The 55,477-nt window shown below is 71.7% G+C and carries 51 protein-coding genes and 1 pseudogene (1 of these 52 cut by a window edge); 27 read left to right on the forward strand and 25 right to left on the reverse strand.

Annotated features, from left to right (window positions below; genetic code table 11):
• Positions 1-240: 240 nt before the first annotated feature.
• The 5 genes from ACWDYJ_RS19000 to ACWDYJ_RS19020 all read right to left on the reverse strand — a co-directional run bounded on the left by ACWDYJ_RS19000 (position 241) and on the right by ACWDYJ_RS19020 (position 9,030).
• On the reverse strand, positions 241-1,659 hold the full coding sequence (locus ACWDYJ_RS19000; RefSeq protein WP_451566711.1) for a DUF6177 family protein: 1,419 nt from the start codon (positions 1,657-1,659) through the stop codon (positions 241-243).
• A 16-nt stretch (positions 1,660-1,675) separates the two neighbouring features.
• Positions 1,676-5,650 carry a type VII secretion protein EccCa gene (gene eccCa, locus ACWDYJ_RS19005; RefSeq protein ID WP_451566712.1) on the reverse strand — a complete coding sequence of 1,325 codons (3,975 nt, stop codon included), beginning with the start codon at positions 5,648-5,650 and terminating at the stop codon, positions 1,676-1,678.
• Between the two features lie 100 nt (positions 5,651-5,750).
• Positions 5,751-7,088: a MinD/ParA family protein gene (locus tag ACWDYJ_RS19010; protein WP_451566713.1), complete on the reverse strand. Its 1,338-nt coding sequence runs from the start codon at positions 7,086-7,088 to the stop codon at positions 5,751-5,753.
• Between the two features lie 65 nt (positions 7,089-7,153).
• Positions 7,154-8,509, reverse strand: a complete 1,356-nt coding sequence (gene eccD / locus ACWDYJ_RS19015; RefSeq protein WP_451566714.1) for a type VII secretion integral membrane protein EccD — start codon at positions 8,507-8,509, stop codon at positions 7,154-7,156.
• 110 nt (positions 8,510-8,619) lie between these two features.
• Positions 8,620-9,030 (reverse strand): hypothetical protein, encoded by a 411-nt coding sequence (locus ACWDYJ_RS19020; RefSeq protein ID WP_451566715.1) that lies wholly within the window; start codon positions 9,028-9,030, stop codon positions 8,620-8,622.
• Positions 9,031-9,248: 218 nt separating this feature from the next.
• On the opposite strand from ACWDYJ_RS19020, the gene ACWDYJ_RS19025 reads away from it, so the two are divergent.
• Complete coding sequence (locus ACWDYJ_RS19025; protein WP_451566716.1) at positions 9,249-10,466, forward strand: serine hydrolase domain-containing protein; 1,218 nt, start codon at positions 9,249-9,251, stop codon at positions 10,464-10,466.
• 76 nt (positions 10,467-10,542) lie between these two features.
• Entirely contained in the window at positions 10,543-11,043 is a 501-nt protein-coding gene (locus tag ACWDYJ_RS19030) for an N-acetyltransferase family protein (RefSeq protein WP_451566717.1), read from the forward strand.
• Positions 11,044-11,270: 227 nt separating this feature from the next.
• Here ACWDYJ_RS19030 and ACWDYJ_RS19035 read toward each other — a convergent pair whose 3' ends face one another.
• The gene (locus ACWDYJ_RS19035; RefSeq protein ID WP_451566718.1) at positions 11,271-12,977 is read right to left on the reverse strand and encodes a bifunctional 3'-5' exonuclease/DNA polymerase; all 1,707 of its coding nucleotides are present in this window, start codon (positions 12,975-12,977) and stop codon (positions 11,271-11,273) included.
• 69 nt (positions 12,978-13,046) lie between these two features.
• Positions 13,047-13,862: an NAD(P)H-binding protein gene (locus ACWDYJ_RS19040; protein WP_451566719.1), complete on the reverse strand. Its 816-nt coding sequence runs from the start codon at positions 13,860-13,862 to the stop codon at positions 13,047-13,049.
• Between the two features lie 80 nt (positions 13,863-13,942).
• Here ACWDYJ_RS19040 and ACWDYJ_RS19045 point away from each other — a divergent pair, with 80 nt between their 5' ends.
• From ACWDYJ_RS19045 to ACWDYJ_RS19055, 3 genes are all read left to right on the forward strand, one after another.
• Positions 13,943-14,344, forward strand: coding sequence for a winged helix-turn-helix transcriptional regulator (locus tag ACWDYJ_RS19045; RefSeq protein ID WP_451566720.1), 402 nt, complete (start codon positions 13,943-13,945; stop codon positions 14,342-14,344).
• A complete protein-coding gene (locus ACWDYJ_RS19050) occupies positions 14,314-15,549 on the forward strand; it encodes a DUF2786 domain-containing protein (RefSeq protein WP_451566721.1) in 1,236 nt (411 codons plus the stop codon). The genes ACWDYJ_RS19045 and ACWDYJ_RS19050 overlap by 31 nt, the downstream gene beginning before the upstream one ends.
• A 127-nt stretch (positions 15,550-15,676) precedes the next feature.
• On the forward strand, positions 15,677-15,922 hold the full coding sequence (locus tag ACWDYJ_RS19055) for a DUF397 domain-containing protein (RefSeq protein ID WP_451566722.1): 246 nt from the start codon (positions 15,677-15,679) through the stop codon (positions 15,920-15,922).
• Between the two features lie 139 nt (positions 15,923-16,061).
• Here the strand turns inward: ACWDYJ_RS19055 and ACWDYJ_RS19060 are convergent, their stop codons facing one another.
• Entirely contained in the window at positions 16,062-16,553 is a 492-nt protein-coding gene (locus tag ACWDYJ_RS19060; RefSeq protein ID WP_451566723.1) for an ATP-binding protein, read from the reverse strand.
• 359 nt (positions 16,554-16,912) lie between these two features.
• On the opposite strand from ACWDYJ_RS19060, the gene ACWDYJ_RS19065 reads away from it, so the two are divergent.
• From ACWDYJ_RS19065 to ACWDYJ_RS19085, 5 genes and pseudogenes are all read left to right on the forward strand, one after another.
• Positions 16,913-17,791 carry a helix-turn-helix domain-containing protein gene (locus tag ACWDYJ_RS19065; RefSeq protein ID WP_451566724.1) on the forward strand — a complete coding sequence of 293 codons (879 nt, stop codon included), beginning with the start codon at positions 16,913-16,915 and terminating at the stop codon, positions 17,789-17,791.
• A gap of 89 nt (positions 17,792-17,880) precedes the next feature.
• Positions 17,881-19,338 (forward strand): aldehyde dehydrogenase family protein, encoded by a 1,458-nt coding sequence (locus ACWDYJ_RS19070; protein WP_451566725.1) that lies wholly within the window; start codon positions 17,881-17,883, stop codon positions 19,336-19,338.
• 90 nt (positions 19,339-19,428) lie between these two features.
• Positions 19,429-19,941: a DinB family protein gene (locus ACWDYJ_RS19075; protein ID WP_451566726.1), complete on the forward strand. Its 513-nt coding sequence runs from the start codon at positions 19,429-19,431 to the stop codon at positions 19,939-19,941.
• A 75-nt stretch (positions 19,942-20,016) separates the two neighbouring features.
• On the forward strand, positions 20,017-20,775 hold the full coding sequence (locus tag ACWDYJ_RS19080; RefSeq protein ID WP_451566727.1) for a MerR family transcriptional regulator: 759 nt from the start codon (positions 20,017-20,019) through the stop codon (positions 20,773-20,775).
• 150 nt (positions 20,776-20,925) lie between these two features.
• A pseudogene (locus ACWDYJ_RS19085) lies at positions 20,926-21,564 on the forward strand (VTT domain-containing protein); the annotation flags it as partial.
• Between the two features lie 154 nt (positions 21,565-21,718).
• Here ACWDYJ_RS19085 and ACWDYJ_RS19090 read toward each other — a convergent pair.
• Both ACWDYJ_RS19090 and ACWDYJ_RS19095 read right to left on the reverse strand, forming a co-directional pair.
• Positions 21,719-23,359 carry a threonine/serine ThrE exporter family protein gene (locus ACWDYJ_RS19090; RefSeq protein WP_451566728.1) on the reverse strand — a complete coding sequence of 547 codons (1,641 nt, stop codon included), beginning with the start codon at positions 23,357-23,359 and terminating at the stop codon, positions 21,719-21,721.
• A gap of 145 nt (positions 23,360-23,504) precedes the next feature.
• Positions 23,505-23,999, reverse strand: a complete 495-nt coding sequence (locus ACWDYJ_RS19095; RefSeq protein ID WP_215021489.1) for an inorganic diphosphatase — start codon at positions 23,997-23,999, stop codon at positions 23,505-23,507.
• A 150-nt stretch (positions 24,000-24,149) separates the two neighbouring features.
• Between ACWDYJ_RS19095 and dacB the strand changes: the two genes are divergently transcribed.
• From dacB to folE, 6 genes are all read left to right on the forward strand, one after another.
• On the forward strand, positions 24,150-25,634 hold the full coding sequence (dacB, locus tag ACWDYJ_RS19100; protein ID WP_451566729.1) for a D-alanyl-D-alanine carboxypeptidase/D-alanyl-D-alanine endopeptidase: 1,485 nt from the start codon (positions 24,150-24,152) through the stop codon (positions 25,632-25,634).
• Between the two features lie 38 nt (positions 25,635-25,672).
• Positions 25,673-26,833 carry a zinc-dependent metalloprotease gene (locus tag ACWDYJ_RS19105; protein WP_451566730.1) on the forward strand — a complete coding sequence of 387 codons (1,161 nt, stop codon included), beginning with the start codon at positions 25,673-25,675 and terminating at the stop codon, positions 26,831-26,833.
• A 251-nt stretch (positions 26,834-27,084) separates the two neighbouring features.
• A complete protein-coding gene (gene tilS / locus ACWDYJ_RS19110) occupies positions 27,085-28,110 on the forward strand; it encodes a tRNA lysidine(34) synthetase TilS (RefSeq protein ID WP_451566731.1) in 1,026 nt (341 codons plus the stop codon).
• A gap of 66 nt (positions 28,111-28,176) precedes the next feature.
• Positions 28,177-28,737, forward strand: a complete 561-nt coding sequence (hpt, locus tag ACWDYJ_RS19115; RefSeq protein ID WP_385006947.1) for a hypoxanthine phosphoribosyltransferase — start codon at positions 28,177-28,179, stop codon at positions 28,735-28,737.
• 219 nt (positions 28,738-28,956) lie between these two features.
• Complete coding sequence (ftsH, locus tag ACWDYJ_RS19120) at positions 28,957-30,990, forward strand: ATP-dependent zinc metalloprotease FtsH (protein WP_451566732.1); 2,034 nt, start codon at positions 28,957-28,959, stop codon at positions 30,988-30,990.
• 109 nt (positions 30,991-31,099) lie between these two features.
• Complete coding sequence (gene folE, locus ACWDYJ_RS19125) at positions 31,100-31,708, forward strand: GTP cyclohydrolase I FolE (RefSeq protein ID WP_451566733.1); 609 nt, start codon at positions 31,100-31,102, stop codon at positions 31,706-31,708.
• Between the two features lie 273 nt (positions 31,709-31,981).
• Here the strand turns inward: folE and ACWDYJ_RS19130 are convergent, their stop codons facing one another.
• From ACWDYJ_RS19130 to ACWDYJ_RS19155, 6 genes are all read right to left on the reverse strand, one after another.
• A complete protein-coding gene (locus tag ACWDYJ_RS19130; RefSeq protein WP_451566734.1) occupies positions 31,982-32,467 on the reverse strand; it encodes a DUF3180 domain-containing protein in 486 nt (161 codons plus the stop codon).
• A gap of 41 nt (positions 32,468-32,508) precedes the next feature.
• Positions 32,509-33,117 carry a 2-amino-4-hydroxy-6-hydroxymethyldihydropteridine diphosphokinase gene (gene folK / locus ACWDYJ_RS19135; protein ID WP_451566735.1) on the reverse strand — a complete coding sequence of 203 codons (609 nt, stop codon included), beginning with the start codon at positions 33,115-33,117 and terminating at the stop codon, positions 32,509-32,511.
• Positions 33,114-33,473, reverse strand: a complete 360-nt coding sequence (folB, locus tag ACWDYJ_RS19140; RefSeq protein WP_267723076.1) for a dihydroneopterin aldolase — start codon at positions 33,471-33,473, stop codon at positions 33,114-33,116. The genes folK and folB overlap by 4 nt, the downstream gene beginning before the upstream one ends.
• Before the next feature lie 131 nt (positions 33,474-33,604).
• On the reverse strand, positions 33,605-34,048 hold the full coding sequence (locus ACWDYJ_RS19145; protein WP_451566736.1) for a nuclear transport factor 2 family protein: 444 nt from the start codon (positions 34,046-34,048) through the stop codon (positions 33,605-33,607).
• A gap of 43 nt (positions 34,049-34,091) precedes the next feature.
• The gene (gene folP, locus ACWDYJ_RS19150) at positions 34,092-34,964 is read right to left on the reverse strand and encodes a dihydropteroate synthase (RefSeq protein ID WP_451566737.1); all 873 of its coding nucleotides are present in this window, start codon (positions 34,962-34,964) and stop codon (positions 34,092-34,094) included.
• 139 nt (positions 34,965-35,103) lie between these two features.
• Positions 35,104-36,969, reverse strand: coding sequence for a phosphatidylglycerol lysyltransferase domain-containing protein (locus tag ACWDYJ_RS19155; RefSeq protein ID WP_451566738.1), 1,866 nt, complete (start codon positions 36,967-36,969; stop codon positions 35,104-35,106).
• A gap of 151 nt (positions 36,970-37,120) precedes the next feature.
• Between ACWDYJ_RS19155 and ACWDYJ_RS19160 the strand changes: the two genes are divergently transcribed.
• A complete protein-coding gene (locus ACWDYJ_RS19160; RefSeq protein WP_451566739.1) occupies positions 37,121-38,230 on the forward strand; it encodes an alpha/beta hydrolase in 1,110 nt (369 codons plus the stop codon).
• Between the two features lie 47 nt (positions 38,231-38,277).
• Here the strand turns inward: ACWDYJ_RS19160 and ACWDYJ_RS19165 are convergent, their stop codons facing one another.
• Positions 38,278-39,240: an ABC transporter ATP-binding protein gene (locus ACWDYJ_RS19165; protein ID WP_451566740.1), complete on the reverse strand. Its 963-nt coding sequence runs from the start codon at positions 39,238-39,240 to the stop codon at positions 38,278-38,280.
• 163 nt (positions 39,241-39,403) lie between these two features.
• Between ACWDYJ_RS19165 and ACWDYJ_RS19170 the strand changes: the two genes are divergently transcribed.
• From ACWDYJ_RS19170 to ACWDYJ_RS19185, 4 genes are all read left to right on the forward strand, one after another.
• A complete protein-coding gene (locus ACWDYJ_RS19170; protein ID WP_451566741.1) occupies positions 39,404-40,099 on the forward strand; it encodes an ABC transporter permease in 696 nt (231 codons plus the stop codon).
• 4 nt (positions 40,100-40,103) lie between these two features.
• A complete protein-coding gene (locus ACWDYJ_RS19175) occupies positions 40,104-40,775 on the forward strand; it encodes an ABC transporter permease (protein WP_451566742.1) in 672 nt (223 codons plus the stop codon).
• Positions 40,776-40,834: 59 nt separating this feature from the next.
• The gene (locus tag ACWDYJ_RS19180) at positions 40,835-41,827 is read left to right on the forward strand and encodes an ABC transporter substrate-binding protein (protein WP_451566743.1); all 993 of its coding nucleotides are present in this window, start codon (positions 40,835-40,837) and stop codon (positions 41,825-41,827) included.
• A 119-nt stretch (positions 41,828-41,946) separates the two neighbouring features.
• Positions 41,947-42,972 carry a hypothetical protein gene (locus ACWDYJ_RS19185; protein ID WP_451566744.1) on the forward strand — a complete coding sequence of 342 codons (1,026 nt, stop codon included), beginning with the start codon at positions 41,947-41,949 and terminating at the stop codon, positions 42,970-42,972.
• A 43-nt stretch (positions 42,973-43,015) separates the two neighbouring features.
• On the opposite strand, the gene ACWDYJ_RS19190 is transcribed toward ACWDYJ_RS19185, so the two are convergent.
• Positions 43,016-43,612 carry a TetR/AcrR family transcriptional regulator gene (locus ACWDYJ_RS19190; RefSeq protein WP_451566745.1) on the reverse strand — a complete coding sequence of 199 codons (597 nt, stop codon included), beginning with the start codon at positions 43,610-43,612 and terminating at the stop codon, positions 43,016-43,018.
• Positions 43,613-43,730: 118 nt separating this feature from the next.
• Between ACWDYJ_RS19190 and ACWDYJ_RS19195 the strand changes: the two genes are divergently transcribed.
• Complete coding sequence (locus ACWDYJ_RS19195; RefSeq protein WP_451566746.1) at positions 43,731-44,609, forward strand: NAD(P)-dependent oxidoreductase; 879 nt, start codon at positions 43,731-43,733, stop codon at positions 44,607-44,609.
• Positions 44,610-44,626: 17 nt separating this feature from the next.
• Here the strand turns inward: ACWDYJ_RS19195 and ACWDYJ_RS19200 are convergent, their stop codons facing one another.
• From ACWDYJ_RS19200 to ACWDYJ_RS19215, 4 genes are all read right to left on the reverse strand, one after another.
• Positions 44,627-44,959: a hypothetical protein gene (locus ACWDYJ_RS19200; RefSeq protein ID WP_451566747.1), complete on the reverse strand. Its 333-nt coding sequence runs from the start codon at positions 44,957-44,959 to the stop codon at positions 44,627-44,629.
• A 91-nt stretch (positions 44,960-45,050) separates the two neighbouring features.
• On the reverse strand, positions 45,051-45,266 hold the full coding sequence (locus ACWDYJ_RS19205) for a hypothetical protein (protein ID WP_451566748.1): 216 nt from the start codon (positions 45,264-45,266) through the stop codon (positions 45,051-45,053).
• A gap of 37 nt (positions 45,267-45,303) precedes the next feature.
• Positions 45,304-46,146 carry an arylamine N-acetyltransferase family protein gene (locus ACWDYJ_RS19210; RefSeq protein ID WP_451566749.1) on the reverse strand — a complete coding sequence of 281 codons (843 nt, stop codon included), beginning with the start codon at positions 46,144-46,146 and terminating at the stop codon, positions 45,304-45,306.
• A 68-nt stretch (positions 46,147-46,214) separates the two neighbouring features.
• On the reverse strand, positions 46,215-47,357 hold the full coding sequence (locus ACWDYJ_RS19215; RefSeq protein ID WP_451566750.1) for an NADH-quinone oxidoreductase subunit D: 1,143 nt from the start codon (positions 47,355-47,357) through the stop codon (positions 46,215-46,217).
• 31 nt (positions 47,358-47,388) lie between these two features.
• Between ACWDYJ_RS19215 and ACWDYJ_RS19220 the strand changes: the two genes are divergently transcribed.
• The 3 genes from ACWDYJ_RS19220 (at position 47,389) to ACWDYJ_RS19230 (ending at position 49,964) form a co-directional block, all read left to right on the forward strand.
• Positions 47,389-47,880, forward strand: coding sequence for a PH domain-containing protein (locus tag ACWDYJ_RS19220; protein ID WP_451566751.1), 492 nt, complete (start codon positions 47,389-47,391; stop codon positions 47,878-47,880).
• Entirely contained in the window at positions 47,877-49,202 is a 1,326-nt protein-coding gene (locus tag ACWDYJ_RS19225; RefSeq protein WP_451566752.1) for a PH domain-containing protein, read from the forward strand. The genes ACWDYJ_RS19220 and ACWDYJ_RS19225 overlap by 4 nt, the downstream gene beginning before the upstream one ends.
• A 144-nt stretch (positions 49,203-49,346) precedes the next feature.
• Positions 49,347-49,964: a hypothetical protein gene (locus ACWDYJ_RS19230; RefSeq protein WP_451566753.1), complete on the forward strand. Its 618-nt coding sequence runs from the start codon at positions 49,347-49,349 to the stop codon at positions 49,962-49,964.
• A 21-nt stretch (positions 49,965-49,985) separates the two neighbouring features.
• Here ACWDYJ_RS19230 and ACWDYJ_RS19235 read toward each other — a convergent pair whose 3' ends face one another.
• Together ACWDYJ_RS19235 and ACWDYJ_RS19240 are read right to left on the reverse strand one after the other, a co-directional pair.
• The gene (locus ACWDYJ_RS19235; protein WP_451566754.1) at positions 49,986-50,693 is read right to left on the reverse strand and encodes a response regulator; all 708 of its coding nucleotides are present in this window, start codon (positions 50,691-50,693) and stop codon (positions 49,986-49,988) included.
• 82 nt (positions 50,694-50,775) lie between these two features.
• Positions 50,776-51,978 (reverse strand): sensor histidine kinase, encoded by a 1,203-nt coding sequence (locus tag ACWDYJ_RS19240; protein WP_451566755.1) that lies wholly within the window; start codon positions 51,976-51,978, stop codon positions 50,776-50,778.
• Between the two features lie 106 nt (positions 51,979-52,084).
• Between ACWDYJ_RS19240 and ACWDYJ_RS19245 the strand changes: the two genes are divergently transcribed.
• Both ACWDYJ_RS19245 and ACWDYJ_RS19250 read left to right on the forward strand, forming a co-directional pair.
• On the forward strand, positions 52,085-53,101 hold the full coding sequence (locus ACWDYJ_RS19245) for an SAM-dependent methyltransferase (protein ID WP_451566756.1): 1,017 nt from the start codon (positions 52,085-52,087) through the stop codon (positions 53,099-53,101).
• Between the two features lie 136 nt (positions 53,102-53,237).
• Positions 53,238-54,392 carry an oxygenase MpaB family protein gene (locus ACWDYJ_RS19250; protein ID WP_451566757.1) on the forward strand — a complete coding sequence of 385 codons (1,155 nt, stop codon included), beginning with the start codon at positions 53,238-53,240 and terminating at the stop codon, positions 54,390-54,392.
• A 58-nt stretch (positions 54,393-54,450) separates the two neighbouring features.
• Here ACWDYJ_RS19250 and ACWDYJ_RS19255 read toward each other — a convergent pair whose 3' ends face one another.
• On the reverse strand, positions 54,451-55,477 hold the 3' portion of the coding sequence (locus ACWDYJ_RS19255) for a C40 family peptidase (protein ID WP_451566758.1). The gene runs 53 nt beyond the window's last position; the window shows 1,027 of its 1,080 coding nt (coding positions 54-1,080); its start codon lies off the right edge, out of view; the stop codon is at positions 54,451-54,453.

The following is a 55,477-nucleotide window of genomic DNA, read 5'->3' on the forward strand; positions in this document are numbered from 1 at the left end:
CACCAACTGCCGGATCAACGTCCCCAGATCAGTACTCGAATTCCTCGACCCCGACATCAGGTTCGTCAGAACCGTCGTCCCCATGTCGAACTTCATGCCACTCCCCCGCCCACTCCCCGAACGGCCGCAAGAGCGACCATAAGAACGATCGTAAGTATGACCATTTTCAGCAACTCACATCGCGCTTGCAACCTGTAACCAGCGCACTGTGACAAAGGCCTGACAAACCACCAGAGACCTTCACGCCCCCTTCAGATGCCGCACCAGCCGCTCGAAGTCGCTCCACCCCGACAGGTCCGACGGATCCCCGGGCAGCGGGTAGTAGTAGGCCGGACGCGCCTTCGGCCCCAACCTCACCGGCTGTTCGGCCAGCGGCGTACGCCGGGCCCGGTCGTCCGGCATGGCGCGGACCTCCTCCGCCCCGAGTACGAAGGCCAGCGGTACGCCCGGCCCCTCGAAGCGCGGCGGCACCGCCAGGTTCCGGCGCGCTTTGCGGAGTTGTACGAGCATCGACTGGAGGTGGTGGCGGGTGGCGAGTGCCTCCGCCGTCTTCGTCAGCGCGCCCAGCGGCACCTCCTCGTTCCCCCCGTAGCCGAAGGCCAGGGTGACGTCCTCCTCCACGCCCGCCTTCGTACGGCTGACCCGGACCGTGGCGAGACCGGGCCGGTCCGGGCGGCCGACCACCACGAACCAGCTCGGCTCGGGGGAGCGCGCGAAGGCGACGTCGGTCAGCCGGCCCGGCGACCAGGGCAGGTTGGCGGGCTCCGCCGTGCCCCACCCGGCCGGGGGCTCGCCGGTCAGCTCGCGCCACACCGCCTCCAGGGCCCCGCCGAGGACCAGCCGCTCGTCCGCTGGGTGGATGGTGCGGAAGGTGATCGCCAGCTGCCGCTCGTCGGTGCTCGTGACCTCCTGGTACGAGACCGCCACCGGGGTGCGCGGCTCGTCCTCGGTGGCGTCCGCGGGCACCACCGTGGCGAACATCCCCTCCTGCCAGCGCAGCACCGCGCCCGAGAGGCCGTCGTAGTAGCCGTCCCGTTCGTCCTGCACGACCCACCGCGACGGCCAGCCCGGCATGTTCGCCAGCACCGCCGGGGAGAGCGTCGTCCCGGGCGGGGTGACGATCTGGAGCCCCCGCTCGGCCGCGGCGGCGGCCCGGAAGGCGTCGGAGAGCCAGGCCGTCATCGCGACCACGGGCCGGTCCATGATGACGACGGCGACCTTGTCGGTCAGGACGTCCACGGCGGGCTGCGCGGCGGCGGGCGTCGGTGCGACGCTCACCCCCTCGGACGCGACCACGGCGACGGAGCGCGCGGCCTCCGGCGGCCAGACCGTGCCGTCGGCCAGCGAGGCGACCCGCGCGGCGAAGGTGCCCGCCAGCCGCTCGGCCTCCGGGACACCGGTGGTGGCGCGGGCCTCGGTCCACCAGAAGGGAACCCGTGGCGCGGTGGCGCCCAGCAGCCGCTCGGCCTCTCCCTCGACCTGGATCAGCAGCGGCGCCTCGACGGAGACCAGCGGCCGGCCCTGCGGGTCGCAGAGCTGTACGACCGCGCCCTCGCCCGCCGTGTTCACCAGTTTGTCGGGGCCGCCGGAGAGCAGGCCCGCGAGCACGGTCCAGGGGTCGGGCATCCGCGGGGTGAGGGCTATGACGTCCTTGGTCATGGGGGCGGGGGGTCCTTCACTCGGGGGTGTACACGGTCTGGATCAGGCGGTTGGGCTGGCCCCTGCGGATGAGGACACCGCGGCCGGCGGGCTGCTGGGAGGCGTACACCCCCGGGAACAGCTGGCCCTCGCTGCGGTCGCCCGCCATGAGGACCGCCGAGGCCCCCGATTCGCGCAGGCCCTGCACCAGCGGCTCGTACATCCCGCGCGAGGCGCCCGCGACGCGGCGCGTCAGCACGAAGTGCAGGCCGATGTCCACCGCCGACGGGATGTACGGCAGGAACGGCTGGAGCGGCGTCTGCCCGGCGGTGGTCAGTACGTCGTAGTCGTCGACGAGGACCACGATGCGCGGGCCGCTGCCCCAGCTGCCGGGCTCCAGGTCCTCCAGCCGGGCGCTGTCGTCGGGCAGCCGCCGCTCCAGCTCGGTGGCGATGCCGGCGGCCAGGCCCGCGCACATCTTGGCGTTGTACGCGTAGCCGCCGTTGAACTCCTCCGGGATCGCGCCGCGCAGGCTGCGCCGCGGGTCCATGACGGCGAAGACCAGCTCGTCCTCGCCGTAGCGCTCGATGAGGCCGCCGGCGATGGTCTTGAGCAGGTTCGTCTTGCCGCACTCGCTGTCGCCCATGACCAGCAGGTGCTGGTCGTGCTGGAACAGGTCGACGAGTACGGGCGCCAGTGCGCTCTGGTCGAGGCCGATCGGCACCCGCTTGGGTTCGGCAACCGGGCCGGGCAGCATGTGCGGCTCCAGCAGGTGCGGCAGCACCCGTACCGGCTGGGCGGCCTCGCCGCTCCAGGTGGCGCGGACCGTGCGGGCCGTGCGCTCCAGGACCGCGCCCAGCTCGGCGGTGTCGCGGAGCCCGTCCGTGCGGGGCAGCGCCACCTGCGCGAAGAGCTTGCCGTCGGTGAGGACGCGGCCGGGTTCGTCGGGCGAGAGGGTCTCGGCGAGCTTGCGTTCGATGCTGGACTCGCTGGGGTCGTTGAGGCGCAGCTCGACGCGGGTACCGAAGTTGGACTGGGTGGCGATGCGGACGTCGTTCCAGCGGAGCATGCCCGCGACGACGTGGATGCCGTAGCCGCCGCCGCGCTTGAGGATGTCGACGATGGCGTCGTCCAGCTCCTCGAAGTCGTCGCGCAGCGCGCCGAAGCCGTCGATGACGAGGACGATCTCGGCGGAGGCCAGCCGCGGCAGCAGGCCGGCCGCGTGCAGGCTGCGCAGCTGCTCGACGGAGTCGATGCCGTGCTCCCGGAACAGGTCCTCGCGGGTCGCGAGCATGTTCCGTACCTCTTCGACGGTACGGGCCGCGCGCTCGCGGTCGGCGCGCCCCGCGATCCCGCCGACATGCGGCAGACCCGACAGGGCCTGGAGGCCGCCGCCGACCAGGTCGAGGCCGTAGACGCCGACCTCCTGCGGGGTGTGGGTCAGCGCGAGCGAGAGGACGAGGGTGCGCAGCAGGGTGGTCTTGCCGGACTGCGGCCCGCCGATGACGGCGGCGTGGCCGCCCGCGACGGTCAGGTCGAGGTACCACTCGCCCTGCCACTGCCGGGTCGGGTCGTCGAGCAGGCCGAGCGGCACCGCGAGGCGCCCGCGCCGCTTGGCCAGCTGCATGCCGCGCGCGCCCACGTCGAGGGGGCCGGCGACCGCGTCCAGGGAGACCGCGTCGGGCAGCGGGGGCAGCCAGATGCGGCGCACCTGGCCGGCGGCGTTCTCCAACTGCTCGACGATGACGCCCATCTCGGTCGGTCCGGTCTCGCGGCGCCGGGCCGTGGGCTCCCGCACCCCCGTGCTGTCCGGCTCGGACAGGGTGTTGAACGCCTCGTACTCCAGGGCGAGGGGTCCGCTGTCCTGCGTTTGCGCACGCTGTACAGGGCCCCGGTAGGCGCCGGAGACGTAGCTCGCCTTGAACCGCTCGTAGTGGCTGGTGTCGACCTTGAGGTAGCCGAAACCGGGCAGCGGCGGAAGGTGGAAGGCGTCCGTGGTGTCCAGGACCGTACGGGACTCGTCGGCGGAGAAGGTGCGCAGGCCCAGGCGGTACGAGAGGTACGTGTCCAGGCCCTTGAGCTTGCCGCCCTCGATGCGCTGGCTGGACAGCAGCAGGTGCACGCCGATGGAGCGGCCGATGCGGCCGATGGACAGGAAGAGGTCGATGAAGTCGGGTTTGGCGGTGAGGAGTTCGCCGAACTCGTCGATGACGACGAAGAGGTGCGGGAGCGGGTCCAGGTCGGGCCGGCGGTCGGCGCGCAGCGCGGCGTAGTCGCCGATGTCGGCGATGTTGCCCGCGTCCTTGAGGACCTGCTGGCGGCGCTTGACCTCGCCGGCGAGCGAGGCGTGGACGCGCTCGACGAGACCGGCCTGGTTCTCCAGGTTGGTGATGACTCCGGCGACGTGCGGCAGGTCCGCGAACGGCGCGAAGGTCGCACCGCCCTTGTAGTCGACGAGGACCAGGGCGAGGTCCTCCGGCGGGTGCGTGGCGACCAGGGCGAGGACGAGGGTGCGCAGGAGCTCGGACTTCCCGGAACCGGTCGCGCCGACGCACAGGCCGTGCGGGCCCATGCCCAGCTCGGAGGATTCCTTCAGGTCCAGCAGCACGGGTTCGCGGGAGTCGCTGATGCCGATGGGCACGCGCAGGAAGGCGCGTTCGCCGCGCGGGGCCCACAGGCTCGCCAGGTCGAGGCGGGCCACGTCGTCGATGCCGAGCAGGTCGGCGAAGTCGACGGGTCCGGACAGCGGGGCGTCGATGAGGGACTCGGCGGACAGGCGCAGCGGGGCGAGCATCCGGGCCAGGCCCTCGGCGAAGGGAATGCCGACCTCGTCCACGGTGCCGTGCGCGCTGATGGGCTGGTCCTCGCGCAGGTCCTCGATGACCACCTGGTCGCCGTCGACGGTGATCCGTACGCCGACGTGTCCGGGCTCCTGGACCCGCTGTTCGAGCAGGTGCAGGACGCTGACACCCATCTCGCGCAGGCCGACCGCGTCGTCGGGGCGCGGCAGGTCGACGGCGTCCTCACCGTGTCCGTCGGTCACGACGAGCAGTCGGGATGTCATGGACAGGGCATCCTTGCCGGAGAGTCCGCGGCGCACCTCGGCGGCGTAGGAGGCGCGGCGGCGCAGTTCCGGGCCGATCTGCCGGGCGAGCTGGGCCGTGGAGGGGGCGATCCTGCGGGCGGCGACGGGGCCGTCGAGCTGCTCGGTGTCGAGCAGGTGCGGCATCCACTTGGCCCACTCCCAGTCGGGGAGCCGGTCGCCGGGCACGGCCAGCGCGATCGCCACGTCGTCGGGGGCGTGCAGGGCGGCGGCCTGGACCAGCAGGGCGCGTGCGACGCGCAGGCAGTCCTCGCGGGGGCCGATGACGCTGATGTTGCCCACGCGGTCGAGCGGGACGGTGAGCGGGAGTTCGGTGCCGTTGCGGAAGCGGGCCGTCAGCGCCGAGGCCTCGTTGAGCATGAAGCGGTCGGGCGGGGTGAGGACGGAGGAGCCCTGCTCGCCGATCCGCAGATCGCGCACGGGCATCTCGCCGGTGCCGACGCGCACGCGCAGGAAGTCGCCGTCGACGCGGCGTCGCTCCCACAGCCGGGCCGGGTCGCGGACGATGTCGTACAGCGCGTGCGGCGGCGGGTTGAGTACGTCGGCGTGCTCGCCGCGCTCGCGTTCCTCGTCGGCGAGCTCCTCGCGCAGGTCCTCCAGGTAGGCGAGATAGGCCTCGCGCTGGGTACGGCGGGTGCGCTGGGCCTTGCCGCGCTGCGAGAAGACGAGTGCGAGGGAGCCGACGATGGTGACGACGAGGATCAGCGCGCCGAGTGCGGCGAACTGGCTGTTGCGGACGACCGTCATCATCACGACGGACGACATGACCCCGGCCACGGGCAGCAGCGACATCGCGATGTTGCCGGCCTTGCCCTCGGGGAGGTTGGGCGGGGCCTCGATGGTGCGGGCGGCCGGGGCGGCCGGGGGTTTGACGGTCCTGGCCGGGCGGTGGATCAGTCGGGTGCTCATCGTCGTCGTCCGCCCTTCACGGTCGGGCTCGTCGCGGTCGGGCCGGTGGGGGTGGGGCTGGCCGGGTCAGGGCTGGCGTGGGTGTGGCTCGGCATCTCGGTCAGTGGCGCTTCTGGGAGAGCTGGAAGACGTCCGCGGCGAGCCGGGTGGCGGTCTTCCTGGTCGAGTGCGCGAGCAGTTCGCTGCGGATGGGGCCGCCGGCCGCGAGGTGGCGGTCGTACGGCAGGACGTGGACGCTCGTCCCGGTGGCCTGGAGTGTGCGGGCCGCCTCGGCGACGTCGATCCCCGAGTGGGGCGCCTGCTCGGTGAGCACGACGACGGTGCCGGCCATCACGTGCGGGGGCAGCCCCCGCATCCACTGGAGGACCGCGTACGTGCTGGCGACGCCGTCCAGGGTCGCGGGGGTGGTCAGGACGCGGGCCTGGGACGCGGAGAGCGCGACGCGCGCGACCTCGGCGGGCAGCGTCTCGCAGTCGACGACGGTCACGCCGAAGTAGCGGCGCAGCGCGACCATGACCCGCTCGTAGGACCGGGTGTCGAGCAGCGCGCCGATCTGGCCCTGACTGCCGGGCAGCAGCCAGGCGTTGTCGCGGAGCTGGACGAGGTAGCCGGTGATGTCCAGCAGCGACATCTGCGGTTCGACGATGTCCGCGAGGTCGCCGGTGGTCCAGCGCAGTGCCTCGGCGCCGAGGCGGATCGGCAGCGAGCCGAGGGCCGGGTCGGCCTCGACGAGCAGGACGGGGTCCTGCCGGTAGTGGGCGTACGTGGTGCCGAGCAGGGCGGCGACCGTGGACTTGCCGGCGCCGCCGCGGATGGAGGTGACGGAGATCTGGCGGCCGGTGGTGACGGGCTGCTGGAGCAGCTCGGCGGTACGGGTGGCCTCGGCGACCTCGCGGGCGGCGGATGAGGAAACGGTACGGCGTACGGCGCGTACGGCGCGGGCGGCGAAGGGCTCACCGTGCCGGGGCCTGCGCTTCGCGTCGGCGAGGTTCTGGTCCACGGTGGGCCGGGATCCGGGGGTACGGCCCGCCGGGGCCGCCGCCGGCCGCTGCTGCGGGGTGGGCTGGGCCGGGTACCCGTACGCGGGGACCCCGGCGCCCGGAGCCGGCTGCTGCGGGCCGCCGTGGGGCGGGAACCCCTGGGCGGGCGCCTGCCCGTGGCCGCCCTGAACGGGGCCCGCGGGTCCAGGTCCATGCGCCGGAGCCGCGTGCCCCGCGCCGACGCCGTGCGGCGGCTGCGGCGCTGCCGGGACCTGCGGCGGTGGCTGGGCGCCGGACGCCGCGGCCGGGCCCTGCGGCGGCTGCGGGGCGGCCGGACCCCGGGCCGAGGCGGCGGGCCCCGGCGGGGGCTGGTGGCCTCCCGGGCCCTGGGCCGCAGGCTGCGCCCCGCCCCTGAGGTCGCGCAGGACATCGCCCTGCCAGTTGTCTTCGTTCGGCATGTCTGCCCCTGCCCCTCATTCTTTCCGACCTGCTGCCCCGCCGCCCGGAGCGCCTGCACGTTGACTCAGAACTTGTCGAGCAGCTGCCCGTACATGCCGAACACCCCGACGGCGAGCGGGAAGAGCCCCACCATGCCGATCGATTCGATGAGGTCGGCGGTGCGCCGCAGCCGGACCTGCACGTGCTCCGGCGGCCGCACCGCGAGGACGACCAGCGGCAGCAGCGCCGCCACAGCCAGGACGGCGAGCGGTCCGGCGCCCCCGTCGTGCTCGGCCCACAGCATCACGAGGCGTACGACGAGCAACGCCGCGGCGGTGGACAGCGCCACGACCTCGGCGACCAACGGGAAGGCCCGCGCCCTCGACAGGAGCACCACGGTGACGAGCGTCGGCAGCGCCACCGTCCACACGGTCGGCTTCTCGGCCAGGGTCAGCAGCCAGCCGCCGGCCGCCGCCGAGATCGCGGTGACGATCGTCGCGAGCGCGAGCCCGCGGTGCGTGGCGGCGAGCGCGTTGCCCACCTCGTGGCGGCTGACGGAGGCGCCGCCCGAGCGGCGGTCGTCGAGGGCGGTGAGCCCCGAGGCCATGAGGGCGAGCCGCGGCAGCAGGCCGAGCAGCACCACGGAGAAGAGGACCATGACCGCGCCGAGCCGGGCCGGATCGCCCTGGACGGCGGCGACGGCCTCCCACAGGGCGGTGACGACGGTGGTGGCCACGGCGCCGATGAGCCCGCCCCGGCCGAGCGGTGAGAAGTAGCCGAGCAGAACCAGCGTCAGGACGAGCGCGCCCGCGACGGCGGCGAGCCGCGCGATTCCCGACCAGTGGTAGGCGTCCGCGGCGGTCCATGCGGTGAGGATGCCCAGTGCGCCGGAGGCGAGCAGGAGGGCGGTCGCCAGGCCCCGGTTGCCCTGCCCGATGCGGGCGACGAGCGCGCCGGCCGCCAGCAGGACGAGGGTGACGGCCGTGAGGGCGCCGGCCAGGGCGTCGAGTGAGAACTCGCGGCGGGCGAGCAGCGCCGCGGTCACGGCGAAGGCGACGGTGGCGACTCCCGCACTGCCCCGACGGGCGGCGGGACGCCAGCGCCAGGCCTGGAGGTCGAGGTCGTCGGCCACCAGGTCGGTGACGTCGTGGACCACGGGGGCCGGCGGCGCGGAGTGGGACCTGACGAGTCGCAGGACGGCGCCGTCGGGTATCCCGGCTGACGCGAGCGTGCTGTCGTGCGGGAGCGCGGAGCCGTCCGACGTGATCAGCTGACGGGTCATCGGGCGCGATGCGGCCCGGTCGTCGAGCAGATGCAGGATGTCGGGGAGCAGCTGCCCGATCGGCGTGTCGGAGGGCAGGACCATGTCGGCCCGACGCCGCTCGCCGACCAGGGTCACCCGGCTCAATTGCGCCCGGGAAGTCGTTGCTGTGCTCACCACTTACGGGAACCTATCATCGCGGGAATGCGACCTTTCGGGGCCAAGGGGACATAGCTCTGCTGCCGGACAGTGAACTCTCCCGGATCTGCACGCTTCTGCTGCTGCTTCCTCTACGACTTCGTCGGCTGGGGCGACTTGGTCGCCTGCGAGGGCTGTGGCGACTTCTTCGGTTTCGACGACGGCGAGGTGTGGGGCGACGCGGACGGGCCCGCCGGACCCGACGGCTGCTGGGACTTCGATGGCTGCGAGGACTTCGACGGCTGCCCGAACTGCTGCACCGGGCTCTGCTGCTGCCTCTGCCGCTGCTCGGCCTTCTGCTTCGCGAGCGTGTGCTGGATGAAGGACCATCCGACGCAACCCGCGCACAGGACAGCGGCGATGGCGATCCCGGCGAACAGCTTTCCGAGCCGCTCGTCCGCCGTGCGCCGCGCCCGCTGAGCGCCGAACAGCAGCGCGTCCCTCATCCTGCGGCGGCGTACCGCCACCGACTCCAGAAGCTGGCTGTCGTAGTCCCGTGCCATCCGTCGTCCGTCGCCTCAGTCTCGGCTCGTCGAGCGCCAACAACCGCTTCGGGGCACGGCTGCTGGGCGTGCGGCATGCGAAGTCCCCGTGTTTTGCCTCTGCAACATAAGGCATGCGTCAGCATCGAGCACACCCAGGTCCGGAAGGACCTTCCGGCTCCCGGTCGCCCGGGTGGGGGGCCGGGGCTACGTTGGAAGGGAGTGGCAGGAGGTCCGGTATGGCGAGGACACGCTGGCGCGGTGCGGCGGTCGCCGTGGCCGTGGCAGGGCTCATGGTGGCGCCTCTGGGGCCTGCGGCGGGGTACGCGTGGGACGCGGCCTCTCCGTCCGCGGTCTCGGTGGCGGCTCCGGTCGGCGACGAGTTTCCGCAGCTCACGCCCGAAGTGGCGGCCCGGCTGGATGAGGCCGTCCGGAAGGTGATGGAGGAGGCCAAGGTGCCCGGGGTGACCGTCTCGCTCTCGGCGCCCGGCAAGGGTGAGTACGTACGGTCCTTCGGCGTCGCCGACAAGGCGAACGGCACGCCGATGACCCCCGACCTGTACATGCGGATCGGCAGCGAGACGAAGACCTTCACGGTGACCGCGCTGCTCAAGCTCGTCGACGAGGGGAAGGTCGGGCTGGACGACCCCATCGGGAAGTACGTCGACGGGGTCCCGGGCGGTGACCGGATCACCCTGCGCGAGCTGGCCGGCATGCGCAGCGGGCTGTTCAACTACTCTGCGGACGAAGGGTTCTTCAAGGCACTGACGGGCGATCCCCGGCGACTGTTCACCCCGCAGGAGCTGCTCCAGTACGCCTTCCGCCACCCGGCGGTGTTCGAGCCGGGCACGCAGTTCCAGTACTGCAACACCAACACGGTCCTGCTGGGGCTGGTGGTGGAGAAGGCGAGCGGCGATTCCCTCGCCGACTACATCCAGCGCGAGGTCGTCGAACCGGCCGGGCTGCGGCGTACGTCCTTCCCCACCGGCGCGGAGTTCCCCAGTCCGCACGCCCACGGATACACGGACCAGACGGCCTCCGGGAAGACGGAGGACGCCACCGACTGGAACCCCTCCTGGGGCTGGGCGGCCGGAGCGATGATCTCCGACGTCCATGACCTGCGGAGCTGGGCGAGGACCCTGGCCACCGGGACGCTGCTGACCTCCGCCACGCAGGCGGAGCGGCTGAAGACGGGGCCGAGCGGCATGCCGGGGGCCGGGTACGGCCTCGGCCTCTTCAACGTCGACGGGTGGATCGGGCACAACGGGTCGTTGCCCGGGTACCAGTCGCTGACCGTGTACCTGCCGGATCCGCAGGCCACGCTCGTGGTGGTGCTCAACACGGACATCAGCTACGAGGGCAGTGAGCCGAGCACGCTGTTCGGCGAGGCGATCACGAAGATCGTGACGCCCGAGCACGTCTTCAACCTCCCCGCCCAACCCGTCGCGGGGCGCTGACCGCGACTCCCTCCGCTGTACGTCTCCCGCGCACAATGGTCTCCGGCGCGCGGGAGACAGAGCGAGGGAGACGTACATGAGCAGTGGTCAGGCAGGGGACCAGCAGGTCGTCCCGACGGAAGGCGACGGGGTCACCCTCCGCGCCGCCGGCGAGGCGGACATCGAGACGGCGGCCGCCCTCTTCCGCGGCTACCTCGACTTCTACGAGGTGAAGGTCGAAGACCCGGACCGCCCCCGGGCGTTCCTCGCGGAGCGGATCCGGGCCGGGGAGTCCCTCGTCCTGCTCGCGGACGTGCCGGGCGCCGGCACGGTCGGCTTCGCGCAGGTCTACCGCACCTTCTCGTCGCTCTCCATGCGGCCCGCGTGGATCCTCAACGACCTGTACGTCGCCCCGTCCGGCCGCCGCACCGGCGCCGGCCGGGCCCTGCTGCGCGAGGTGCTGCGCCGGGCCCGGGAGGCCGGGGCGGCCGGTGTGCAGCTGGAGACGGCCTACGACAACCACATCGCGCAGGGGCTGTACGAGGCGGAGGGCTTCGTCCGCGAGGAGTTCCACGCCTACTTCCACGAACTCGCCTGAGCCGCTCGGCAGGTGAGGAGGGAGCGGGTGAAACATTCCGCTGCCGCCATCGCGTCAAGAGGGTGAAACGGACGCGAGGGGGAGTGCATGCGGCAGGGTCGCAGAGACGGGTTCCGTGAGTTCGCGGCAGGCCGGTCGGGACATCTGTACCGGTCGGTCTGTCTGCTGGCGAGCGGGGACACCCAGGAGATCGCGCTCAGCCCGGCGCTGACGATCCCGCCCGCCGGTCATTTGGCCTCGGCGTAGCACTCCACCACCGCCGTCGTGAACGGGAACCGGACCGGAGTGTCGCCGAAGCAGATCCGGCCCGCCCGGTCGGCGGCGGCGCGGATCGCCTCGGCGACGGCGCCGGCCTCCTCGGCGGGACAGTGCACGATCACCTCGTCGTGCTGGAAGAACACCAGCTCGGCCCGCATCCCGGCGATGGCCTGGCGCAGCGCCGCGAGCATCAGCAGCGCCCAGTCCGCGGCGCTGCCCTGCACCACGAAGTTGCGGGTGAACCGGCCGCGGGCGCGGGTGTTGGTCGAGGCGTAGCTCGGGGTCCAGGCGTCTTCCCGGCTCTGGTCCCGGCCCTGGTCGCGGTCCTGCGGGATTCCGGCCTCGCCGTCGTCGTCGGCGGAACCGGCGGGCGGCGGGCAGGTCCGGCCGAGCCAGGTCCGTACGAGCCGGCCCTCCTCGCCCGCCCTCGCGGCGTCGTCCACGTACGCCACGGCCCGCGGGAAGCGGCGGCGCAACGCGGCCAGGTTCTTCAGGCCGTCCCCGGAGGTCTGTCCGTAGACGGCGCCGAGAACGGCCAGTTTGGCCTTGTCCCGGTCGCCGGAGAAGCCCTGGCGGGAGATGGCCGTGTAGAGGTCCTCCGGGCGGCCCGCCACCTCCATGAAGGCGGGGTCGCGGGAGATCGCGGCCAGGACGCGCGGCTCCATCTGGTCGGCGTCGGCGACGACGAGCCGCCAGCCGGGGTCCGCGACGACGGCCCGGCGGATCACCTTGGGGATCTGCAAAGCCCCGCCCCCGTTGGTGACCCAGCGGCCCGTGAGGGTGCCGCCGGGGATGAACTCCGGGCGGAAGCGGCCGTCGTGGACCCAGTCCGCGAGCCAGCCCCAGCCGTGGGCGGTGTAGATCCGGTACAGCTTCTTGTACGCGACGAGGGGCGGGGCGGCAGGGTGGTCGAGCTCCTGGATCTCCCAGCGACGGGTGGACTTCAGCTTGATCCCGGCCTCGGCGAAGGCCTTGATGACGTCGGCGGGCAGCTCGGGGCGTACGCGGCGGCCGAACGCGGCGGAGATCTCGTCGGCCAGCTCGGCCAGTCTGCGGGGCTCGCCCCCGCCCGCGTACCGGGCGCCGAGCAGCTCCGTCAGCAGGGCGCGGTGCACGTCGGCCCGCCAGGGCAGGCCCGCGCGGTGCATTTCGGCGGCGACGAGGAAGGCGGCGGACTCGGCCGCCGTGAGCAGGCGCATCCGGTCGGGGTGGGCGGTGGCCGCATGCCGTTTCGTCTGGTCGGCGTAGACCGCGAGCAGGGCGTCGAGGGATACGGGGACGGTGGGCCGGGGGTCGAACAGGGAATCCTGCGTCCCCGGTTCGGCCGCGCGCTGCGGGGGATCGGGCGGTACGGGTCCCCCGCTCAGCCGGGCCCAGGCGGCCGCCGCCGAGCGGGGCTCCCCGAAGCGGCCCTCGTGGCCGAGGAGCAGCAGCTCGGCGACCTCGACGTCGTAGCACCGCTCGACCCTGACGCCCGCGGCGAGCAGCCGGGGGTGGACGGCCGCGGTGGACCGCCAGATCCACCGGGTCCCGGCGGGCGCCGCCCGGACGGCCTCGGCGGGATCGCGCACGCGGATCCGGGGCCCGGCCGCGAGGTCCCCCGGGTGGACGGGCGCGGCGTGCCACCACCCGTCGCCGTCCTCGGCGAGGGCCCACCGGCCGGCTTGATCGCTCACGAGTGCGAGTGTCCCACCGGGGTCTGACAATGCCCGGCAACCGCCCCGGCCCCAGTCCCCCGCTCCGGCTCAGCCGGCCACGGCGGGCCGGACCAGTTCCGCGTAGACCGCGAGGGCGGACCTGGGGGGCCGGCCCAGGAGAGCGGCCAGGGTGCCGGTGTCCGGGGTGGACAGGAAGCCGCCGGCGATCGCCGAGTACGTGCCCACCAGCATCGGCACCTGGAAGGCCCGCACGCCCGTCTCCGACAGGGCGCTGCGGGCGGCCGCCAGGGTGCCGGGGGCGTAGCGGGCGCCCACCGCCCCGGCCAGTTCGGCGCCGACCAGCGGGTGCTCGCCGACCAGCTCGTACGTCCGTCCCGCGTGCGCCTCCGGGGCGAGGGCCACCCGTACCGCCACGTCCGCCAGGTCCTCCCGGGCCACCGCCGCGATCCGGCCCCCGCCCAGCGGCGCGGTGATCGCCCCGTCCGGTCCCGGGGCGGCCAGTGCGGCCAGCAGTTCGGCGTAGAGGCCGTTGCGCAGGACGGTCCAGGCGAGGGAGGACGCGCGCAGGCGGCGCTCCGTCCAGCGGTGCGCGAGCGCGTACGGCAGGTGGTCCCCCTCGGCGGTGAGGCTGGTGTACACGATGTGGCGTACGCCGGCCCGTTCGGCCTCGGCGATCGCCGCCCCGTGCCGGGCGATGACCGTGTCGTCCTCCCCGGACCCGGCGGAGATGAGCAGGAGGGTGTCGACGCCCGTGAAGTCGAGGGTCCCGGGGGCGTCGAAGTCCACCCGTACGTGGCCGGGGCCGCTCGGGGCGCGCGTACCGAACCGTACGTCCGCGCGGTCCGCCAGCCGGTGGGTCACGAGGGAGCCGAGTCCGCCCGAGGCGCCGGTGATCAAGAGCATGGGGAAGTCCTTCGTCCGCGTGGTGGTTGCTTCGCGTACAGCGTGTGCGGATCGGCGCACGAGCGTAAGGAGGCACTTTCATGTCACCAGGGCACACCGCGGTAACCACCCCCGCCCCCGTCGTGAGCTGCGCGGACGACTGCGGAATCCGCGACGTCCTCGACCGGCTGGGCGACAGGTGGTCCGTCCACGTCGTGGTCGAACTCGCCGCCGGAGTCCACCGCTTCAAGGAACTCCAGCGCGCGGTGGACGGCATCTCGCAGCGGATGCTCACCCTCACCGTCCGCCGCCTGGAGCGGGACGGCCTGGTCACCCGGACCGTGTACGCGACGGTGCCCCCGCAGGTCGAGTACGAGCTGACCGGCCTCGGCCACAGCCTGAGCCGCCTCGTCAAGGACCTGGCGGACTGGTCGGTCGCGCACCGCCCGCGGATCGAGGCCGCCCGCCAGGAATGGGACGCGAAGGCGGACATGCCAAGCTGAGAGGTGTGAGAGACCTTGCCGAGACCGTCGACCGAGCCTTCGCCGCCGCCCTCTACGCCCAGGACGACGCCGGGCTGGACACGGGCGCCTCGGTGCTCGCCGCCGAGCCCGCGCGCTGGGGCGAGGTCGGGCGGGAGCTGCTGGCGCGCGGGGAGGCGTACGTACGGCAGGCCTGGGAGCGGGGCTGGCAGCCGGCGGACGTGCTGCGGCTGGTGCGGCGGGACCTGGACGCGATCCACCTGCGGATCACCGAGGACGTGATCGCCGCCGAGGCGCGCCGATACGCGCGGCTCCCCGAGCGGTGGACCGGGGCCGAGGTGTGGTGGACGCGGTCCGATGACGACGCCGCGTACGCCGACCAGCTCGCGCGCCGCGAGAAGGCGGACCGGTTCACGCTGGCCACTGCCGTCCTGGAGGTCTTCCGGCTGCTGATCCGGCTGCCGTCGATCGAACCGGTGGGCCCGGTGCCGGGCGACCCGGTCGACGCGCTCGCCGGTCTGTCGGCGCATCCGCACATCGAGCCGCGCATGCTGGGCCGGATCCGCGCCCTGCTGGCGAAGGCCGAGGCGACCACCTTCCCGGAGGAGGCCGAGGCGCTCAGCGCGAAGGCCCAGGAGCTGATGGCCCGGCACACGGTGGACGAGGCGCTCCTCGCCGTGCGGGGCGGCGGTCCGGCGCAGGTCCCGGGGGCCTGCCGGATCGGGGTCGAGCCGCCGTACGAGGAGGCCAAGGCGGTGCTGCTCGACGCGGTGGCCGGGGTGAACCGCTGCCGGGCGGTGTGGAACAGCGGGTTCGAGTTCTCCACGGTGGTCGGCTTCGAGAGCGACCTGGAGGCGGTGGAGCTGCTGTACACCTCGCTGCTCGTGCAGGGGACGGCGGCCATGACCCGGGCCGAGGCCGCGCAGCGGGCCGGGGGGCGCAAGCGGACCAAGACGTTCCGCCAGTCGTTCCTGCTCGCCTACGCCAGCCGCATCGGGCGGCGGCTCGCCGAGACGGCCGAGCACACGGCGACCGAGGCGCCGGACAACCTGCCGGCGCTGGTGGCCCGGGACGTGGCGGTCACCTCGCGCGCGGAGGAGATGTTCCCCCGGACCACGACGACCCGGCTGCGCGGGGCGACCGATCACGCGGGGTGGGAGGACGGGACGGCGGCCGCCGACGCCGCGCGGGTGGGCGGGGGGCGGGGTCGGCAGGCCCTGCCGTAGCGCGGGCCCTTCGCCCCTGAGAGTGATCAGTGGAATACCGCCCGTGCACGTGCATCTGCCCGTGCAGGCGCTTATGAACAGAGCTATGATCCGGTGCAGTTGACATCTGCACTATCGGGGGCTTCCTGTGGACCACGCGTACAACGGGATGGCAGCTGCAGAACTCACTTCCTTGTATGAACTGACCTGGCAGAAGAGCAGGCACAGCAATTCCCAGGGCTCCTGCGTGGAGTTCGCCAGGCTGCCGGACGGCGACGTCGCCGTGCGCAACTCGCGTTTTCCGGACGGACCGGCGCTCGTGTACACGCCGGCCGAGATAGAGGCGCTGCTGCTGGGCGTCAAGGACGGCGAGTTCGATCACTTGATCGGCTGAGGAACGGCGCACCCATTCACGCCATGCACGTGCACTGGCCGGGATTGATCATAAAGATCAATCCCGGCCAGTGGTGTTGTTTCTCGTCGCCGCCGCGTCAGTCCTGAAGCATGCCGCGTCAGTCTTGAAGCATGCTGCGTCAGTCCTGAAGCATGAAGAGCGCCCAGACCACCTTGCCGGTCAGCCGCCCCGCGAGCGGGTGCCAGCCCCAGCTGTCGCTGTAGGAGTCCACCAGGAAGAGCCCGCGCCCGGACTCCAGGTCGCAGTTCTCGTCCGTCCGCTCCGGAGTGAACGAACCGCCCGGCCGGTCCTGGCTGGGGTCCCGCACCGCGCACACCAGCCGCGTGCTCCACCGCATCAGGTGCAGGCGTACCGCCGACGCCTCCGGCTCGCCGCCGCACGGCCGCGCGTCGTCGGGCAGGGCATGGCGAAGCGCGTTGGTGACGAGTTCGGACACGACCAGCGAGACGTCGTCGAAGCGCTCGTCCAGGCCCCACTGGGACAACGTCGACCGGGTGAACGTACGTGCGCCCCGCACCGCCTCGAAGCGGGCGGGCAGAGCGCAGGAGGCGGACCCGGAGACAGCCGTGGGGTCGACCGGGGGAAGCCCCTGCCGTAACGGCTCGAGCATGGTCGATCCATTCGTCCCCATGCGAGGCACTCCCGGGATTCGCGGACGAAGCGGCGGCTCTGTCCAAAGAGAACTGCGGGGTGGGTCCGGCGCCGGCGCGAAGAGCACGCAGGTGCGCGGGCACCATCGTTCCGAATGGCGGAGCCGGATGCAAGGGCAGATGCACGTGCACGCGCCGGACCTGTCCACTCCCGTGACGGTTCTTGCTCATTTCTTCCTACGCATCCGTACGGACTTCTTTTCCGGGCGGCCGGATTCCGTTACAGAACGAGTACGGGCAGATGCGTTTTGGTGGCAGACTGCGGCCCGGGGTTCGGGGGCCCCGCCACGCACGCGCAGACCACGCGCACATCAACGCGATGGGGAGGGCAGGACTAGTGACCGCAGAAGCCAGCGGTTCTGTGGTGCGCCGTATCCTCCTGGGCTCTCAGCTCAGGCGACTCCGAGAATCCCGCGGCATCACCCGTGAGGCGGCCGGCTACTCGATCCGCGCATCCGAATCGAAGATCAGCCGCTTGGAGTTGGGAAGGGTGAGCTTCAAGGCCAGGGACGTCGAGGACCTCCTCACGCTCTACGGGGTCACGGACGGCGCGGAGCGCGAGTCCCTGCTGGGGCTGGTCCGCGAGGCCAACGCGGCGGGCTGGTGGCACAGTTACGGAGACGTACTCCCCGGCTGGTTCCAGACGTACGTCGGCCTCGAAGGCGCCGCCTCCCTGATCCGTATCTACGAAGTCCAGTTCGTCCACGGGCTGTTGCAGACCGAGGCCTACGCCCACGCCGTCGTCAGCCGCGGCATGCCCGGCGCCGGCGCCGCCGAGATAGACCGCCGCGTCGCGCTGCGCCTGGAGCGCCAGAAGGTGCTCGTCTCCGAGAGCGCGCCGGTCTTCCACGCCGTCCTCGACGAGGCCGCGCTGCGCCGCCCCTACGGCGACCGCGACGTGATGCGCGGTCAGCTGGAACACCTGATCGACATCAGCCAGCGGCCCAACGTGCAGCTCCAGGTGATGCCGTTCTCCTTCGGCGGCCACGCGGGCGAGAGCGGCGCATTCACGCTGCTGCGCTTCCCCGAATCCGACCTCCAGGACATCGTCTATCTGGAACAGCTCACCAGCGCCCTCTACCTGGACAAAGAAGAGGAAGTGGCGCAGTACGCGCGGGCGATGGAACGGCTCCAGGCCGACTGCCCGGACCCCGACAAGACCCGCGATCTGCTCCGCGGACTGCTCCAACTGTCCTGAACCGCACGTACTATGACGTCTGATCAGTGCATGATGTCCGATCGGTCTCCGGTGCAGCGCAAGGGTGCGCGCTCGCAGTAAGGGATGGCATGTCCATATTCACCGACCTGGCTCACCAGTACATAGACGGCGAATGGCTGGCCGGCACCGGTTCGTGGGACATCATCGACGTCAACCCGTACAACGGGGAGAAGCTCGCGGCCATCACCGTGGCCACCGCCGAGCAGGTGGACCAGGCCTACCGCGCGGCCGAGCGCGCCCAGAGGGAATGGGCCGCGACCAGCCCGTACGCGAGACGTACCGTCCTCGAGCGCGCCCTGCGCATCACGGAGGAGCGCCAGAAGGAGATCGTCGAGGCGATGATCGACGAGCTCGGCGGGACCCGTCCCAAGGCCGAGTACGAGGTCCACCTCGCGATGGAGTTCATCCGCGAGGCGATCCAGCTGGCCATCCGCCCCGAGGGCCGCATCCTGCCCTCCACGGTCGAGGGCAAGGAGAACCGGGTCCAGCGCCTCCCGGTGGGCGTCGTCGCCGTGATCAGCCCCTTCAACTTCCCCTTCCTGGTGACCCTGAAGTCGGTCGCCCCGGCGCTGGCGCTGGGCAACGCGGTCCTGATCAAGCCGAACCAGAGCGCCCCGGTGTCGGGCGGCGGGATCATCGCCAAGATCTTCGAGGACGCGGGCCTGCCCGCCGGGCTGCTGAACGTACTGATCACGGACATCGCCGAGATAGGCGACGCGATCCTCACCCACCCCGTCCCCAAGGTCATCTCCTTCGCCGGTTCCGACCGCACCGGCCGGCACGTCGGCTCCGTCGCCGCCCGCCACTTCAAGCGGACCGTCCTGGAACTCAGCGGCAACAGCGCCCTGGTCGTCCTCGACGACGCCGACGTGGACTACGCGGTGGACGCCGCCGTCTTCAGCCGCTTCGTCTTCCAGGGCCAGGTCTGCATGGCGGCCAACCGGATCCTCGTCGACGCCTCCGTCGCCGAGGAGTTCACCGAGAAGTTCACGGCCCGGGTGCGCGCCCTGAAGACCGGCGACCCGCGCGAGGCCGACACCCACATCGGCCCGCTCATCAACTCCTTCCAGGCCGACGCCCTGACCGCGCTCGTGGACCGCGCCGTCGAATCCGGCGCGACGGCGCTCGTCCGCGGATCTACGCGCGGCAACCTCGTCGAGCCGACCGTGCTGGCCGGGCTGCCCGAGGACTCGCCGCTGCTGGGCCAGGAGATCTTCGGCCCGGTGGCGCTGCTCGTGGTCTTCGACGGCGAGGAGGAGGCCGTACGCATCACCAACGCCACCCCCTACGGCCTCAGTGGCGCCGTGCACACCAGGGACGTGGAGCGGGGCGTCCGCTTCGCGCGGCGCATCGAGACCGGAATGATCCACGTCAACGACTCCACCATCGGCGACGAGCCCCTGGCCGCCTTCGGCGGGGAGAAGGCCTCGGGGATGGGCCGGTTGAACGGCCGGGCCACGGTGGAGGCCTTCACCACCCAGAAGTGGATCTCGGTCCAGCACGGCCGTACGCGATTTCCCTTCTAGGAAGCCGCCTTCTAGGACAGGTGCTGACCGCATCCCCTCGTAGCGTGGTTCTCGTCAGCGGGATTCACGTACACGCAGAGGTGGTCGACCATGGCTCAGGTTTCCCAAGAGGTCCCCGGCGACGAGCGCGGCACGCTCCTCGCCTTCGTGGACGCCCAGCGCACAGCCCTGCGCGAGACGGTGCTCGAGCTGACGGAGGAACAGGCCGCGAGCCGGCCCACCGTCAGCGAGCTGTCCCTGTCCGGGCTGCTCAAGCACGTCGCCGAGGTCGAGCTGGCCTGGCTGCGGATGGCCCAGGAGGAGCCGAACGAGCGGCAGCGCACCCGGGAGACCTGGGGCGAGGCCTTCCGCCTGGTGGAGGGCGAGGGCATCCCGCAGGTCCTGGTTTTCTGGGACGACGTCGCGCGGCAGACCGCGGCCTTCATCGCCGGTGTCCCCAGCCTCGACGACACCTTCCCGCTGCCTCCGGCGCCCTGGTTCCCGGAGAACGGCAAGGCCTCGATGCGCTGGATGCTCCTGCACCTGGTGGAGGAGTTCGCCCGCCACGCGGGCCACGCGGACATCATCCGCGAATCCCTGGACGGCACCCGCGCGATGGGTTAGGAGCTGTCCGCTTGCACCTCACGTGACGTGAGGACCCACAGTGGAGGGCGTACCCAACCAGAGGAGCGGAAGGCAATGGGCTACTCCGTGGGCCAGGTCGCCGGATTCGCCGGAGTGACGGTGCGCACCCTGCACCACTACGACGAGATCGGCCTGCTCTCCCCGAGCGGCCGCAGCCGGGCCGGACACCGTCGTTACGACGACGCCGACCTCGACCGGCTGCAACGGATCCTGTTCTTCCGGGAGCTCGGCTTTCCGCTCGACGAGGTCGCGGTCCTGCTGGACGACCCGGATGCGGACCCGAGGGAGCACCTGCGCCGGCAGCACGCCCTCCTGTCCGACCGGATCGCCCGGCTCCAGCGGATGGCCAAGGCCGTGGAGCACGCCATGGAGGCGAAGAAGATGGGCATCAACCTCACGCCCGAGGAGAAGTTCGAGGTGTTCGGGGACAGGGATCCCGAGCAGTACGCGGAGGAGGTCGAGCAGCGCTGGGGCGGTACCGACGCCTACGCGCAGTCGCAGCGCCGGACCTCCTCCTACACCAAGGAGGACTGGCAGCGGATCCAGGACGAGTCGGCCGACTGGGGCAGCCGGTACGCGGCCCTCATGGACGCCGGCGAGCCCGCCGACGGCGAGCGCGCGATGGACCTGGCCGAGGAGCACCGGCAGCAGATCACCGCGCGGTTCTACGACTGCTCGTACGAGATCCACACCGGGCTCGGCGAGATGTACGTGGCGGACGAGCGGTTCAAGGAGTTCTACGACTCCGTCAAACCGGGTCTGGCGGAGCACCTGAGGGACGCGATCCTGGCCAACGCCGTCCGCAAGGCGTAGCCGAGAGCCCCGGGACGCGCCCGCGAAGTGCCTCATACCGCCCCCGCCCGGACCCTGGAACCGGGTGGGGGTCGTGTGCGTTGATAATTGAGACCGCCCCGCCCTGTCCGCGACCCCGCAGACCCCCCGATCCAGGAGAGCCCGGAACTCGTGTACACGCTTGCGCTCGGCCCTGAGTGGCTGTCCCCGGACTACCTGATCTCGGAATACGGCCTGATCGGCATCCTGGTCATCGTCTTCGCCGAATCGGGACTCTTCGCCTTCCTCCCCGGCGACTCCCTGCTGTTCACGGCGGGTCTACTCGTCGCGGACGGTCAGTACATCAAGCAGCCGCTGTGGCTGGTCTGCACCCTGATCGTGGCCGCCGCGATCATCGGTGACCAGGTCGGCTACATGATCGGCAAGTTCTTCGGCCCGAAGCTGTTCAACCGGCCGAACTCCAAGCTCTTCAAGCGCGAGAACCTCGACAAGGCGCACGAGTTCATGGACCGGCACGGACCGAAGGCCATCGTGCTGGCCCGCTTCGTGCCGATCATCCGCACCTTCGCGCCGATGGTCGCGGGCGCCGGCTCGATGAAGTACCGCACGTTCCTGACGTACAACATCATCGGTGGCATCGGCTGGGGCGCGGGTGTCACGGTCGCGGGCTACTGGCTCGGGCAGATCGAGTTCATCAAGACCAACGTCGAGCCGATCCTGGTCGGCATCGTCCTCGTCTCGGTCATCCCGGTGGTCTTCGAGGTGCTGAAGGCCCGCAAGGAGGGCAAGGCGGCCGCCCTGGCCGCCCCGGCCGAGGCCGGGACCCTGGACGACCCGCAGGCCGCCACGGGCCAGCGCGGGCGCCACGCCAAGCGCTGACGCCGCGTACGCCGCCCCGGAGACCCGAGGGTCTCCGGGGCGTTCGCGTACCCGGGACACGACGCACAGGGGCCTACGAGGGCCCTCAGAAGCCGCGCGTGCGCTTCGCCGCGCGGCGCTTGGCCGCGCTCGGCCCGCCGGGGATCCGCATGAAGAGCCGTGAGGTCTCCGAACCCAGGTTGACCCCGATGGCGATGGCGAGCGCGATGGCGGCGGCGTTCGTCAGCGAGGCCATCCCCGTCTCCAGCCGGTTCTCGGCGATCGACAGCAGCCCGTAGTACGTCGCCGAGCCGGGCAGCAGCGGCCCGATGGCCGCTGTCACGTACGGCAGGGCGGAGGCGAACCGGTAGCGCGAGAAGAGCTGCCCGAACAGGCCGACCAGCCCGGCCGCGATGGCCGTGGACGGCACCGGCGGCAGCTCGGCCACCCGCAGCGCGCCGAAGGTGGCCCAGGCGACCCCGCCGTTCAGCGTCACGATCCACACCGTGGAGCGCTCCTGCTGGAGCAGGATCGCGAAGGTGAACACCAGGACCATCGACGCGAGGATCTGGAGCACCGGCCGGTGGGGGATCTGCAGGACGTCGTCCGGGTCGGGCGTGGCGCCGAACTGGAGGCCGACGTAGAGCACCACGAGGACGCCGATGATGATCCCGATGAAGAGGTACATGACCTCCAGCAGCCGGGCGGAGGCGGTGATGTAGTAGCCGGTCAGCCCGTCCTGCACGGCCGCGACCAAGGCCCGTCCGGGCAGCAGGGCGAAGAGCCCGCCGGTGATCACGGCGGAGGCGCGGACGTCGATCTCCGCGATCTTCAGCGCCACCCCGATCGCGGCGGGGGGCATCGCGGCCACGACGAACTGGTAGAACTCCGGCAGCCCGCGCCCGGCGCAGTACCAGGCCAGCCGGTCGCCGAGCACGGCGCCGAGGGCGGCGCAGAAGAAGACGGTGACCCCGCCGCCGACCAGGATGGAGGCGGCCCCGGCGAGCAGCCCGGCGGCGGCCGTGAGGACCCAGGTGGGGTACGGGTGGCGGTTGCGGCGGATCTCGGCGAGGCGGCGGTAGGCCTCCTCCAGGGAGACCTCGACCTCGTGCGCGCTGATGTCGTCGACGAGCCGGTAGACGGCCGCGAGGCGGGTGTAGTCGGTGCCGCGGCGGCGCACGGTGCGGTTCGCCGAGACCGGGTGCTCCACCAGCGAGGGCTGGTGGGTGATGGACAGCATGGTGAAGGTGACGGTGGGCTCGCAGCGGTCGAGCCCGTAGGAGCGGGCCACGGCGAACATCGCCGCCTCCACGTCCTCGGCGCCCTCGCCGCCCGCGAGCAGCAGCTCGCCGATGCGCAGGGTGAGGTCGAGTACGCGGCCCACGGGGGGCCCGGCCTCGCTGTGCCGCTGCACCGCCTCGGCCACCGGGCGTACGTCCACCGGCATGCGCAGCATCGTGCGCATGCGGTCTTGCCAGGGGGATTCCTTCATCCGGGCGACGGGGAAGCCGCCGGGGCCGGGGGTGTGGGCCGGCGCGGCGTGCTGGGCGCTGTAGGCGGGCGGGTTCGCGAAGGCGGAGCCCTCGGGCTCGACGGGCTGCGCGGCCATCCCGTCGGGTACGGAGAACTCCGAGGTCGGCTGGTCGGCCTCCGCGGGCTCCGGGTGCGTCCCGGCCGGTTGGGTGAAGGCGCTGTGCGCCTCGTCGGACGTGGGCTTCTTGTCCTCTGCCCCGTCGGCCTCCGCCACGCGTCCTCCAGTCGTCAAGCACCTGCCGTATCAGTATGCGGAACCGTTTCCTCCCCAGCGACAACTGGGGCTCTGACCGGGAACGACTGCGGGCGGCACCCCCGCGAAGGGGGTGCCGCCCGTGATGTCAGCTACCGAGCGGAGCTCAGTGGTGGTCGCCCTGCGCCTGCAGGCGCTTGTACGAGGCCTCGATCTCGGCCTCGGCCTCGGTGCGGCCGACCCAGTTCGCGCCCTCGACCGACTTGCCGGGCTCCAGGTCCTTGTAGACCTCGAAGAAGTGCTGGATCTCCAGGCGGTCGAACTCGGACACGTGGTGGATGTCGCGCAGGTGCTCGACACGCGGGTCGGAGGCCGGCACGCACAGCAGCTTGTCGTCGCCGCCCGCCTCGTCCGTCATGCGGAACATGCCGATCGCACGGCACTTGATCAGGCAGCCCGGGAAGGTCGGCTCGTCCAGGATGACCAGCGCGTCCAGCGGGTCGCCGTCCTCGCCGAGGGTGTTCTCGACGAAGCCGTAGTCGGCCGGGTAGCTGGTCGAGGTGAAGAGGCGACGGTCCAGACGGATCCGGCCGGTCTCGTGGTCCACCTCGTACTTGTTCCGCGAACCCTTGGGGATCTCGATGGTGACGTCGAACTCCACGTCCTGCTCCTCCATGATCAGCTTCAAGCTTCGAGACTGCATTTGATTCGACTGCGTGCACGTCTTGTCGAATGGCTCGTCGGCCCAGCCCTGCCGGGGTGGGGTGCCATGCTCGCGGCAAGACGCAGTGGTTAAGTGTCCCTCACGCATATGTGTGATCGCGAAAGGGGCTGGTCCGAGGTGCCATTGATCAAGACGTGGCAGCTCATCGCGGGGTCGGCCGTCGCCGGCCTCGCCCTCTCGGCGGTGACGGTGGCCGCCGCCGGTCCCTGGGACTCGGGCCAGCGTAAGGCCGAGCGGGACAGGGCAGCCTCCTGGAGCCCGACGCGTGGCGGAGATCACGCGGCCGGGGCCCTGCCCCAGGCGGCGCCCAGCGCTCCGGGGGTGCTCCCCGGAGTCGGCCCGCACGGCGCGGACGCCGGCCGGCAGCCTCCCGTGACCGCCCCGAACGGAGCAGACGCCCTGTCCGGGATCCTGGGACCGCTGCTCGCCGACCCCGCGCTCGGGACCGTGCGTACCGCCTCGGTTGTCGACACGGCCACCGGCCGGGTGCTCTACGAGTCCGGGCCCCGCGCGGCCATGACCCCCGCGTCCACCATCAAGATCGCCACCGCGGCGGCCGCCCTGGCGGCCCTCGGCCCCGAGCACCGCATCCGCACCACCGTGGCCCCCGGCGCGGGACCCGGGCAGATCGTCCTCGTCGGCGGCGGCGACCCCTCCCTCACCGCGAAGAAGAAGAGCCCCGCCGGATCCGGCGGCAGCCTCGTCGCCCTCGCCGCCGACACCGCCCAGGCACTCAAGGCCGCCGGCACCGACAGCGTCACCCTCGGCTACGACGACTCCCTCTACACCGGCCCCGTCCGCCACCCCATCGGCCGCAACGACAACATCGCGCCCGTCACCGCCCTCACCGCCGACGAGGGCCGCCCCGACGACTCCACCTCCGGGCCCGTCGGGCGGACCGAGGACCCCTCCGGGGACACCGCCCGCGCCTTCGCCGGCCTGCTGCGCGAGCGCGGTATCAAGGTCACCGGCGAACCGGCCCGCGCCAAGGCGCCCGCCGCCGCCCAGCCCCTGGCCACCACCCTCTCCACCCCGCTCGCCGGGCTCGTCGAGCGGATGCTGACCAACAGCGACAACGACATCGCCGAGGCCCTCGCCCGCCAGACCGCCCTCGCCGCCGGGCACCCCGCCGGCTTCGAGGGCGCCGGGAAGGCCGTCTCCGAGAAGCTCGCCTCCCTCGGCGTCGACGTCACCGGCTCCCATTTCGCCGACGGCAGCGGCCTCAGCCGCGCCGACAAGGTCAGCACCCGCCTGCTCACCGACCTCCTCGCCAAGGCCGCCGATCCGCAGCGGCCCGAGCTGCGGCCCGTCCTCACCGGGCTGCCCGTCGCCGGCTTCACCGGCACCCTGCGCGGCCGCAACGCCGGCACCTCCCCGGCCGCCGGCCTGCTGCGGGCCAAGACGGGCACCCTGACCGGCGTGAACTCCCTCGCCGGAACCGTCGTCGACCCCTCCGGCCGACTGCTCGCCTTCGCCTTCCTGACCGCGAACAGTCCGGACGGCCCGGCAGCCGAGAAGGGCCTCGACAAGCTGGCCGCCGCCGTGGCGACCACACCGACGGACATCCCATAGGGGGTCCGCAGGACGGCCGGTCCACGTACGGTTGACGCATGACGAGCATCGGTGGTGCGGAGATGGTCGACTGGAACCTCGCGGTGGCGACCGCGACCCGGCTCGTACGGCCGGGTCCGGAGGTCAGCCGGGACGAGGCCCGGGAGGTGGTGGCGGAGCTGCGCCGGCACGCCCTGACCTCGGAACAGCACGTGCGCGACTTCACCCGGATGATGGCCGCGCTGCCCGACGGCGGCGCCTCCGCGCCCGACACGCCGGTCCTCGTCGTCGACCGGGCCGGCTGGATCAGGGCCAACGTGGCCGGCTTCCGCGAGCTCCTGGGCCCGCTGCTCGGCAAGCTGCAGGACCGCCGCGGCAACACCCCCGGCGGCGCGATGCTCGGCGCGGTCGGCGGCAAGGTCACCGGCGTCGAGCTGGGCATGCTGCTCAGCTTCCTGGCCTCCCGGGTGCTCGGTCAGTACGAGACCTTCGCGCCCCCCGGCCTCGACGTGATCCCGGGCTCCTCCGCGACGGGCGGCCGGCTGCTGCTCGTGGCCCCCAACATCGTGCACGTCGAGCGTGAGCTGGCGGTCGACCCGCACGACTTCCGGCTGTGGGTCTGCCTCCACGAGGAGACGCACCGTACACAGTTCACGGCCGTCCCGTGGCTGCGCGCCCACCTGGAGGGTGAAATCCAGACGTTTCTCGGCGCCACCGAGATGGACCCCTCCACCGTCCTGGAGCGGCTGCGCGAGGCCGTCCAGTCCTTCGCCGGCGCCCGCCCCGAGGCCGAGCGCGGCGACGAGAGCCGCTCGCTCGTCGAACTCGTACAGAGCCCCGAACAGCGCGAGGTGCTGGGCCGGCTCACCGCCGTCATGTCCCTCCTGGAAGGACACGCCGACTTCGTCATGGACGGGGTCGGGCCCGAGGTGGTCCCCTCCGTCGCCGAGATCCGCGAGAAGTTCCAGCAGCGCAGGGCCGCAGGTGCGGGGCGTCTCGACGCCGCCCTGCGCAAGGTGCTCGGCCTCGACGCCAAGCTCCGCCAGTACCGCGACGGCGAGCGGTTCGTCCGCGCCGTCGTCGGCGAGGTCGGCATGGACGGCTTCAACCGCGTGTGGACCTCACCGAACACACTGCCGACCAAGGCGGAGATCGCCAAGCCCGCCGACTGGGTCGCGCGGGTCCACCGCAAGGGGAGCGAAGGGAGCGAAGAAAGGTGACGCAGGGGGCGTAAACATGTCTCACTGGGGGAAGCAGCGTCACCCGTCCGAGGGACCGTGGGCCGTGGATGGGCGTGCGATGCTCAGGGAACCGCTCGGCTCTGTCACCATCGACGCACTCTGAGTGACAACCCGCTCTTTCCGGGGGCTCCTCCGTGGGGATGCCCACGGACACCGGACGGCGGGCACCGGGCAGCAGTACCGAAACACCCCACCCTCCGAGCATCCGAACTCCACGAAGGGCACCGGACATGGGTCCCCATCCTGCGGTCGCGGCGATACGCCTGGCGGTCCGCCGCGTACTCCACGACGTCCTCACCGACCTCACCCGCACCACGGCCGGCACCCCGCCACTCGTGCTCGTCGCCTGCTCCGGCGGCGCCGACTCCATGGCGCTCGCCTCCGCCCTCGCCTTCGAAGCCCCCAAGCTCGGCATCCGGGCGGGCGGCGTCACCATCGACCACGGCCTCCAGACCGGCTCCGACCTGCGCGCCGCGGAGGTCGTCACCCGCATGACCGCGCTCCGCCTCGACCCGGTGGAGTCCGTCGCCGTGCGCGTCGGCCGCGACGGCGGACCCGAGGCCGCTGCCCGCGACGCCCGCTACGCCGCCCTGGACGAGGCCGCGGACCGGCTGGGGGCCGCCGCCGTGCTGCTCGGACACACGCGTGACGACCAGGCTGAAACCGTCCTGCTGGGCCTCGCGCGCGGCTCCGGCATCCGGTCGCTCTCCGGCATGCCCGAGGTCTCGGGCGGCCCCGGCGCCCCCGGCCGTACGAACCGCTACCGCCGCCCCTTCCTCCAGATCGACCGGCAGACCGCCCGCAAGGCCTGCATGGTCCAGTCCCTCGCCGTCTGGGACGACCCGCACAACCTCGACCCCGCCTACACGCGCTCCCGGCTGCGCCACGAGGGACTGCCCGCCCTGGAGAAGGCGCTCGGCAAGGGAGTCGTCGAGGCGCTCGCCCGCACCGCCCAGCTCTCCCGCGACGACGCCGACGCCCTGGACGCCTGGGCCGCCGACGCGGAGGCCGGCGTACGCGACGAGGACGGGCGTCTGGAGTGCGCCAAGCTGTACGCGCTGCCCCCCGCCGTCCGCCGCCGGGTGCTGCGCAGGGCCGTGGTCGCGGCCGGCTCCCCCGCCGGCTCGCTCTTCGCCCGTCACATCGAGGAAGTCGACCGCCTCATCACCGGATGGCGCGGTCAGGGCGCCATCAACCTGCCCGGCCGCGTCGAGGCCCAGCGGCAGGGTGGCAGACTTGTCATTCGGCAGGGCTGATTGGTGCTGAAACACGGCTGAGTCCTCCGGGGTCGACCCCCGGAGCCCCGGCCGACAACGAAAGTGATGCGGGTGGACGAGAAGGACATGGGCAACGACCTCCAGTCGGTGCTCATCACCAAGGAAGAGATCGACGCGAAGCTGGCCGAGCTGGCCGCGAAGATCGACGCGGAGTACGCGGGCAAGGACCTGCTCATCGTCGGTGTGCTCAAGGGCGCCGTGATGGTGATGGCGGACCTGGCGCGTGCCTTGTCCACCCCGCTCACCATGGACTGGATGGCGGTGTCCTCGTACGGCGCCGGGACCCAGTCCTCGGGCGTGGTGCGGATCCTCAAGGACCTGGACACCGACATCAAGGGCAAGCACGTACTGATCGTCGAGGACATCATCGACTCGGGCCTGACCCTGTCCTGGCTGCTGTCGAACCTGGGCTCGCGCGAGCCGGCCTCCCTCAAGGTTGTCACGCTGCTGCGCAAGCCCGAGGCCGCGAAGGTCGCGATCGACGTCGAGTGGGTCGGCTTCGACATCCCGAACGAGTTCGTCGTGGGCTACGGCCTCGACTACGCGGAGAAGTACCGCAACCTGCCGTTCGTCGGCACGCTCGCCCCGCACGTCTACGGCGGCTGAACTCCCTGGTGTCCGACGTCACGGAGGTGGCGTCGACGTACTGCGTCGCCCCCGGGAACCTGGGGGCGGTTCCCGCCGTTGGAGCAGGGGAAGCAGGTCTGTCAGCCGTCCCACGAGGCCGCGGGTGACAATACAGGGGTACATTCCGAAGAACAGTCTTTACTCACAGCAGCATTTACCTACGGGCAGGAGGGACGGGGTGCCTAGCGCCCCGTATGGATGGACGTGAAGCGATACTTCCGTGGGCCGGTCATGTGGATCGTGCTGGCCGTCCTCGCCGTGGTCGTGTTGATGAACGTCGTCGGCTCCGGCGGCGGCTACAAGTCGGTGGAGACCAGCGAGGTCATCAAGGCGATCAACAGTGGCCAGGTGGACAGCGCCAAGCTGACCACCGGTGACAGCCAGATGATCAAGATCGAGCTCAAGAAGGACCAGAAGCTCGGCGACAACGACGGCACCAAGTTCCAGGCCAACTACATCGGGGATCAGGGCGTCCAGCTCGCCCAGAACCTCCAGACCAAGTACGAAGCCGGTCAGATTCCGGACGGATACTCCGTCACCCCGGACAAGACCAGCCCGTTCCTGAGCGTGCTGCTCTCGCTCCTGCCCTTCGTCCTGATCGTCGTCGTCTTCCTGTTCCTGATGAATCAGATGCAGGGTGGCGGCTCCCGGGTCATGCAGTTCGGCAAGTCCAAGGCCAAGCTGATCACCAAGGACACCCCCAAGACGACGTTCTCCGACGTCGCGGGCGCGGACGAGGCCGTCGAGGAACTCCACGAGATCAAGGAATTCCTCCAGGAGCCGGCGAAGTTCCAGGCCGTCGGCGCCAAGATCCCCAAGGGTGTGCTGCTATACGGCCCGCCCGGCACCGGAAAGACCCTGCTCGCGCGTGCCGTCGCGGGCGAGGCCGGTGTCCCCTTCTACTCGATCTCCGGCTCCGACTTCGTCGAGATGTTCGTCGGCGTCGGTGCCTCGCGTGTCCGTGACCTGTTCGAGCAGGCCAAGGCCAACGCTCCGGCGATCGTCTTCGTCGACGAGATCGACGCCGTCGGCCGGCACCGCGGTGCGGGTCTCGGCGGCGGTCACGACGAGCGTGAGCAGACCCTCAACCAGCTGCTGGTCGAGATGGACGGATTCGACGTGAAGGGCGGCGTCATCCTGATCGCCGCCACGAACCGCCCCGACATCCTCGACCCGGCGCTGCTGCGCCCGGGCCGCTTCGACCGGCAGATCGCGGTCGACCGCCCGGACATGCAGGGCCGTCTGGAGATCCTCAAGGTCCACCAGAAGGGCAAGCCGGTCGCTCCGGACGTCGACCTGGGTGCGGTTGCCCGTCGTACGCCCGGCTTCACCGGTGCCGACCTCTCCAACGTCCTGAACGAGGCGGCCCTGCTGACCGCCCGCTCGGACAAGAAGCTGGTCGACAACCACGCGCTGGACGAGGCGATCGACCGCGTCGTGGCGGGTCCGCAGAAGCGGACGCGGATCATGTCGGACAAGGAAAAGAAGATCACCGCGTACCACGAGGGCGGACACGCCCTGGTCGCGGCGGCCTCCCCGAACTCCGACCCGGTCCACAAGATCACGATCCTGTCCCGCGGCCGGGCCCTGGGTTACACCATGGTCCTGCCCGACGAGGACAAGTACTCGACCACGCGCAACGAGATGCTCGACCAGCTGGCCTACATGCTGGGCGGGCGCGCGGCCGAGGAGCTGGTCTTCCACGACCCGACGACGGGCGCGGCGAACGACATCGAGAAGGCCACCGCCACGGCGCGGGCCATGGTCACGCAGTACGGCATGACCGAGCGTCTCGGTGCGATCAAGTTCGGCGGCGACAACACCGAGCCGTTCCTGGGACGCGAGATGTCGCACCCGCGGGACTACTCGGAAGAGGTCGCGGCGCTGGTCGACGAAGAGGTCAAGAAGCTCATCGAGACCGCGCACAACGAGGCCTGGGAGATCCTGGTCGAGAACCGGGACGTCCTGGACAACCTCGTCCTCGCGCTGCTGGAGAAGGAAACGCTGAACAAGGAGCAGATCGCCGAGATCTTCTCCACGATCGTGAAGCGCCCGGCCCGCCCCGCGTGGACCGGCTCCTCCCGCCGTACCCCCTCCACCCGTCCGCCGGTGCTCTCGCCCAAGGAGCTCCTGCTGACGAACGCGGCGAACGGCACGCCGGCGGCTGCCGACGGCACGCCGGTCTCCACGGAGAAGGGCATCGAGATCGCCCCGGAGGGAAGCCCCGAGTAATCGGCGGCCCGCCCCACCCGGAATGCGTGCCGCGCCCCCCAGGTTCTAGCCTGGGGGGCGCGGCACGTTCACGTGCCGTGAGCGCGGTGCACAAAGGAACGAGGAAGAGATGACCGACCCAGTGACCCTGACCGGTGGCGAGGGCACGATCGGTGTGTTCGACGAGAAGCGCGCCGAGGCGGCGGTCCGCGAGCTGCTGATCGCGGTCGGCGAGGACCCGGACCGGGAGGGCCTCCTGGAGACCCCGGCGCGCGTGGCGCGGGCGTACCGGGAGATTCTGGGCGGTTTGCGCCAGAAGCCCGAGGAAGTCCTGACGACGGTGTTCGACCTCGGGCACGATGAGCTGGTCCTGGTGAAGGACATTGAAATCGTTTCTTTGTGCGAGCATCACCTGCTGCCGTTCCACGGCGTAGCCCATGTGGGGTACATACCGGCGGAGTCCGGCAAGATCACGGGCCTGTCCAAGCTAGCGCGTCTCGTGGATGTCTTCGCCCGACGTCCACAGGTTCAGGAACGTCTCACGACGCAGATATCCGACTCCCTCATGGAAATTCTTGAGGCCCGTGGGGCGATCGTCGTGATCGAGGCGGAGCACATGTGCATGTCGGTCCGCGGCATCCGCAAGCCCGGTGCCAAGACCATCACCTCGGCCGTACGGGGCCAGCTCCGCGACCCCGCGACCCGCAACGAGGCGATGAGCCTCATCATCGCCCGCTAGCCGGTGGACCCAGGGGGCGCCGACGGCGGCTGGGAGCCGCTGAGCGAGGACGTCCGCCGGTGCCCGGACGTACTGCCGGCCGGCGATGCGGACGATCGCCCCGGCTACCGGGCGCGGATCCCGCACGCTCGGACGCACCACGGGCAGTGTGCGTGTCCCCGCGTCCACCCGCGCGTGGACGCGGACCTCGTGGCGGCGGCCGCGCCGGGCCGGGACGGGAGCCCGGTGGTGAGCGCCTGGAGGCGCACTGAGCCCCCGGACCCGGTCGGGCGGCTACGCCGTGGCGGTGGCCTTGCCCGGGTCTTCGTCCTCCGGGAGTTTGAGGACGTGCTCCAGGAAGAGGGCGGCCGCGATGACGGCCGCGCCCGCCAGGACCGAGCCGCCGGCGTACCAGGCCTGGTCGCGGCGGGCGGGGACGTCGAGGGCGTCGGTCAGCAGGAAGACGCCGACGCCGCCGTACATGCCCGCCACCAGCGCCGCGACCAGGGCACTGGCCTGGCCGAACACCACCGCGCGGGCCGCCATCAGCGGATCCACGCCCTTCGCCCCCGGCCGGCGCTCGCGCTGGGCCTTGAGGCGGGCGCGCATCGACAGGGCGGTGGCGAACAGCACGGCCGCGATGAGCGCCAGCACGATCGGCGCGGCCAGCGGCACGCCCGGCAGGGTGCCGTAGGTGTTCCAGAGGCGGGCGCCCGCCCAGGACAGGATCCCGGCGATGACGAAGATGCCCGCCAGAACCGCCGGCCTCAGTTGCTTCACTTGCCCGTTCCCCACTCTGTCGACCAGTAGCAGGGTAACGACTACTCCGGCAGGCGGAGTTCCAGGTCCGGGCGCGCCGTGATGCCGGTGAGGCCGATTCCGGCCAGCAGGGCGGCGACGGGTCCGTGGCCGGGGAGCTGGGCCGCGGGGTCGATGTCGTTCCACGGGGCCAGCACGAAGGCCCGCTGGTGGGCCCGGGGGTGCGGGAGGGTGAGGACGGGGTCGTCGGAGACCACGTCGGCGTACGCGACGATGTCGACGTCGATCGTGCGCGGGCCCCAGCGCTCCTCGCGGACGCGGTCGAAGGCCTCTTCGATGGCCTGCCCGCGCTCCAGGAGCGAGGACGGCGGCAGGGTGGTCTTCACCGAGACGACCGCGTTGAAGTACGCGGGCTGCGAGCCGGGCTCGACGCCCCACGGCTCGGTCTCGTAGACGGGGGAGACGGCCTTGACCCGCAGGCCGGGGGTGTCGCCGAGGGCGTCGATGGCGCCCTGGAGGGTCTCCAGGCGGTTGCCGAGGTTGGCGCCGAGCGCGACGACGGCCCATTTGGGGTTGGAGAGCGTGACGTCCGCCGCGTCGACCGCCTCGACGACGGAGGCGGGTACCGGCTGGACGGTGGGGTCGCTCTGGGTGTTCAGTCCGTTGTTCATGCGCGGCTCCGGGTGATCGTGATGGTCACGTCGTCGAAGGGGACGGTGATGGGCGCGTCCGGCTTGTGGACGACGACCTCCACCTGTGCCACCGCTTCGTGCTTGAGGCACTGCTGGGCGATCCGCTCGGCGAGCGTCTCGATCAGGTCGACGGGCTCACCCTGGACCACGTCGACGACCTCCTCGGCGACGACCCCGTAGTGCACGGTCTTGGCCAGGTCGTCGTCGGCCGCCGCGGGACGGGTGTCGATGTGCAGCACGAGGTCGACGATGAAGGTCTGGCCTTCTTCGCGCTCCCGGGGGAAGACGCCGTGGTGTCCGCGAGCCTTGAGGCCGCGCAGCGAGACACGATCCACGCGAATCACTCCTGCTTTCGTAGGTACTTCCGGTCCCGGGGCTCCCCGGGGCCATGGGCCTACGCCGAGTGCGGTCGGCGTCGTCCGCCTTCGAATTTACCTGCGAAAAACCTTCTGCCCCGCCCTTGGGGTCACTCGGTGTCCTCTTCGTCCTCGTCTTCGGAGTCGGTGAGGACCGGAGAACCGTGGTGGGACCAGAGCCGCCACCCCTCCGGTGTGCGTCGGAACACATTCGTGGCGACGACCCGCTGGCCGACGAGCGGGCCCAGCTCCCCGCCATCCTCGGCGGGGCCGCCGCTGAGGATGTTCTCGGTGCACGTCACGAGCGCGGTGTCGCCTATGAGCGCGACCTTGGTGTCGGTGAGGAAGAACTGGATGTACTCGGTGTGGGACATGATCAGCGCGTACGAGCGCAGCACCTCGCCCCGCCCCGAGAGCACCGGCCAGCCCGGGTGCACGCAGGAGATCTCGTCTTCGAGCCAGAGCGCCGACAGCGCGTCGAAGTCCCCCTGCTCCATGGCCTCGTAGAAGGCCGCGTTGACCTCTTCGACGGCTTCGATGTCGGTACGGCTCACCGTGCCCCTTCCCTGGTGGTGACGGTCCCGCCTGTCGACGGGATCACAGTGCCCCTTCCACGGCGCGGGCCACCCGAACCGCGTCCGCGGTGGCCCGTACCTCGTGCACCCGTACGGCCCAGGCGCCCTCGTGGGCGGCGATGGCCGAGACGGCGGCCGTGGCGGCGTCCCGCTCGCGGGCCGGCGGCGGGGCGGTGTCGTCGGCGCCCGCCAGGACCCGGCCGAGGAAGCGCTTCCGAGAGGCGGCGACCAGCAGTGGGAAGCCGAGGGCGCGCAGGTCGCGGAGGTGGGCGACCAGGGCCAGGTCGTGCGCGGCGTTCTTGGCGAAGCCGAGGCCGGGGTCGACCACGAGCCGCTCGGGGGCGATGCCGCCGGCGACGACCGCGTCGATGCGGGCCCGCAGCTCGGCGGTGACCTCGGCGACCACGTCGTCGTAGACCGCGAGGCGGTTCATGCCCTCGCTGAAGCCGCGCCAGTGCATGACCACGAAGGGCACTTCGGCGGCTGCCACGGCGGGGATCATGCCGGGGTCGGCGAGGCCGCCGCTGACGTCGTTGACCAGCGCCGCGCCGGCCGCGACGGCCTGGGCGGCGACGGCCGCGCGCATGGTGTCGACGGAGACGGTGACCCCTTCGGAGGCCAGGCCGCGCACGACGGGCACGACCCGGCGCAGCTCCTCCTCGGCGTCGACCCGCGAGGCGCCGGGGCGGGTGGATTCGCCGCCGACGTCGACGAGGTCGGCGCCCTGGGCGACGAGGTCGAGGCCGCGCTTGACGGCCGCCGTCGTGTCGAACCAGCGGCCGCCGTCGGAGAAGGAGTCGGGGGTGACGTTGACGACGCCCATGACCGCGCAGCGGTCCCACTCGGGCAGACCCGTCACCCGGCCCCTGGCGGCTGCTCCGCGGTTGGTGTTCATGGGTCCAAGGGTAGAGCCCTTGCCCTGGCCGGGCGGTGTACGGGGCTGCCCCGGCCGGCAGGCATGGCGACGGTCAGGCCTCCGGCCGGTAGTGCCGGTGCCCGGTCCTGGCGGCCGGGTCGGTCAGCGGCCCGCGGGGTCAGGCCACCTGGCATTCGCGTTCCGGCTGGGGCGGGACCGGGGTCGGGGTCGGGGTCGGGGCAGGGGCGTGGGCGCAGGTGCGGACCGGCTTGGGGCGGCGGCGGTTGGAGAACAGCCGGGGCAGGGCCAGCGTCACGAAGCCCTCGGCCTGCATCGCGGCGAAACCGATGCGCGGCAGGTCGCGGGTCTGGCGGAAGACCACGAAGCGGGGCTCCCAGCGGGGGCGGAACTTCGCGTTGAACTTGTAGAGCGACTCGATCTGGAACCAGCGCGACAGGAAGACCAACAGGTTGCGCCACATCCGCAGCACCGGCCCGGCGCCGATCTTCTCGCCGCGGGCGAGGGCCGAGCGGAACATCGCGAAGTTCAGCGAGACCTTCTCGATCTTCAGCGCGGGGGCCGCCTCCAGGGAGGCCACGATCAGGAGCTCGTTCATGCCGGGGTCGGCGGCGCGGTCGCGGCGCATCAGTTCCAGCGACATGCCGTCGGCGCCCCACGGGACGAAGTGCAGGACGGCCTTCAGGTCGCCGAAGGGGCTGGTGTCGCCCTCCTCCACGCGGTGTGCGGTGGCGATGAAGCAGTCGCCGTCGCCGGGGTCGCCGACCCGGCCCAGCGCCATGGAGAAGCCGCGCTCGGTGTCGGTGCCGCGCCACGCGTCGGCGGCGCCTCGTACCTGCTCCAGCTCGGTCTCGGTGAGCTCGCTGACGCGGCGGACCTTGGTGGTGTAGCCGTTGCGTTCGATGCGCTTCACCATCTGGCGGACATTGCGCATGGCGCGGCCCGAGAGGGAGAAGTCTTTGACATCGACGATCGCCTCGTCACCCAGTTCCAGGGCGTCCAGCCCGGTCTCGCGGGTCCAGACCTCGCCGCCGGTCTCGCTGCACCCCATGACGGCCGGGGTCCACGAGTGGGCCTTGGCCTCCTCCATGAACCGCTCGATGGCGCCGGGCCAGGCCTCGACGTCGCCGATGGGGTCGCCGGAGGCGAGCATCACGCCGGAGACGACGCGGTAGGTGACGGCGGCCTTGCCGCTGGGGGAGAAGACGACGGCCTTGTCGCGGCGGAGCGCGAAGTGGCCCAGGGAGTCGCGGCCGCCGTGCTTGGCGAGCAGCTCGCGCAGCTTGCCCTCGTCGTCGGCGGTGAGCCGGGCGGCGGGGTGCTCGGGCCGGAAGGCCAGGTAGATGGTGGTGAGGGCGGTGAGCATGCCGAGGGCGCCGAGGGAGTAGCCGACGGTCCAGGAGACGCGGCCGGCGTAGGCGACGGGTCCCTCGAAGCCGAAGAGGCCGTAGACGACGTGCGTGATCTGCTCGTACAGGCTCGGGCTGCCGACCACCTTGTTCGGGTGGACGTTGACGATGACGAGGCCGAGGCCGATGGAGCCGGCGCTCATCAGGACGAAGTTCGCGAGTGCCTTCCAGCGGCTGCGCGGGTCCGGCAGTGCCTTGAATTCGCTCTGGTGGACCAGCAGCAGTGCGAGCAGCACCGCTCCGATGACCACCCCGGTGATCGAGTGCCGGTACGCGAACTGCGCGGCGGCGCCCGCGGGCAGCAGGACGACGGCCGCCCGCCAGGCCCGGCGCTTGCGGCGCTTGAGGCCGTGGGCGAGCAACAGGAGCAGCACGCCCGCGCTGATGGCCAGGGCCGCCGCGAAGGGGCCCAGGGAGAACGGCAGCACTTCGGTGACCGCGTGGATCCGGCTGTGCCGGAAGCGGGGGAACACCCCTGCCGCGATGTCCAGAAGGCCGACGATCATGACGGCCGTACCTACCAGCCCGGGCACCGACTCCGGCTGTGGGCCGCGGAGGATTCGGCGGACCCTGCTCGGAACCTGCCCCGACTTATCGCCATCTATCCTGCTAGACATCGCTTCCCGTTGCTCCGAGAGATCATGTGGCCGGAAGGCCGCGACAGCCTCCGGTGTGTGGTGCGTCCATTAGGACGACATCGAGGACGAGCGGGTTCACTCTTCCGTCGGAAAAAAACAGTCCTGCCATCAGAAAGTCGACTGACTGCTCATGGGTCTCACCAGTAGTACGGTTCTGGCTCTGGCCATCATCGCCGGTGTGCTGCTCTTCGCCGCCACGGTCTGGTTCTGGCCGAAGCTCTCGGGACGCACCTGGCGTTCGATCGTCGGCCGGATCGGGCTCCTGCTCGCGACGCAGCTGGCGCTGTTCTCGGCGGTCGGTCTCGCGGCCAACAAGTCGTTCCTCTTCTACGGTTCGTGGGCCGACCTGTTCGGCCAGGAGACGTCCGTCGGCAAGGTCGTCGACCACTCGATGAGCAGCAAGGACATCAAGGTCGTCGACAAGCAGAGCCTGGACGTGCCGGGTGGCGCCAAGCCTCAGGTGGGTGGTCAGATCCTGAAGATCTCCGTAACCGGGCAGAAGTCGAAGATAACGAGTCCCGGCTACGTGTGGCTCCCGCCGGAGTATTTCCAGCCGCAGCACAAGGACGCGAACTTCCCGGCGTCCATCGTGCTGACGGGCTACCCGGGCACGGCCGAGAACCTGATCAAAGGGCTCGACTACCCCATGAAGGCCTTCAGCCTGTCCAAGGCGGGCAAGATGAAGCCCATGATCCTGGTCATGCTGCGCCCGACGGTCGCGCCGCCGCGTGACACCGAGTGCGTGGACATACCCGGTGGCCCCCAGACGGAGACCTTCTTCGCCGAGGACCTGCCCCGCGCCGTCCAGGACACCTTCCGGGTCGGCAAGAAGGCCGAGAACATGGGCTTCATCGGGAACTCCACGGGCGGCTACTGCGCACTGAAGATCGCCGCGCACTACCCGCAAACCTTCGGCGCCGCCGCGGGCCTGTCCGCGTACTACGACGCGCCGAACGACCCGACCACCGGCGACCTGTTCCACGGGGACGACAAGCTGAAGAAGCGTGCGGACGTCCTGCACAGCATCGACCACAAGAAGCCGAGCGGCACGTCGTTCCTCGTCACCAGCAGCGAGGTGGGCGAGCCGAACCTCGGTGACACCAAGAAGTTCATCAAGCTGGTCAAGGGCCCGGACCGGGTCTCCTCGATCATCCTCGACAGCGGCGGCCACAACTTCAACACGTGGCGCCGCGAGATTCCGCCGATGCTGATGTGGATGAGCGGCCGGATCCAGGCCTGATCCGCCTGAACCCGAAACGGCGTGAAACGCCCTGACGCCCCGCCGGGCTACGCTTCCTGGAGCTGAGCCCGGCGCAGCGCCCGGTGCACGCCCTCCGGGGTGAGTACGCCGACCAGCGCGCCGGAGTCCGGGTCCGTGACCCCGATCCGGCCCGAGTCCTCCTGGAGCAGGGCCGCGAGCGCCTCGCGCAGCGATGCCCCCAGGACCACCGCCGCGGCCGGAGCCTTCCCGTCCGCCGCCGCCAGGTCGGCCGCCTCGACCGGGGTGACCGCGAGCCGCTTGAGCCCCCGGTCCGCGCCGACGAAGGAGGCCACGTACTCCGTGGCCGGCGCGCCGAGCACCGCCGCCGGGCGCGCGAACTGCTCGATGGTGCCCGCTCCGTAGACCGCGATGCGGTCGCCGAGCCGGACGGCCTCCTCCAGGTCGTGCGTGACCAGCAGGATCGTCTTGCGGACCGTCTTCTGCAGGGTCAGGAACTCGTTCTGGAGCCGTTCGCGGACCACCGGGTCCACCGCGCCGAACGGCTCGTCCATCAGCAGCACCGGCGGATCGGCGGCGAGCGCGCGGGCCACGCCGACGCGCTGGCGCTGCCCGCCCGACAGCTGGTCCGGGTACCGGCCCCCGTACACGGCCGGGTCCAGGCCCACCAGTTCGAGGAGTTCGGCGGCCCGTGCGCGGGCCTTGGCCTTCGGGGTGCCGAGCAGGTGCGGGACGGTCGCGGCGTTCTCCAGCACCGTCTTGTGCGGGAACAGCCCGACCTGCTGGATGACGTAGCCGATCCGGCGGCGCAGTTCGACGGGGTCGGCGGCCGCGATGTCCTCGCCGCCGAGCAGGATCCGGCCGGAGGTCGGCTCGATCAGCCGGTTGACCATCTTCATCGTGGTGGTCTTGCCGCAGCCGGACGGGCCCACCAGCGTGACCAGCTCGCCCTCCGCCACCTCGAAGGACAGGTCCTCGACCGCCGTCGTCCCGTCGGGGTACCGCTTGGTCACATGCTCGAATCGGATCACCGGACCATCCTTCCGTACGGCGGCGGCGATGTGGCGACGTGTTCGACAAGGGAGTGTTGCCGCACTGCGAAAGGTTCCGGCCATTGTCGGTGGCGGGGGTTATGGTCGCTCGTGGCCGCACTTTCGAAAGACGCGCGTTCGGTGACAGGGGGTGGGTGAGGAAATGGCAGGGCAGAACTGCCTGGTGGCGAACGACTGGCTCTGCTGGGAGTACGTCAGCTCCCGCTCCCAGGAGCTCACCGACGCCACCGTCGAGCACATCTGGATCACCGCCGTGTCGGTGCTCATCGGTCTCGCCGTGTCCGTGCCCCTCGCTCTGCTGGCCCGCCGCGGCCGCCGCTGGGCGGCGCCCGTGCTCGGCCTGACGACCTTGCTCTACACGATCCCCTCGCTCGCCATGTTCTCGCTGCTGCTGCCGTTCTTCGGGCTCTCGGCGGCGCTCGTCGTCACCGGCCTGGTGCTGTACTCGCTGACCATCCTGGTCCGCAATGTGCTGGCGGGGCTGGAAGCCGTCTCCGCGGACGTACGGGAAGCCGCGCGCGGGATGGGATACGGGCCGGCGCGGCTGCTGTGGCAGGTCGAACTGCCGCTGGCGCTGCCCGCGCTGCTCACCGGGGTGCGGATCGCCACCGTCTCGACCGTGGCGCTGACCACGGTCGGCTCCATCGTCGGCAAGGGCGGCCTGGGCAACTTGATCGCCCCCGCCGTGAACAGCTCCTTCAAGGCCCAGGTGCTCACCGCCTCGGTGCTGTGCGTGCTGCTCGCGCTGGTCGCCGACCTGCTGCTGCTCGGCGTACAGCGGCTGCTGACGCCGTGGACCCGCCTGCGGCGCGCCGCGGCTCCGGTGAAGGGGGCCTGAGGCCGTGGACGTGCTGGGAGGGGCCTGGGACTGGCTGGCGGACGGCGCCAACTGGTCGGGGGAGAGCGGCGTCTGGCACCGGCTCGGCGAGCACGTCTACGTCAGCGGGATCGCCCTGGCCATCGCCTGTGCGGTGGCCCTGCCGGTCGGCCTGTGGCTCGGCCACCTCGGCAAGGGCGGCGCCCTCGCGGTGAACGTGTCCAATGCCGGGCGGGCCGTCCCGGTCTTCGCGGTGCTGGCCCTGTTCATGGTCTCGCCGCTGCGCAGCGCGGGCTATCTGCCGACCATCGCCGCGCTGGTGCTGTTCGCCGTACCGCCGCTGCTGACCAACGCCTACGTGGGGATGCGCGAGGTGGACCGCGCGGTGGTCGAGGCCGCCCGGGGCATGGGCATGTCCGGCGGCCAGCTGTTCCTGCGGGTGGAACTGCCGCTCGCGCGCGGCCTGGTGATGACCGGCCTGCGCTCGGGCGCCGTCCAGGTCATCGCCACCGCCACGATCGCGGCGATGGTCGGCCAGGGCGGCCTTGGCCGGATCATCACCGCCGGCTTCAACACGTACAACACGGCGCAGGTCGTGGCGGGTGCGCTGCTGGTCGCCCTGCTGGCCCTGCTGGTGGAGGGGGCGCTGGTGGCGGCCGAGCGGCTGCTGCCGCGCCGTCCGGCGGCGGCGCGCTGATCCCTCGCCCCCCGCCCGCCTCTTGTCGCTTTTCCGGTCGTCTTCCTGAAGGAGCTTTGATGAGCAAGTCCACGCGCGTCCTCGGCGCGACCCTGGGCGCGGTGGCCCTGACCGTGTCGCTCGCCGCGTGCGGTGGTGACAGCCTGGAGAAGGCCAAGGACGGGGGCTCCGCCGCCGCGCCGTCCGCCGGTTCCGGCGGGGGCCCCAAGGGCAAACTGGTGATCGGCGCGGCCGGCTTCACCGAGTCCAACGTGCTGGCCGAGCTGTACGCGCAGGTCCTCAGGGACGCGGGGTACGGCACGTCGATCACCACGGTCAACAACCGGGAGCTGTACGAGCCGTCGCTGGAGAAGGGCGAGATCGACGTCGTCCCCGAGTACGCGGCCACGCTCGCCGAGTTCCTGAACGCCAAGGTGAACGGCGCCAACGCGCCGAAGGAGAAGCCCGTCGCGTCGAGCGACGCGGCGGCGACGGTGGCGGCCCTGGAGAAGCTCGCGGCGCCGCTCGGTCTGAAGGTGCTGCCGGCGGGCGGGGCGGTCGACCAGAACGCTTTCGCGGTGACCAGGGAATTCGCCGCGAAGAACCACCTGAAGTCCCTTTCCGATCTCGGCAGGTCGGGACTGAAGGTGAAGATCGCGGCCGGCGACGAATGCGCCGTGCGTCCCTTCTGCGCACCGGGGTTGGAGAAGACATACGGAATCTCTGTTTCCGGTATTGACCCCAAGGGCGTCGGCACCCCGCAGGCCAAGCAGGCCGTCAAGGACGGGGTGGACCAGCTCGTGCTGACCACCACCACCGACGCGACGCTGGACAGTTACGACCTGGTCCTGCTGGAGGACGACAAGAAGCTCCAGAACGCCGACAACGTCCTGCCGGTCGTCAACGCCAAGGACGCGGGCGCCCCGGAGGTCGCGGCCGCACTCGACAAGATCACCAAGGTGCTGACGACGGCCGACCTCGTCGAGCTGAACCGCAAGGTGGACGCCGAGCGCGCGAAGCCCGCGGACGTGGCGAAGGCCTATCTGGAGTCCAAGGGGCTGCTGAAGAAGTAAAGAAGCAGCCTCGCTTCGGAGCAGTTACACGTTTGATGGAGAAATGAGGGGTAACTGCCCGGCAAGAGATTGCCGGGCGGCTACCCCACTCCCCGCCCACGCCCTGTAAATTTCGGGCCATGCCCCGTGGACGCCACCGCAATCCCGAACCCCTGCACCGACTTCTCACGCCGACGGCCGTCGCCGGGGTTTCCGTCGCCAGTGCCGGCGCGGCCTGGCTGCTCGCGGAACCCGTGCCACTGCGCCTGCTCGTGGCCCTCGCGGCGGCCGTGGGCGTGGGCGGCGCCGTCCTCATGCGCTCCTGGGACCGGGCGGCGGGCCGCCGGGTGGCGGAGCTCGCGCGCGAGCGGGTCAAGGACGAGTGGAGGACGGACGAGCGGATAGCCGAGCTCGAATCCGACCTGGAGGAGGCGCGCGTCCTGCGCGCCAGGCTCGACGCCAAGCTGCGCGCCAAGCGGGTCGAACTCGCGGGCCTGCGGGGCGAGCACGCCGCGCTGCTGCGCCGGTACGCGACCGCCGAGACCGAGCGCGCCAGCGCCCTGGAGAAGCGCCGCCTGCTGGCCATCGAGGCCGCGGCGGCCCCGGCGGCGGCCGGGCCGAAGGAGCTTGCGGCGGTGTCGCAGGAGCGCACCAGCAGCGGAGCGCCCACCTCGGTCGGCTACGCCCGCGCCCACGAGGCGCTGGAGGCCCTCGCGCGCAGGGCGCAGGCCGGACCGAGGCAACTCGAGGCCGGACCCGGGCAGCAGGAGGCCGGGCCCAGGCAACTGGAGGCCGGTCCCGCCGCCGAGACGCATGCCCGAGCGGCCGTTGGACCGGCAGCCGCCGTCCCGGCCCGCCGGATGGCGGCCGCGGTGGCTCCGTACGCCGCCTCGCGGCGGTCCGCCTCGCGCGTCGAGGGCGGCTTCGACTTCTTCGGCACCAAGAACGCCGCGCAGGCCCGTGCGGCGATCGAGGCCGTACAGAACGAGGACCTGGCCGACGTGGTCGGCGCCGAGGTCCTCGCCGTGCACGAGGCGGAGTCCGTACGCGCCGAGGCCGGGCCGGCCACCCCCGAGCAGCCCGAGGCGGGCCAGGTCATCGACCTGACGGCCCATGACGAGACCGAGCCGATCGTCCTCGGCCACCTCCGCACGGCGATCTCGTAGCGCGGGAACGTCGGCCGACGCCGCCGGGCGGGACGCGTAGGCGTCAGCCCGCGTACGAGGTCAGCAGCCGGGCCAGGTGGCGGCCGGCCAGGAGGAGCGGCGTGCTGCTCTGGCTGACCTGGGACGTCATCTCGGCGCCCTCCAGGGTGGCGACGATCGTCACCGCCAGGTCGCGCGCCACCGGCTCGGGGTAGCCCGAGGCCAGGAGCTTCGCGGCCACCAGGTGCTGCCAGTTGGCGAAGGCCTGGGCGCAGGCCGCCTGGAGCTCCGGGAGGCGGCCGACCGTTTCGAGGGCCGTGGCCGTCACCGGGCAGCCGTCCCGCCAGTCCGATGCCTCCAGCGCCCGCGCGAGCAGGACGGTGACGGCCTCGACCGCCTCCGCCGGGTCCGGGTGCGCGTCGAGCCCGGCGCGGAGCATCTGTGCGAACTCCTCGTCGCCGAAGTGGATCGCGGCGACCGCGAGCTCCTGTTTGCCCCCCGGGAAGAAGTGGTAGAGCGAGCCGAGGGTGGCCTCCGCCTCGCGCACGAGCTGTTTGACCGGGGTGTTCTCGTACCCGCCGTGCTGCATGAGGCGGGAGGCGGTGCGGACCAGGCGGTCGCGCGTCCCCGGTTCTGTCTTCGTCGCTCCTGCTGCTGCCATGGGCGCGATCCTACCCCGAGTTCTGGATAGAGCGTTCGTTCTAGCGCCGTGCTACGGTCGTCCCGAGCGCTGGATAGAGCGTTCGTTCTAGTCCATTTCGTTGGGGGAGAACTCCGTCATGAACCAGGTTTCCATCAGCAATGTCACCGTCACCGTCGCCGGCCTCGGCCCCATGGGCCGGGCCATGGCCGCCGCCTACCTCGACGCCGGCTACCGGGTCACCGTCTGGAACCGCAGCCCCGGCAAGGACACCGACCTGGTGGCGCGCGGGGCGCGGCGGGCGGCGAGCATCGGCGAGGCCGTCGCCGCGAGCGGCCTGACCGTGTTCAGCCTCATCGACGTGGACGCCATGTACACGGCCCTCGGCGACACCGACCTGCGCGGCCGCACCCTGGCCAACCTGTCCTCGGACGTCCCGGACAAGGCCCGCAAGGCCGCGCGGTGGGCCGAGGAGCGCGGGGCCGCGTACCTCACCGGCGGGGTCAACGTGGATCCGCACGGCATCGGCAAGCGGGAGTCGTCGATCTTCATCAGCGGGCCCGAGGCGGTCTACCAGCAGCACCGGGCCGCCCTGGACGTGCTCGCCACGACCGACTACCGGGGGGCCGACTCCGGCCTCGCGCAGCTGTACTACCAACTGAACATGATCGCGTTCTGGACGGCGATGACCGGCTTCTACCAGGCCGTCGCCGTCGCCCGGGCCAACGGGCTCACGGCCGCCGACGTCCTGCCGTACGCGCAGTACACGGCCGACGGCATGAGCACCTTCTACGCCGGCGCCGCGCCGCGCATCGATGCCGGCCTGCACGACGGCACGTACGAGCGGCTCGCCATGTGCGCGGCGAGCGTCGAGCACGTCTTGCACACCGCCGCCGACTCGGGCGTGGACACCGGGATCCTGGCCGCCCACGCCGACCTGTACCGCCGCGGGGTCGACGCGGGCTTCGGCGCCGACAGCAGCTCCCGGCTGATCCAGCTGCTGGAGGCCGGGGCGTAGGGGCCCGGCCTCAGGGCTCAGGGGTACGCGACCACGAGGCCCACCGCCACGGTTTCCAGCAGCAGTTGTACGCCCAGCGCGCCCGACCGGACGCGCGGGGGCGTGGTCAGGGCCGCCACCATCGCCACCAGCGCCGCGCCGGTCAACACCAGGAAGGCGGTGCCCGGGAAGGGCGCGCACCCGCCCCGGACCAGGCACTCCGAGCCGGTCTCCGTGGTCAGGACCAGGATCTTCATGACGATGAGCGCCGGCACGAACAGGACGGCGGAGATCACCGCCCACATGCGGATCCGCACCGTCGGCTCGGACGGGGGCGCGGTGACGGCGAGGGGCTGTGCGTTCCAGGACATGCCGCCATCCTGTCCCGGGGCGCCGGTACGGGGATCCGTACGGGTACTCAGTTCCGTACGGGTCCCGTACCCATGGGCGCGCCCGCCGGCCTCAGAACAGCGGCAGCTGCCCCGGATGCGGCGCCAGGGCGAACCCGTCCAGCGTCGGAGCGGACGCGCCGAGCACCACCCGCGCCCGGGAGCCGGGGCAGGACACCAGGTCGCCGCGGCCCCGCCCGGCGGGAGGGTCGTGGCGGGCGATCCGGCCGGCCGTCACGGCGCAGTCGCGGCCGCAGGCGGGGCAGGCCCGCCGGGGGGAGTGGGACATGCCCCAAGTCTGCCCTGCCGCACGGACATCGGGGCGGTCAGCCCGCCTGGGAGGCCAGCCATGCCTCGTGGGCCCGGCAGACCTTCTCCCACAGCGCGGCCCGGTCCGCCGGGCCGAGGTCGTCGAGCTCCCGGCCGAAGGTGCCTGCGATGACCTCGTAGAACTCCTCGGACGTGGCCAGCTCCCGCTTGCTCGCCCCCTTCGCCGGATCGATCCGGGTCAGGACGCGTCCGCGCATCACGTCGATGCCGTGCGCGTCGCGGCGCAGCAGCGCCAGCGTCTGGACGAAGGGCGAGTCCTCGGCGGTGGACAGGCGCAGGTGCTCGTCCGCGAAGTCGTCCATCGAGGCGGGAGCGGACAGGAAGTTCATCACCGGGAAGGGGCCCCCGGCGGTGCGGTAGGTCCAGCCCTCTTCGGGGCCCGCCAGCGGCTCCAGGCTGTAGGAGAAGCCGTTCTGCTCGTAAGCGCCCTCGCGCAGCGGCAGGGGGTCGTGCGGTCCGTCGCCGAGCCCCGCGTCCACGAGGTACGCGGCCGCGTCGACCCGGACGGTCAGCGCGAGGTGGTTGCCGTTGACGCCGCGTGCGTCGGCCTCCTCGTACACGCCGCCGACGTGGCGGGTGACGTCGTAGCCGAGATGGTCGAGGAGCGCGGCGAAGCCCCCGTTGAGATGGAAGCAGTAGCCGCCCCGCCCGGCGGTGAAGCGCCCGGCCGAGAGCGCCGGGTCGATGCCGGGCGGCCGGCCGAGATGGATGTCGATGTTCTCGTACGGGATCCGCTCCAGGTGCGCCCGCTGGAGGGCGAAGAGCGCCTCGGTGGAGGGCGAGCCGGGCTCGGTGATGCCCAGCCGTCGCAGATAGCCGTCGAATATGCCAGAGGTCATACGGCCAGCCTAGGCGCCACGTGCCCCGGTTTCCCGGAAGGCAACGCCCAAGCGGCCTCCCCGGCAGGTCACTTGTCGATGTCGCCGACCACGAAGAACAGCGAGCCCAGGATCGCCACCATGTCCGCGACCAGCTGTCCGGGCAGCAGTACCGCCAGTGCCTGGATGTTGTTGTACGAGGCGCTGCGCAGCTTCAGCCGGTACGGGGTCTTCTCGCCCTTGGAGACGAGGTAGTAGCCGTTGATGCCGAGCGGGTTCTCGGTCCAGGCGTACGTGCTGCCCTCGGGCGCCTTCAGCACCTTCGGGAGGCGCTGGTTGACCGGCCCCGGCGGCAGCTCGGCCATCCGGTCCAGGCAGGCGTCGGCGAGGTCGAGGGCGTTGTGCGTCTGGCCGAGGAGCACCTCGAAGCGGGCCAGGCAGTCGCCTTCGGTGCGGGTGACCACCTCCAGGACGTCCTGGAGTTCGCCGTAGGCCAGGTACGGCTCGTCGCGGCGCAGGTCGAAGTCGACGCCCGAGGCGCGGGCGATCGGGCCGGAGACCCCGTACGCGTGCACCGCCTCGGCGGACAGGACGCCGACGCCGCGGGTGCGGCCGCGGAAGATCTCGTTGCCGTGGACGAGCTTGTCGTAGACGTCCATCCGGGTCCGGACGTCGGCGATGGTCGCGCGGGCCCGGCCGAGCCAGCCGGCCGGGAGGTCCTCCTTGAGGCCGCCGACGCGGTTGAACATGTAGTGGATCCGGCCGCCGGAGATCTCCTCCATGATCGCCTGGAGCTCCTCGCGCTCGCGGAACGCGTGGAAGATCGGGGTGATCCCGCCCAGTTCGAGGGGGTACGAGCCGAGGAACATCAGGTGGTTCAGCACCCGGTTCAGCTCGGCGAGCAGCGTCCGCATCCACACGGCCCGCTCGGGGACCTCCATGCCGAGCATCCGCTCGACGGCCATGACCACGCCCAGTTCGTTGGAGAACGCGGACAGCCAGTCGTGGCGGTTCGCGAGCATCACGATCTGGCGGTAGTCGCGCGCCTCGAAGAGTTTCTCGGCGCCGCGGTGCATGTAGCCGACCACCGGCTCGGCGCTGACGATCCGCTCGCCGTCCAGGACGAGCCGCAGGCGCAGCACACCGTGCGTGGAAGGGTGCTGCGGCCCGATGTTGAGCACCATGTCGGTGCTTTCCGCCGCTCCGCCGATGCCGACCGTGGTCTCCGTCATGGCCACAGTGTCTCAGCCCTACGCTGGACGCATGGAAACCGGGACAACGGGTGAGACGAGCCGGCCCGAGTGGGTGGGTCTGCCGAGCGGGCTCCTCACGCTCCGGCGGCTGCTGCTGGCGATCTGGACGGGCCTGTTCGCGGCGGTGACGGGGGTCCTGCTGGGCGTGTTCGCCGGAGCGGCGTGGGCTGCCCTCGGGGGGTTCTGGCTGGCCGTCCTGGCCTGGGGGTGGGTGATGCTCGGGCGGAACTGGCGGTCCTGGCGGTACGCCGAACGGGCCGACGACCTGCTGATCAGCCGCGGCGTGCTGTGGCGGGAGGAGACCGTCGTCCCGTACGGGCGGATGCAGTTGGTCGAGGTGAGCTCGGGGCCCCTGGAACGGCGCTTCGGGCTGGCCTCCGTACAGCTGCACACGGCCGCGGCGGCGACCGACGCCAAGATCCCGGGGCTGGTGCCGGCGGAGGCGGAGCGGCTGCGCGACCGGCTGACGGAGCTGGGCGAGGCAAGGTCGGCGGGCCTGTGAGCGAGCCCGTACCGGAACCTGCCGGTGACTCCGTCCTGGAGAGCCGGCTGCACCCCTTCACGCCGCTGCGCCGCGCGTGGGTGCCGATCTCCGCGACCGTCGGCGTGATCGTCCAGCAGGGCGAGAAGGTCGGGGCGTGGATAGCGGACCTGCCCGCGCTGCTCCGCCTGGCAGCGCTGGCCGGCATCGTCCTCGTGTTCGGCCTGTACGGATTCCTGAGCTGGTGGGTCACGCACTACGCGGTGACCGACACCGAGCTGCGCATCCGCAGCGGGCTGCTCTTCCGGCGCACCGTGCACATCCGGCTGGACCGCATCCAGGCGGTGGACGTCACCCGCCCGCTGCTGGCGCGGGTGGTGGGGGTCGCCAAGCTGCGCCTCGACGTCATCGGCACCGAAGCCAGGGACGAGCTGGCCTTCCTCGGCGAGCGGAAGGCCGTGGCCCTGCGCGCCGAGCTGCTGGCCCGCGCGGCCGGCTTCGCGCCGGCCGAGGCGGCGCGGCTCGGCGAGGCCCCCGAACGGGAACTGCTGCGCGTACGCCCCCGCGACCTCGCCGTGTCGTTGCTGCTCAGCCTCGGCGTCTGGGCGGCGCTGCTCGGCGGGCTGGTCGCGCCGGTGGTCGTGTGGTGGCTCAGCGAGAGCCTGTGGGCGGCCGTCGTGACCCTGCTGCCGATCCTCGGCGCCGTCTGGGCGGGCAGCGGGGGCCCTTTCCTCACCGAGTACGGCTGGACGGTCGCGGAGTCCCCCGACGGGCTGCGCCTGGACCACGGGCTGCTGGACCGGGCCCACGAGACGGTCCCGCCGGGGCGCGTCCAGACCGTACGGATCGTGGAGCCGCTGCTGTGGCGGCGGCGCGGCTGGGTCCGGGTGGAGCTGGCGGTGGCCGGCTCGAAGAACGAGGTCCTGGTCCCCGTGGCCACGCGCGCCGCCGCCCACGCCGTGATCACGCGCGTCCTGCCGGGCGTGGACCTGGCGGCCCTGTCCTTCAGCCCGTCCCCGAGCACGGGGTCGCGGTGGGTGGTGCCGGTGTGGTGGAAGGGGTACGGCCTGGCCGTCTCGGATGAGGTCTTCGCGGCCCGCCGCGGCCGCCTGTGCCGCCGTACGCAGATCGTCCCGCACGCGAAGGTGCAGAGCGTACGCCGTTCCCAGGGGCCTTGGGAGCGGGCCCGGGGGCTCGCCGACCTGCACGTGGACACCGGCGCGAACGGCACGGTCACGGCCCGCCTGCGCGCGGCGGACGAAGCCGCCGTCCTCCTGGACGCCCAGGCGGCCCGCTCCCGCACGTCCCGTGCGACGGCCCGCCCGGACCGGTGGATGACGTGACCGCGACCGACCGTACGGGTGGCTGAATGAGGCACACGAGGTAACTAAAAAGTTACGGTATGACATCAGGTGTCACTCCGGGTAGCGAGTGCGTCGACGGATCCTCGACCCGATCCGCGCTCGTCGACCCAAGGAACGGCCCTGATGAACCCGAACACTTCCCGACTCTTCCGCGCGGCACGTACGGCAGCCCCCGCCGTGGCCGCGCTCGCGCTGACGATGGCGTTCGCCGGCACGGCGCAGGCGGCCCCCTCGTACGTGACCCGGTCGAACAACACCGTGCAGTTCGCCGCAATGTCGGGAGAGCAGAACAACGTCACCTTCACCAGGAATACCCTCGGCCAGCTCGTCGTCACCGACACGGGCAGCGCGCTCTTCGCCGGCCCCGGCTGCGTCCAGGTGAGTCCCACGACCGTCAGGTGCGGAACGGGTGTGACCCGCATCCAGGCCTCGATGGGTGACCGGAACGACGTCGTCACCAACGACACCATGATCCCGAGCGACATCGACGGCGGATCGGGTCAGGACCGGATCATCGGCGGGCGCGGCAACGACCGGCTCACCGACCCCGACGGCTGGAACACCCCGACCATGGCCACCACCTTCGAGGGGCGCGAGGGCAACGACTCCATCATCAGCCGCAACGGAGGGTTCGACCGGATCGACTGCGGCGAGAACTCCTTCGACTTCGACGTGCTGATCGCCGACCCCGCCAACCTCGACGCCGTCGTCCTGAACACCTGCGAGTACGTCGACCGCTGAGTCCCGCGGGGGGCGGCGCGGCTACCCGGCCCCGCCGCCCCCCGCCCGGACCAGCCCCGTCTCGTACGCCAGGACGACCACCTGCACGCGGTCGCGCAGGCTCAGCTTCGTCAGGATCCGGCCCACGTGCGTCTTGACCGTGGCCTCCGACAGGACCAGCCGGGCCGCGATCTCGCCGTTCGACAGTCCCTGGGCCACCAGCAGCATGACCTCGCGCTCGCGCTCCGTCAGCCGCTCGACCTCCTTGTTCCGCGGCTCCGCCGACGTGGTCGGCAGCATCGGCGCGAAGCGGTCCAGCAGCCGGCGCGTCGTGGAGGGCGCGACCACCGCGTCCCCGCTGTGCACCGACCGGATCGCGGCCAGCAGCTCGCCCGGCGGCACGTCCTTGAGCATGAAGCCGCTCGCGCCCGCCTTCAGCCCCGAGAACGCGTACTCGTCCAGGTCGAAGGTGGTCAGGATGATCACCTTCGGATGCTCGTCCGGCTCACAGATCCGCCGCGTCGCCTCGACCCCGTCGAGCTTCGGCATCCGCACGTCCATCAGCACCACGTCCACCTTGGTGGCCCGCAGCACATCCAGGGCCTCCAGCCCGTTGCCCGCCTCGGCGACGACCTCCATGTCCGGCTGCGCGGCGAGCACCATCCGGAAGCCGGTGCGCAGCAGCACCTGGTCGTCGACGAGCATGACGCGAATGGATCGGTCCGGCGAGGGCGCATCAGGTGCAGTCATGCGCCCAGGGTACGCAGCCGCGACCCCCGCCCGGCCCGGCCGCCCCACGGGGTCTTCGGCCGCCATCGGTGCCACCTCTCCCTCAGCTCTTCCTGATCGGCAGCAGGGCGCTGATGCGGAAGCCGCCGCCGGGGCGGGGGCCCGCGTCGAGGGTGCCCCCGACCATGCCGATGCGTTCGCGCATGCCGATCAGGCCGTGGCCGGCGCCGTCGGCGCCGCCGTCCTCGTACAGTTCGTGCGCCGCGCCCCGTCCGTCGTCCTCGACCAGCAGGCCCAGCCCGTCGTCGAAGTAGACCAGCCGGACGCTCGCCTTCGCGTCCGGGCCGCCGTGCTTGCGCGTATTGGTCAGCGCCTCCTGCACGATCCGGTACGCCGTCAGCTCGACGCCGCTGGGGAGCTTGCGCGGGGTGCCCTCGACCTCGAAGTCCACGTCCAGGCCGGCCGCCCGTACCTGCTCGACCAGGAACTCGATCTGCTCCACGTCCGGCTGCGGCACGTAGTCCTCGGACTCCTGCGGTTCGCCGGTGCGCAGGACGCCCAGCAGCCTGCGCATCTCGGCGAGGGCCTGGCGGCCGGTGCCGGAGATGGTCTGGAGGGCTTCCTTGGCCTGTTCGGGCGCCGCGTCCATGACGTACGCGGCGCCGTCGGCCTGGACCACCATCACCGAGACGTTGTGGGCGACGACGTCGTGCAGCTCGCGGGCGATCCGGGCGCGCTCGGCGGCGACCGCCACCTTGGCCTGGGCCTCGCGCTCCTTCTCCAGCCGCTGGTTGCGCTCGACGAGCTGAGCGTAGTAGGCCCGGCGGGTGCGCAGCGAATCGCCCATCACCCAGGCGAGGGCGAAGGGGACGATCATGAAGAGGGTGAAGAAGACGTCCTCCCCGGCGCTGGACCCCTTGTCCACGCCGAAGCGCAGGAAGTACAGCGGGGAGGCGAGCAGCCCCGCGCCGAGGGCCACGCGCGAGACCCAGCGCGGGACGTCGCCCGCGGCGACCGTGAAGAGGATCACGAGCATGGCGAAGTCGCAGAACTGCGCTTCGGCACCGATGGCCAGCTGGTAGGCGCCCGCGGCCACGGTCAGCCAGAACATCGCCTGCGTCCACTTGCGGCGCAGGGCCACGACGGCGGTCAGCGCGAGCACCACGGGGACGGTGGCCAGCCGCATTGCGGTGCTGCCGTTCCCGGTCGAGGCGACATTCAGCAGCGAGAACCCACAGAAGAGGACAGCCCAGAAGCTGTCGACGCCCGTCGGGTGTCTGCGGATGAAGTCGTAGAGGCGCTGCACGTAACCCAGAGTAGGGAAGGGAAATAGGTGCTGGAGTCAACCACAGGTCCGATTCCGGCGACCAGGGCGTACTCCGCAAGGTGGACCGAACAGTAGCGTTTGTGTGATGAGCGCTCAGGCAGAAGGCAAAGGTCCCGTTCGGTGGCGGGCGGCGATGGAGGCCGCGCTGTACGGACCCGGAGGCTTCTACGTGCGCCCCGGCGGCCCCGGGCCCGCCGGGCACTTCCGCACCTCCGTGCACGCCTCGCCGCTCTACGCGCGGGCCGTGGCCCGGTTGCTGGGCACGGTCGACGAGGAGCTGGGGCAGCCACCGGAGCTGGACCTCGTCGACATGGGGGCCGGGCGGGGTGAGCTGCTGACCGGGGTGCTCGCCGCCCTGCCGGCCGCGGTGGCCGGGCGCGTGCGCCCGTACGCGGTGGAGCGCGCGGAGCCGCCGCAGGGGCTCGATCCGCGGATCCGCTGGGTTCAGGCCCCGCCCGAACGGACGACGGGGCTGCTGTTCGCCAACGAGTGGCTGGACAACGTACCGCTGGAGATCGCCGAGCACGGCCGGTACGTCCTGGTCGCGCCCGACGGTACGGAGCACCCCGGCGGCCCGCTCGACGCGGCGGACCGGGCCTGGCTGGAGCGGTGGTGGCCCGGCGCGGCGGACGGGGGAGGGCGGGCGGAGATCGGCCGGCCGCGCGACGAGGCCTGGGCGGCGGCCGTCGCCACCCTGGAGCGGGGGCTGGCGGTGGCCGTGGACTACGCGCACCACCGCGAAGCCCGGCCCCCGCACGGCACCCTGACGGGATTCCGGGCGGGCCGCGAGGTCGCGCCGGTCCCGGACGGCGGCTGCGACATCACCGCCCACGTGGCGCTCGACGCCTGCGCGGCGGCCCGCGGGACCCCGGAGCCGGCCACCCTGCTCACCCAGCGCGCCGCCCTGGCCGCCCTCGGCGTCTCGGGCGGCCGGCCCCCGCTGTCCCTGGCCTCCGCGGACCCGGCGGCGTACGTCCGCGCCCTGTCGGCGGCGGGCGAGGCGGCGGAACTCACTGCCCGCGGCGGCCTGGGCGACTTCGGCTGGCTGGTCCAGCCGGTGGGGATCCGCCCGTGGCCGGGAGACGCCGCGGACACGAACTGAGTGCGCCCCCTTCGCGCGCGGGGCGCACCTCCGTAGGACTCGGATGGAGCATCGCGGGCCCGTACCGGCGCGGGCAAGATCCCGACTGGTGATCTTTCCGCCCATCCGTCTGTTCAACGAGGAACGGAGTTCCGCCATGGCACTGACGCCCGCAACGGTCGCCGCTGAACTAGAAGCCGCGAGCAAGGTCGGGGACCCGCCCGCCGACGCGCTCGTCTCCGACATGATCGACAACCAGGAAATCGACGGGGTCAACGCGCTGTTCCGCACCGTCAACAAACTGGGGCCCGACCAGGACCTCTCGCAGCTGCCCGAGCGGCTCGCCCAGTTCGTGAAGGAAGCCGCGGCCCCGCCGCCGGGCTGGAGCGAAGCCGACGTCAAGGCGGCGGAGAGGTTCTTCGCCCACCACCACGGCGAGGTGTCCATGCTCCAGGGCACTGTCGGCCTCATCGGCACCTACCTCTCCCCCACCGGGGCCTTCACCCTGCGCTCCACGGGCCGGCTGGGCGGCGTGGAAGGGCCGGGCCGGCGTCTGTCGCAGTCCTCGCGGCTGTTCGTCGACATGGGCAACGAGAACGCCATGAGGGACCTCAGCCTGGCCGCGAGCGTGATCAAGGTGCGTCTGGTCCATGCCTCGGTGCGGCAGCTGCACAAGAAGAGCGGCGAGTGGGACTACGCCAAGTGGGGCGAGCCGGTCTCCCAGAAGTACACCACCGGCGCCGCCTGCGTCTTCAGCACGCAGATCATCCAGGCGATGAGGAACCTCGGCCTGGACGTCTCCAAGGACGACGCGGACGGCTTCATGTGTGCCTGGCACTACGTCAACCACTACCTCGGCACGCCGGAGAAGTGGCTGCTGCCCAAGGACGCCGACGAGGTGGAGCAGCTGTGGAACTCCCAGCGGGACAAGGAGTGGAAGAAGACCGATGACGGTGTGTTCATGACGCACCAGGCCATCGAGTTCTACAAGAAGTTCCTGCCTCCCGGCTTCCACGACGCGTTCGTCGCGATGGTCCGCACCGCGCTCACCGACAAGTACGCCGACATGGCCGGCCTGAAGCGGAGCGTCCTGGACGTCGCCGGCAAGCCCCTCGCCGCGGGCCACGGCCTCATCAGCGGTACGGGCGGCGGTCTTCTCGGCGGCGCCGCCAAGAAGACCGTGGGCGTCAACCCGTACAAGGAGGTGCTCGGCGTGGCGTCGAAGGCGTTCAACGCCGTCGAACGTTACGCGCTGACCCACGACGAGGACGACCAGCCCCAGATGCACCAGGAACTCGACGACAACCGCTGAGGAGGCCCGCCGGGGCCGTCCCTCGCACGGGGTCGCGTCGAGGGACGGCCCCGGCGGCCTACAGCCGCTTCGCGCTGCGCAGCGTCGTCGCGTAGTAGCCGTTGCCGTCGAGGCGCGAGGTGCCGCCCTTGTCGCCGATGGTGGGGCCGTTGGCCTCCTCGCGGCTGGAGATGAAGATCTTGTGGCCGTCGGTATCGGTGCCCAGGTAGATGCCCGTGTGGTCCAGGCGGTCCTTGGTGCGCGCGTCGAGCTTGAAGAACAGCAGGTCGCCCGGCTGGATCACGTCGATCGAGGTGGGCCGGTCCCCGGGCCCGACGCCCTTGAGCGCGAGGACGTCCGTGCCCAGCTTGGAGCGGGCCATGCCGTTCGCGGTGCGCGGCAGGCCGGAGCCGGGGGTGTCGTCGGGCATGAGCGGGTAGCGGGCCCGGTATCCGAAGACGGTGCGTACGAAGCCCGAGCAGTCCATCGCGCGGTAGCGGGCGGTCTGGGGCTGCTTCGTGGTGCCGTTGCGGAAGGTGTAGGGCGTACCGAGGTAGTCGTAGAAGTCCGACTGCTCCAGGCGCAGGTCGCTCCCGGCCGAGCCGTTGGGGTTGAGCGGGCCGAAGGAGGCGTCACCGGCGTAGGACGTGCCCTGCGCGTCCTTCTTCACCGGGGCCTGGTCGCCGTACTGGAAGGCCATGGCGAAGACGTCGTCCTCCTGGCTCCCGAAGTACTTCTTGAACCATTCCTTGAACCACCGCTGGTTCTCCGCGCCCGGCTTCCACGGCTCCGGCATCAGGCGGACCCAGTTCTCGGTGACCACCCGGGACTTGGTGTTGGCGGGCTCGGTGAACGTGCGGCTCGGCCCGGTGAGGGTGGCCGTACGAGCGCCGTCGGTGAAGGTCGCCAGCACCTGGCCGGTGCCGTCGCGCATCACCGAACGGTCGGGGCCCTGGACGCGTTCCCACTGGTGGGCCCCGGCCTCGCCCGCCGGGAGCCCGCCCGCGACGTTCGTGCCGTCGACCACCTGGACGGCGGGCGCCTTGGCCTGCTCCTCGGCGCGCAGGGCGTAGGTGAGGTACGCGCTGCCGGCCAGCAGCGCGAGC

This window comes from Streptomyces sp. NPDC003042 (assembly GCF_053591315.1).

Excerpts from the sequence above, each read along its gene's own strand:
- ACWDYJ_RS19000 (WP_451566711.1), bottom strand. The coding sequence starts at position 1,659 with ATGACCAAGGACGTCATAGCCCTCACCCCGCGGATGCCCGACCCCTGG.
- eccCa (WP_451566712.1), bottom strand. The coding sequence starts at position 5,650 with ATGAGCACCCGACTGATCCACCGCCCGGCCAGGACCGTCAAACCCCCG.
- ACWDYJ_RS19010 (WP_451566713.1), bottom strand. The coding sequence starts at position 7,088 with ATGCCGAACGAAGACAACTGGCAGGGCGATGTCCTGCGCGACCTCAGG.
- ACWDYJ_RS19020 (WP_451566715.1), bottom strand. The coding sequence starts at position 9,030 with ATGGCACGGGACTACGACAGCCAGCTTCTGGAGTCGGTGGCGGTACGC.
- ACWDYJ_RS19025 (WP_451566716.1), top strand. The coding sequence starts at position 9,249 with ATGGCGAGGACACGCTGGCGCGGTGCGGCGGTCGCCGTGGCCGTGGCA.
- ACWDYJ_RS19030 (WP_451566717.1), top strand. The coding sequence starts at position 10,543 with ATGAGCAGTGGTCAGGCAGGGGACCAGCAGGTCGTCCCGACGGAAGGC.
- ACWDYJ_RS19040 (WP_451566719.1), bottom strand. The coding sequence starts at position 13,862 with ATGCTCTTGATCACCGGCGCCTCGGGCGGACTCGGCTCCCTCGTGACC.
- ACWDYJ_RS19045 (WP_451566720.1), top strand. The coding sequence starts at position 13,943 with ATGTCACCAGGGCACACCGCGGTAACCACCCCCGCCCCCGTCGTGAGC.
- ACWDYJ_RS19050 (WP_451566721.1), top strand. The coding sequence starts at position 14,314 with ATGGGACGCGAAGGCGGACATGCCAAGCTGAGAGGTGTGAGAGACCTT.
- ACWDYJ_RS19060 (WP_451566723.1), bottom strand. The coding sequence starts at position 16,553 with ATGCTCGAGCCGTTACGGCAGGGGCTTCCCCCGGTCGACCCCACGGCT.
- ACWDYJ_RS19065 (WP_451566724.1), top strand. The coding sequence starts at position 16,913 with ATGGGGAGGGCAGGACTAGTGACCGCAGAAGCCAGCGGTTCTGTGGTG.
- ACWDYJ_RS19070 (WP_451566725.1), top strand. The coding sequence starts at position 17,881 with ATGTCCATATTCACCGACCTGGCTCACCAGTACATAGACGGCGAATGG.
- ACWDYJ_RS19075 (WP_451566726.1), top strand. The coding sequence starts at position 19,429 with ATGGCTCAGGTTTCCCAAGAGGTCCCCGGCGACGAGCGCGGCACGCTC.
- ACWDYJ_RS19080 (WP_451566727.1), top strand. The coding sequence starts at position 20,017 with ATGGGCTACTCCGTGGGCCAGGTCGCCGGATTCGCCGGAGTGACGGTG.
- dacB (WP_451566729.1), top strand. The coding sequence starts at position 24,150 with ATGTGTGATCGCGAAAGGGGCTGGTCCGAGGTGCCATTGATCAAGACG.
- ACWDYJ_RS19105 (WP_451566730.1), top strand. The coding sequence starts at position 25,673 with ATGACGAGCATCGGTGGTGCGGAGATGGTCGACTGGAACCTCGCGGTG.
- tilS (WP_451566731.1), top strand. The coding sequence starts at position 27,085 with ATGGGTCCCCATCCTGCGGTCGCGGCGATACGCCTGGCGGTCCGCCGC.
- hpt (WP_385006947.1), top strand. The coding sequence starts at position 28,177 with ATGCGGGTGGACGAGAAGGACATGGGCAACGACCTCCAGTCGGTGCTC.
- ftsH (WP_451566732.1), top strand. The coding sequence starts at position 28,957 with ATGGACGTGAAGCGATACTTCCGTGGGCCGGTCATGTGGATCGTGCTG.
- folE (WP_451566733.1), top strand. The coding sequence starts at position 31,100 with ATGACCGACCCAGTGACCCTGACCGGTGGCGAGGGCACGATCGGTGTG.
- folK (WP_451566735.1), bottom strand. The coding sequence starts at position 33,117 with ATGAACAACGGACTGAACACCCAGAGCGACCCCACCGTCCAGCCGGTA.
- folP (WP_451566737.1), bottom strand. The coding sequence starts at position 34,964 with ATGAACACCAACCGCGGAGCAGCCGCCAGGGGCCGGGTGACGGGTCTG.
- ACWDYJ_RS19155 (WP_451566738.1), bottom strand. The coding sequence starts at position 36,969 with ATGTCTAGCAGGATAGATGGCGATAAGTCGGGGCAGGTTCCGAGCAGG.
- ACWDYJ_RS19160 (WP_451566739.1), top strand. The coding sequence starts at position 37,121 with ATGGGTCTCACCAGTAGTACGGTTCTGGCTCTGGCCATCATCGCCGGT.
- ACWDYJ_RS19170 (WP_451566741.1), top strand. The coding sequence starts at position 39,404 with ATGGCAGGGCAGAACTGCCTGGTGGCGAACGACTGGCTCTGCTGGGAG.
- ACWDYJ_RS19180 (WP_451566743.1), top strand. The coding sequence starts at position 40,835 with ATGAGCAAGTCCACGCGCGTCCTCGGCGCGACCCTGGGCGCGGTGGCC.
- ACWDYJ_RS19185 (WP_451566744.1), top strand. The coding sequence starts at position 41,947 with ATGCCCCGTGGACGCCACCGCAATCCCGAACCCCTGCACCGACTTCTC.
- ACWDYJ_RS19190 (WP_451566745.1), bottom strand. The coding sequence starts at position 43,612 with ATGGCAGCAGCAGGAGCGACGAAGACAGAACCGGGGACGCGCGACCGC.
- ACWDYJ_RS19195 (WP_451566746.1), top strand. The coding sequence starts at position 43,731 with ATGAACCAGGTTTCCATCAGCAATGTCACCGTCACCGTCGCCGGCCTC.
- ACWDYJ_RS19200 (WP_451566747.1), bottom strand. The coding sequence starts at position 44,959 with ATGTCCTGGAACGCACAGCCCCTCGCCGTCACCGCGCCCCCGTCCGAG.
- ACWDYJ_RS19205 (WP_451566748.1), bottom strand. The coding sequence starts at position 45,266 with ATGTCCCACTCCCCCCGGCGGGCCTGCCCCGCCTGCGGCCGCGACTGC.
- ACWDYJ_RS19210 (WP_451566749.1), bottom strand. The coding sequence starts at position 46,146 with ATGACCTCTGGCATATTCGACGGCTATCTGCGACGGCTGGGCATCACC.
- ACWDYJ_RS19215 (WP_451566750.1), bottom strand. The coding sequence starts at position 47,357 with ATGACGGAGACCACGGTCGGCATCGGCGGAGCGGCGGAAAGCACCGAC.
- ACWDYJ_RS19220 (WP_451566751.1), top strand. The coding sequence starts at position 47,389 with ATGGAAACCGGGACAACGGGTGAGACGAGCCGGCCCGAGTGGGTGGGT.
- ACWDYJ_RS19230 (WP_451566753.1), top strand. The coding sequence starts at position 49,347 with ATGAACCCGAACACTTCCCGACTCTTCCGCGCGGCACGTACGGCAGCC.
- ACWDYJ_RS19235 (WP_451566754.1), bottom strand. The coding sequence starts at position 50,693 with ATGACTGCACCTGATGCGCCCTCGCCGGACCGATCCATTCGCGTCATG.
- ACWDYJ_RS19245 (WP_451566756.1), top strand. The coding sequence starts at position 52,085 with ATGAGCGCTCAGGCAGAAGGCAAAGGTCCCGTTCGGTGGCGGGCGGCG.
- ACWDYJ_RS19250 (WP_451566757.1), top strand. The coding sequence starts at position 53,238 with ATGGCACTGACGCCCGCAACGGTCGCCGCTGAACTAGAAGCCGCGAGC.